Consider the following 56,803-nt stretch of genomic DNA (forward strand, 5'->3'; position numbering starts at 1 on the left):
CGATCTCGCCGGCGTCGGTGAACACCAGCGCGTACACCGACCACAGGTAGGCCGCGAGGGTGCCGACCGAGATCAGCGTGTCCATCGTCGCGGCGCGGTGCTTGAGGTTCGTCCACGCCGCCACGTGGAACGGCAGGCCGGCGCCGAACACGACCGGCGTGGCCAGCGCGAGGGAGATCCACTGCCAGTAGTCGACCTGCCAGGCCGGGACCATCGCCAGCACGACCACCGGCAGCGACAGGACCGCCGCCGCGAGCACGCGGTCCCGCAGGCCGGTGACGTGGTCTTCCTCGTCCCCGGCCGGTTGCGGCAGCGTGGCCGAGTACCCGGCGGCCACGACCGTGTCGACCAGCTTCTGCGGGTCCACGCCCGACGGGAAGCTGACCTTCGCCTTCTCGGTGGCGTAGTTGACCGTGGCGGTGACCCCGTCGAGCTTGTTCAGCTTGCGCTCGATCCGGTTCGCGCACGAAGCGCAGGTCATGCCGCCGATGGCCAGTTCGACCTCGGCGCGCTCGGGGGCGGCGGTCATCGCGTCACCGGGAGGCGAGCTCGTACCCGGCCTCGTCGATGGCAGCGCGGATCGCGTCATCGCTCAGCTCGGCGGCGCTCACCACGGTGACCGAACCGGTCGGCAGATCGACCTTGACGTCCTGGACGCCCTCGATCTTCGTGACCTCCTCGGTGACGGAGGCGACGCAGTGCTGGCAGGTCATCCCGGTGACGGTGTAGACGGTCTCAGTCATGTTCCGGACTATACCCCCTACCCGTACCGGGCGTAACCCAGCGTTCCTCGATGCGGCCGAAGCGCCACACCGACCAGGCGACTACCCAGGTCAGGACGAACAAACCCACGATCACGAACCCCGCGTGGTCGAGGTTTATTTCGGCGATCCAGGCCAGCAGGCCGCTCGTGATCCCCGCCTGGTCGACGAGCACGGAGATCAGCTCGATCACGCCGATGACCAGGGCGACCACGACGGAGAGGGCGGTCACGGTGATGTTGTAGAAGATCTTGCGCACCGGCCGCGCGAAGGCCCAGCCGTAGGCGTAGTTCATGAAGTAGCCGTCGGCGGCGTCGAACAGGGTCATGCCTGCCGCGAACAGGATCGGCAGCACGAGGACGGCGTACCAGGGCAGGGCGAACGCCGCCGCGCCGCCGGCCAGGACCAGCAGGCCGACCTCAGTGGCGGTGTCGAACCCGAGGCCGAACAGTACCCCTACCGGGTAGATGTGCCACGGTTTGCGCACGGCGGCGGTGGCCTTGCCGAGGATGCGGTTGAGCAGGCCGCGGCTGGCGAGCTTCGCTTCGAGTTCGGCCTCGTCGAACTGCCCGCGGCGCATGTCGCGGGCGACGCGGAGGATGCCGACCAGCACGACCAGGTTGATGACGCCGAGCAGGCACAGGAACGTGCCGGACACGGACAGGCCGATCACGCCGGTGACGTCGTGCAGCGTGGAGGAGTCGTCCTCGACCTCCCCGGCGAGCGCGCGCACGCCGAGTGACAAGAGCAGGCACAACCCGAACACGATCGTGGAATGCCCGAGGGAGAACCAGAAACCGACGGTGAGCGGCCGCTGCCCGTCGGCGATGAGCTTGCGGGTGGTGTTGTCGATCGCCGCGATGTGGTCGGCGTCGAACGCGTGCCGCATGCCGAGGGTGAAGGCGGTGACCCCGAGGCCGACACCGAAGACGCCGGACGCGCCGATCTCGAAGTGCTGCGGCACGACGAGCAGGAGCAGGACCCCCCAGCCGGCGACGTTGAGCGCGAGGATGACGCCCACCATGCCCGCCACCGACATCCGTTCCCGCCTGCCGAGCGGAGTCCGATCACTCACGGGATAACCTCCATCACCTGTTCAGGTAAACAGATGAACAGACGGCCCGATCGGACGCAAGGGTGCGGATACGGGGAGCGGGTATGATGGCGGGAGTTTTTCGAGAGCGGAGGCGGACATGGCGAGCTACAGCGGAGACAAGGACGCCTACCTCAAGCGACTGCGCCGGATCGAGGGCCAGATCCGCGGCCTGCAGCGGATGGTCGAAGAGGACAAGTACTGCATCGACATCCTGACGCAGGTCTCCGCCGCGACGAAGGCGCTGCAGTCGTTCTCGCTCGAACTGCTCGACGAGCACCTGTCGAGCTGCGTGGTGGACGCGGCCCGCGCCGGCGGCCGCGAAGCGGAAGTCAAGGTCCGCGAAGCGAGCGACGCCATCGCACGCCTCGTGAAGTCCTGACCTGGTTTCTCGCCTCGCGCCTCGAAGCCCGGGCAACCTCACACTCACCAGCACCCACAGCGCCGCCGCACCGAGCTCGTCCCACGAATTTGCGGCCGCGGCCATCGCCACCCAGCCGCCCAATCCGCACGCGTGACAGCACCGGCGCAAGCTGGCACCCGCCCCGGCCGCCGCACCCCTGAGACCTTCAGCCACCGCGCGCGGCCAGCGGCCGACCGCCCGTCAGTCCAGCAACGCCGCCGCAATCGCCTTCGCCCTCAGGGCCGGCTCCGCGCCGCGCCCGCAAAGCGCCACCACCACCGCCCACATCGCGGAGTCTCGGCTTCACCCCAGCCGACCCCTGCGCCCTCAGCCACCGCGCCGACCAACGCCGCACCACCCGTCAACCCAGCAACGCCGCCGCAATCGCCTTCACCCTCAAGGCCGGCTCCGCGCCGCGCCCACAAAGCGCCACCACCGCCCACATCGCGGAGTCTCGGCTTCACCCCAGCCGGCCCCTGCGCCCTCAGCCACGGCGCCGGCCAGCGGCCCACCGCCCGTCAGCCCAACAACGCCGCCGCAATCGCCTTCACCCTCAAGGCCGGCTCCGCGCCGCGCCCACAAAGCGCCACCACCGCCCACATCGCGGAGTCTCGGCTTCACCCCACCCGACCCCTGCGCCCTCAGCCACCGCGCCGACCAACGCCGCACCACCCGTCAACCCAGCAACGCCGCCGCGATCGCCTTAGCCCTCAGGGCCGGCTCCGCGCTGCGCTCGCGTAGCGCCGTGACCAGCGCGCCGTCCACCAGCAGCATCAGCTGCTTCGCGAGCGTCGCGCTCGAGGCGTATCCGGCCTTCTCCAGCAGCCCGGCCAGGTAGTCCGTCACCGCCCCCTTGTGGGCCCGCGCCAGCCGGTACACCGCCGCGTCCGCGTCGCCCACCTCGGCCATCGCGTTGATGAACGCGCAGCCCCGGTAGTCCGCCCGCGCGAACCGCTCGGCGAGGAAGTCGAACACCGCCAGCGGGTGGTCGCCGCGCGCCGCGACGCCCTCCGCCAGCGCCTGCCGCCACTGCTGGTCGCGCTCGGTCAGGACCGTCTCGACCAGGTCGTCCTTGCTCGCGAAGTGCCGGTAGAACGACGCGCGCCCGACGCCGGACACCTCCAGCAGCCGCTCGACCCCCACCGCGCGGATGCCCTCCGCGTAGAACAGGTCCTCGGCGCTCTGCACGAGACGTTCACGGGCTCGAGTCGGCATGACTCCACGGTATCGGATCTTGACCAGAAACGGAACCGATCAGTACCGTTCAAACGGAACCGATCAGTACCGTTTGAGGAGCCATGGTCACCACCACTCACCGCCTGCCAGCCCGGATCGGCGTCCTGACGATCGCGACGTTCGCAGTCGGCACGGACGCCTTCGTCGTCAACGGCGTCCTGCCCGAACTGGCCCGCTCGCTGGACGTCAGCATCGGCGAGGCCGGCCAGCTCGTGTCCGTCTTCGCGATCGCCTACGCCGTGCTGTCCCCGGTGCTCGCCGCCGCGACCGGGAACTGGCCGCGGCGCACCGTCCTGCTGGCCGCGCTCGGCGTCTTCGTGCTGGGCAACGCCGTCACCGCCCTCGCGCCGGACTACGGCCTCGCCCTGGCGTCGCGGGTGATCGCCGCGGCCGGTGCCGCCGCCATCACGCCGACCGCTTCCACCGCCGCGGCCGCCCTGGCGTCACCGGAACGGCGTGGCCGCGCGATGTCGCTGGTCACGCTGGGCCTGGTGTCGTCGACCGCGTTGGGCGTGCCGATCGGGACGCTGCTCGGCTCGGTGGCGAGCTGGCGCCAGACGATGTGGCTGGTCGCCGCGCTCGGCCTGGTGGCCGCGGCGGGCGTCGCGCTCTGGCTGCCGCCGGTGCCGAACCCGCCTGTCACCACCCTGCGGGCGCGGCTGGCCCCGCTGCGGGACCGGACCGTGCTGCTGATCCTGACCGCGACCGTGGCCATGTTCGTCGGGATCTACCTGGTCACGATCTACCTCAGCGTGATCGGCGAGCAGGCGACCGCGGGCGACGGCGTCCGCCTCACCGTCCTACTGTTCGCCGCCGGGGTCGCCGGCACGGTCAGCAACGTGGTGACCGGCGGGTGGACCGACCGCGTCGGCCCGATGCGGGTCATCACCGCCGCGATGGCGCTGGGCGCGCTCGACTTCGCGCTCATGCCGTGGACGACGGCGACGTTCGCCGGCGCGTTGATCGCCGTCGTCGCCTACGGGCTGGCCTCGTGGTCGGTGATGGTGCCGCAGCAGCACCAGCTGATCGCCGCCGCGCCCACGACGCCGTCGCTGGTGGTGTCGCTGAACGCGTCGGCGATCTACCTCGCGGTGTCCCTGGCCGGGGTGCTGGGCGCCGCCGCACTCGAGGTGATGCGTGGCGCTTTCCTGCCGTGGCTCGCGGCGCTCTTCCTCCTCGCCGGGCTGGCCGCCGCGTGGGCGGCGGAGAAGTTTAAACGTTGAACAGCAGGCAAACCTCCTCCGCATGAGCGCGACCACCACACTGCCGAACGTGGCGCGCGGACACCTGGACACCCTGGACGAGACGCTGAGCGCGCTCCGTCGGCAGACGGGGCGCCTCACGCGATGGGGCCGCGTGCTCGCCGAGCGGTTGAGCGAGGGCGGCCGGCTGCTCGCCGCGGGCAACGGCGGGTCCGCGGCCGAGGCCAGGCAACTGACCGCGGACCTGCTGGGCCGCTACCACGACGACCACCCGCCGTTCTCCGCGATCGCCTTGCACGCCGACGCCTCCAGCCTCATCGCGGTGGGCGACGAGTACGAGTACGACCACGCCGAGGTCTTCGCGCGGCAGGTGCGCGCGCACGCCCGGCCGCGCGACATCCTCCTGCTGCTGTCGGCGAACGGCCGCAGCCGCAACCTGACGCGCGCGGCCGAGGAGGGTGTGCGGGCGGGGGCGAACGTGTGGGCGCTGACCGGGCCGAGCCCGAACCCGCTGGCGAACGTCGTCGAAGACGCCCTGTGCCTGCCCGGCACGGCGGCCACCGTGCAGGAAGCTCACCTCGTGGCGGTCCACATCCTGTGCGCGGAGGTGGAAACCGCACTGTCCACAGGGGACGCCGGGCGGAGGGCCTCCTGAGGCGCCGGGACGAAGCGCCCCGAATTGTCAGACCCCACCCCTATCGTCCACCCCATGCCCACCCACCCCACCCCCGGCGGCAGGCCGCGGGAGAAGTCAACCCGGAGCAGGCAGCGGATCGTTGCCGTAGAGCCGTCTGCTCTCGATCGACCCGTCGCGCCGCTGGATCCTGAGCACGCTCGGGCGGTCGGCGCGCGCCAGCTTCGCGGCCGCGCGCACCGCGTCCCGCTTGCGTTCGTGGTGCGACAGCACGGCCTCGCCCCGCTTCACATCCCAGCTGCCCAGCATCGGCGAGACCCAGTACACCGTCCGCGACATGATCCCTCTCCCTCCTCGGGTGTTGCACTGGAGCAACACTGTCCCTATAGTACATCACCGTTGCACCTCCGCAACGGTTCGGCAAAACTGCGACGGAACGGAAAGCGGAGGTGTGCCACATGGGCGGACGGCTGGACACCGGGAGGCTCTATGCGGCCCTCGACGCGGAGCGCGAGTCACGCGGATTGTCGTGGCGGCAGCTCGCGGCCGAGGCCGGGGTGAGCGCGTCCCTGGTCAGCCGGATGGGCAACGGTCACCGGCCGGACCTGGACGGGTTCATCGCGCTCGTCCAGTGGCTCGGGATGCCCGCCGAGACGTTCATGGTGTGGCCGGAGGGCCAGCCCGACGGGCGCCGCCGGCCCTCGCTCGAAGCGCAGCTCGCGCCGCTGCTCCGGGCCGAGGAAGAACTCAGCGAGTCCGACCAGCAGCACCTGCTGGACGTGGTCGGCCTGACGATGCGACACATCCGCGCCAAGAACAAGGAGTCGAAATGACCCTCCGCCGTGGTTTCAAGAAGGAGGCCAGGGAACTCGCCCTCGAGGTGCGGGCCGAGCTGGGGACCGAGGTCTTCGCCCCGCTGGACCCGTGGGCGCTGGCCGAGCTGTACGGGATCGAGGTGTTCGACCTGCGCAGCCCGTTCCTGCCCGCGGAGTCGGTGCGGCACCTGACGGAAGAACGCCCGCACGTGTTCTCCGCGGCGCTGGTCCCGCTCGACCCGAGCGGCGCCGTGATCATCGAGAACCACGTGCACCCCATGCGCCGCAGGCGATCCACGATCGCGCACGAGATGGCGCACGTGCTCCTGGAGCACCCGTTCGGCCCAACGCTGACCGACGAGAACGGCTGCCGCTCGGCCGTGGCGGGCATCGAGGAGGAGGCCGCCGAACTGTCCGGCGAGCTCCTCATCCCCACTGACGCCGCGCGGATCGCCGCGTTCAAGGGCTGGTCGGATCACTCGGTGGCCAACCACTTCCGGGTCAGCGTCGCGATGGCCACGTGGCGCATGAACATGAGCGGCGCCCGCCGGATCGCCGCGCGAACGCGGTTCAAAGCCGAAGTCCGGTACGCCACACCCGCCTGAGCGGTTGTCCACAAAGCGATCCACAGGTGGACGGATCTGTGGACAACTCGACTGTCCATTGCGGACTGATGGGAGACGCCTAACACACGACGCGACGAAACGGGTTAACCACAGGGGAAGAACTCGTGGATCCTTACGCGCGAACCGGTGTCGTCAGGCGGCCTGGTCGGTTTCCTCACCGAACAGCTCGGCCACCGCGCGTGCCCGCAGGCGTTCGAGCCGCGTCGCCTGACTGCGCCCGTTCGCGATCAGCTCGTCGAGCCGGTCGGCGTCCAGCCGCGGGTCGACGGCGGCGCGGGCACGCAGGGTGCGCCAGGCCGCGACCTTGCCCTCGACGCCGAGCCGGAGCCCCTCGAGTTCGACGACGCGGCTGAGCGGCGAACGGTTCAGCAGGCGGCCGTTGAACTTGAGCCGGCCCGCCTTCTCCAGGAGCCACCCGGCCCAGTGCCCGGTGGGGCGGGAGGGTTCGCCGAGAGCGCGCATCATGTCGACGAGGGCGTCGCGGTCCTCGGCCATCTCCTCGGCGAGGCGGTCGAGCTTGCCGTTGCCCGCCCAGTCGGCCTCGGCGCGGGCGAAGCGCCTGGCCAGCTCCACCCCGGCCGTCACCACGGCCACATGGTCGTTCAGGTAAATCCCGAGCAACGTGCGACGCATACTGGGGAGTACCCCACGAACGAGGGGCTCAATCCAGGTCACCCCAGCCCCCCGACGCGCTGCGGGCTCTACTTCCGCCGGACCAGCACCCCGCACCACAGCAGGAGGCGGCGCCGGCGGGCCAGGAACAGACCACACCCGCCACCCAAAACCGCTCGGCAGGCACATCGTCGCCCAGCCGCAAGGCCACTCGACTATGAGAACAACCCCCGCCAACCCCGCGGGTCAGACCACACCCTCCGCCCGCAGTCGCTCCACGGCGGCCTCGTCGTGGCCGAGTTCCTGGAGGATCGCGGAGGTGTGCGCGCCCACCTCGGGCACCGGCCCCATCCACGGCTCGAACCCGCCCATGATCACCGGCGGGAGCAGCGCCTCCACCGTCCCGCCAGGGATCGGCACCGTGCGCCACCGGTCGCGCTCGGCGAGCACCGGGTGCGCCAGGAACTCGTGCACCGAGTTCACCCCCGCGTTCGCCACGCCGATGTCGTCCAGCAGGGCCATGATCTTGTCGCTGTCCAGCTCACGGAACCGCGCCGCCACGATCTCGTTCAGCTCGTCCCGGTGCACCACCCGCGCGGAACCGGTCGCGAACCGCGGGTCGTCGACCAGCTCGGGCCGCTGCAGGAACCGCGAACACAGCGCGACCCACTCCGGCTCGTTCTGGATCGAGAACAGCACGTCCTTGCCGTCGGCCGCGGTGTACGCCCCGTAGGGCGCGATCGTCGCGTGCTGGGTGCCCACCCGCGGCGGCTGCGTGCCGCCGTAGCGCGTGTAGTAGGCCGGCTGTCCCATCCACTCGGACAGCGCGTCGAACAACGACACCTCCACCGGCTCCGCCCGGCCGGTCGTGGCCCGCGTGAACAGGGCCGTCAGGATGCCCGAGTAGGCGTACATGCCGCCCGCGATGTCCGCGACCGACACCCCCGCCCGCGCCGCGCCCTCCGGCGTCCCGGTCAGCGACACCAGGCCGGTCTGGCACTGGACGAGCAGGTCGTAGGCCTTCCGCTCCGCCCACGGCCCGTCCGTGCCGTACCCGCTGATCGTGCACGGGATCAACGACGGGTACCGCTGCGCGAGCGTCGCCGGATCCAGCTCCAGGCGGGCCGCCGCGCCGGGCGCGAGGTTCTGCACGAACACGTCCGCGCCGGCGAGCAGGCCGGCCAGGACCTCCCGGCCGCGGGGGTCCTTGAGGTCGAGGGTCAGCGACTCCTTGGACCGGTTGAGCCAGACGAAGTAGCTGGACTGGCCGTGCACGGTCGTGTCGTAGCGCCGCGCGAAATCGCCGCCACCGGGACGTTCCACCTTGATCACCCGGGCGCCCAGATCGGCGAGCTGGCGCGTCGCGAACGGCGCCGCGACGGCCTGCTCCAGGCTGACGACGGTGATCCCGGCGAGCGGCAGGTTCACAGCGCGCCCAGCTTGCCGTCCCCGTCCGGCAGCGGGGTCAGCAGCCGCACGTCCATCGGCTTCGCGAGCAGCCCGTCGAGGGCCGCGCCCAGTTCGGCGAGGGCCGCGCCCTTGCCGTGGGCGCCGAGCGCCGGGCCGGACGCCCACTTCTCCACCATCACGAACGTCGTCGGCGACTTCGCGTCGCGGTGCAGCGCGTAGCGTTCGCAGCCCGGCTCGGAGTGCACCGCCCGCACCGCGGTCCGCAGCGCCTCCTCGACCTGGGCCTCCTTGCCTTCCGCGGCCTCGATGGTCGCGATCACGACGACAGCGTCCGTCTGGTTCATGCCGCCATACCACCGGATGCGGGCCGCGACCGCAAGGTCACGGACGCCATTCGGGCTCGATCACGAGTTCGGTCGGATGCGTGTTCGGCGGCGCGTCCAGCACGGATCGCACCGCGTCCGCGATCGACGCCGGGTCGAGGTACCGCTCGGGCTCGTAGGGACCGCCCTCCATCCAGCGGACGGTCTGCTGCATCGGCGTCGCGACGCGTCCCGGGTAGATGCTCGTGACGCGGACCCCGTTCGGGAGCTCCTCGCGGCGCAGCGCCTCGGCGAACACCCGCAGCGCCGTCTTGCTGGCGGCGTAGGCGGACCGGTGGGCGGGTGAGCCGAGGACGGCCGTCGAGTTCACCAGGATCACCCGGCCCCGCGCGGCTCGCAGCGCGGGCAGCAGCCGCCGGGTCGTCCCGATGACGCCGAACAGGTTCACGGCGAACAGCTCACGCCACACGTCGAGATCGGTTTCCGCGACCGAACCCAGTTGGAAAACACCCGCACAATGCACGACCACGTCGACCGACGACAATTCCGGACAATTATCGGAAATGTCCGGATCGGCCGCGAGGTCGACGGTCCAGCAATGCGCGTCCGGTAACGTTCCGGCCAATTCCTTCAACGCGGTCTCGTCCCGCCCGGCGACCCATACGGTGTACCGGTCGGCCAGGGCGGCGGCCACTTCCGCACCGATCCCGCCGGTAGCGCCGACCACGACGGCAGTTCCACGCACGTTCATCGATCGACACGATAAACGGCACGTGACACAAAAGAACAGGGTCCGTCGACTCTGGACGGACCCTGTTTCCGGACAATTCAGCCTTGACGGGCGTTCACCCGGGGGTTGTTCTTGTTGATGACGAACGAACGCCCCCGGCGCCGGACCACGATCGAGCCCGGCTGACGCTTGAGCGACCTGAGCGAATTCCTGCTCTTCATACCCGCTCCTTCCTCGCACACCGGTCAACGTTCCAAGGGCTCGCGGCATTCCGCGGGGTGCAGCGGTGTGCCGGCCACCGCGCAGTGCACCTTCACCGGGCTGACCGGCGCCGGCTTCGGGCGGCCGGGCACGAACGCGAACGCGATCAACGCGCCCGCGACGAGCAGTCCGGCGCACACCAGCATCGCCGTGCGGTAGGCGGGCGCGAGCGCCGCGGGATCGGTCAGGCTGCCCGTGCCGATGCCCGCGACCAGCGGCAGCACCGCGACCGCGAGCAGCCCGGCGGTGCGGGCGATCGCGTTGTTCGCGCCACTTGCCACCCCCGCGTACCGGTCGTCGAGCGCGCCGAGCGCGGTCGCGGTCAGCGGCGCGACCGTCAGCGACAAGCCGAGCCCGAGCACCACGACCGCGGGCAGGACCTCGGTCAGGTACGACGGGCTCGCCGAGATCCGGGACAGCAGCACGAGAGCCACCGCGCACACGACCGGCCCTGCGGTCATCGGCAGCCGCGGCCCGGTCCGCTGCCCGAGCGCCCCGGCGCGCGCCGACAGCACGAGCATCAGCGCGGTCACCGGCAGCATCGCCGAACCCGCCGCGACCGGCGAGTACCCGCCGACGACCTGCAGGTTCAGCACGACCAGGAAGAACACGCCGCCCAGCGCGGCGTACACCGCGAACGTCACCAGGTTCGCCGCGGTGAACGCCCGCGACGCGAACACGCCGAGCGGCAGCATCGGGTGCCGCGACCGCCGCTCGGTCAGCACGAACGCCGCGATCCCGGCGACCCCCACGCCGAGCGCCGCCAGCACCGTCGGCGAGCCCGCGCCAAGCGCCGGCCACGCCGTGAAGCCGTAGCTCAGCCCGGCCAGCCCGAGCGCGCCCATCGCCGCGCCGGTGAAGTCCAGCTGCCGCGCGGCCTCCGGGTTGCGGGTCTCCGGGACGTGCCGGAGCGCGACCAGCACGACTATCGCCGCGAGCGGCACGTTGATCAGGAACACCAGCCGCCAGCTCGCCACCTCGACCAGCCAGCCGCCGAGGAACGGTCCGAGCGCCCCGGCGATCCCGCCGAGCCCGGACCACGCGCCGATCGCCTTCGCGCGGTCGTCGGGGTGGAACGAGGCCTCCAGGATCGCCAGCGATCCGGGCGTGAGCAGGGCTCCGCCGACGCCCTGCAGCACCCGGGCGGCGACCAGCGTCCAGATGTCCGGCGCGAGCCCGCAGAGCAGCGACGCGATCGCGAACCACGCCACGCCGAGCACGAAGATCCGCCGCCGCCCGAAGCGGTCGCCGAGGGAGCCGCCGAGCAGGATCAGCGCGGCGAGGCTGAGCGTGTAGCCGTTGATCGTCCACTGCAGACCGGCCGTGCTCGCCTCGAGGTCGCTGCCGATCTTGGGCAGCGCGATGTTCACGACCGTGGCGTCCAGGAACGTGACGCCGGACCCGAGAACGGTGGCGAACAGGACCCAGCGCCCGGCGGCCTGGCCGTACCGGAGCGAGGTTTCCGCCGTAGTCACGAGGACCGATCGTGGTTGGCCGTGGCGGCGGGCGCAAGTTTCCCTGCTGACACCGCGTGGCAGGCGCCGAATCCATCCGCGCGCGCGATGATCCGGCCGCCGGCCACGCGCACCGCCACCTCGGTCGCGTCACTGACCGCCGCCACCCCGGCCGCCGCGGCCAGCTCGCCCCGCTCGTCGCACACGACCCGCAGGCGCGGCCACGCGGCCTCGGGGAACGCCTGCCGCAGGCACGCGGCGACCTCGGTGATCACCAGGCGCGCGAGCGGCCCCAGCTCGGCCGGTTCCCCGGTGACCGCCACGAGCGTGACATCCAGCCCCGCCCGGACGGCTTCCTCCACGACGGCGAGCCGGTGCAGGCCGAGGACCGCGACGACGCCGTCGGACGGAAGCCGGACCGGCTCGCCGCGCACCAGGTCGACGGCCTCGCCGGGCGACCACGGCTCGTCGGCGGGGCGCGGGTGCGGGGACACCTGCGGCGGGGCCCACCAGTCGTTGAACGGCAGGTCGGCGAGCTGTTCACAGGTGCTGATCACGTCGAACGGCTCGACGAACCCGGGCGCCGCGACGGTGAGCTGACGCGCGCCGTGCAGCGACGTCAGCACCGCCCGCGCCCGGCGCACGTACCGCGCGGGTGGCGCGCCCGGCGGGGACTCCGGCGGGTCGAGCCGTTCCACCGCCAGCGCGAGCAGCAGCGCGCCGAGTTCCATGAGCTGCGCGTAGGGCAGCCGCACCCGCTCGTCGGCCATCACTTCGGCGGGCAGGTCGCGGGCCAGGCCGGCGTCCCGCACGATCCAGTCGCGGGCGAACGAGCCGACCGCGGACCGGGCGTCGGTGCCGGGCCTGCTGTGCGGGGACGGCTCCGCGCGGGCCGCGAGGTCGGCCAGGACCGCGAAGTACAGGGCCCGCTTGCCGGGGAAGTTCGAGTAGACCGCGCCGCGCGTGAGCTCCGCCCGCTCGGCGATGACGTCCACCTTGGCGTCCCGGAACCCCCGCTCCGCGAACTCCTCCCGCGCCGCGACCAGCACTTTCGCGCGGTTGCGCTCCTGCGTCTCCGCCCTGGTCAGCCGCGCCACGAAGCCTCCTCGTTGCCATCCGGACGAAGACCAAGATATCGTGCCCATTCAGATGACGTGAACATCTGAATCCAACATCTGGAGTGCGAGTGATTCCCGAGATCTCCCTGACCGACCCCGAAGTGCTGACCGACCCGTTCACCGCCTACGGCCGCGCGCGGGAGCAGTCACCGCTGGCCCGCGTCGGCGCGCCCGGCTTCGGCCCGGTGTGGGCCGCGACCCGCCACGAGACCGCGCGAGCGGTCCTGTCCGATCCCCGCTTCGAGCTGACCGCGAACAGCTACCAGCGCCCGGACGTGCCCGAACACTGCCGCGCGTACATGCGCACGATGTCCGAAGTGGAGGGTCCGGAGCACGCCCGGCTGCGCCGCCTGGTGTCCCCCGCGTTCTCCGCGCGCCGCGCACTGGACTTCCGGCCACGCGTCGAACCGCTCGTCGGACGGCTGCTCGACGACCTGCCCGCGGAGGCCGACCTGCTGCGGGACTTCGCCCGTCCGCTGCCGATGGACGTGATCTGCGAGCTGGTCGGCATCCCCGGCGAGGACCGCCCGCAGTGGCGCGAGTACGGCATGGCGGTCGCGAGCGGCCACGGCCCGGCGTTCGCCGCCGCGATCCCCGGCGTCATGGCCGGCGCGCAGGCCGCCATCGCCCGTCGCCGGGAGGAGCCGGGTGACGACGTGCTCGCCGACCTGATCCGGGCCGAGGACCGGCTCAGCGACACCGAGATGGTCACGCTCGTGTGGCACCTGGTGCTGGCCGGGCAGACGCCGTCGAACCTCGTCGCGAACGCCGTGGCCGCCCTGCTGGAGCACCCGGACCAGCTCGCCGCGCTGCGTGCCGACCCAGGACTGATGCCGCGCGCGGTGGACGAGTTGATCCGCTGGTGCGGGCCGACGCTGATGACGATCCCGCGGTACGCGCGCGAGGACGTCGAACTGGAGGGCGTGCTGATCCGCGAGGGCGAGGCGATCGTCGCGGCGGTCGCGGCGGCCAACCGGGATCCGCGCGCCTTCGAGGATCCGGACCGCTTCGACGTGACCCGGCCCGGCGGCGGGCACCTCGGCTTCGGGCACGGCCCGCACTTCTGCCTCGGCGCCGCGCTGGCCCGGGTGCAGACCGAGGTGGCGCTGACCGCGCTGCTGGCCCGGGAGTTCGAACCGGTGAAGGTCGAGCGCATGCCGGACCCGGGGACCTGGCGGCTGTCGAGCCTCGTCGTCCGATTTAGTTGACGTGTCATCATCCGCTGGTTACCTTGGGAGGCATGGAACTCGGCATCTACAGCTTCGGTGACCGCCCGGCCGACCCGGTCACCGGCGAACAGCTGTCCGTCTCGGCGGCGCTGGCGAACACGCTGGAGCGGATGAAGCTGGCCGACGAGCTCGGCTTGGGGTTCTACGGCCTCGGCGAGCACCACCTCGACTCGTACGCGATCTCCAACCCGGCCACGGTGCTGGCGGCCGCGGCGAGCGCGACCTCGAAGATCACGTTGTCGACCGCGGTGTCCGTGTTGAGCACCGAGGACCCGGTGCGGCTCTACCAGCAGTTCACGACGCTCGACCAGCTCAGCGGTGGCCGGGCCGAGCTGCTGGTGGGGCGCGGGTCGTTCATCGAGTCGTTCCCGCTGTACGGCGCGGACCTGGAGGACTACGACGCGCTGTTCGAGGAGAAGCTCGACCTGTTGCTGGCGCTGGACCGCGAGGACCCGGTGACGTGGTCGGGCAAGTTCCGCGCGCCGCTGCGGGGTGCGCGGGTGCTGCCGCGGCCGTACGGCGAGCACCTGCGCATCTCGGTCGGCACGGGAGGCAACCAGGACTCCTCGATCCGCGCCGGCGCGCTCGGGCTGCCCGTCGTGTACGCGATCATCGGCGGCCGCCCGGAGCGGTTCGCGCCGCTGGTGGAGCTGTACCGCCGAGCGAGCGAGGTGTCCGGCAACGACCCGGCGACACAGCACGTGACGATGAGCGCGATCGGGCTGGTGGCGCGGAAGTCGCAGGACGCGAAGGACACGTTCTACCCGTACTGGCTGGAAACGATGAAGTACGGCGCGCGGGCCCGCGGCTGGGCGGTCCCGACCCGCGCCGAGTACGACGCGTACACCGCCGGGGCGTCGTCGCTGTTCACCGGCAGCCCCAACGAGGTCGCGGACCGGCTGATCACGGTCGGGAAGCTCGTCGGAGCGGACCGGTACGCCATGCAGATGGACTGGTCGGGGGTGCCGCAGAAGCACGTGATGACGGCGATCGAACTGCTGGGCACCGAGGTGCTGCCCCAGGTACAGGCGGAGTTCGGCCCTACCGAGTGAATTGAAACTGAGGTATCGTCTGCCGGAACGCGGTCACCGACGCCCCGCGTCAGGAGGACGAGACTCGTGACTTCGGCCAGCTCTCGCACGCCACTGGTGGACGCCGTCCGGACGGACCTGCCGAGCCTGCTGCGCAAGCGCGCCGCCGCGCAGCCGGAGCAGGTGTTCGTGGAGTCCTTCGACGGCACGACCTGGACCTACCGGGAGGTGTGGGACAAGGCGGCCGCGGTCGCCGGCTGGCTGTCCGCGGCCGGCTGCGGCAAGGGCGATCGCGTCGTGTGCGTCACCGGGAACCGGCCCGAGATCCTCGCGGTGCTGTTCGGCGCCAACCTGATCGGCGCCATCTTCGTGCCGCTCAACCCGGAGCTGAAGGGGCAGTTCCTGGGCCACCAGCTGGCGAACTCGGAGCCGGCCGTGGTGTTCGTCCAGGCCGACCTGCTGGAGACGGTGCGGGACGCGGGACTGCCCGGTTCGGTCCGCGAAGTCGTGGTCTTCGGCGAGCCGCGGTGGGACGAGGTCGTGGCGCACGCCCCGATCGCCGAGCCCGCCGAGCTGGCGCCATCGGACATCTCCACGATCCTCTACACGTCCGGCACGACCGGGCCGGCGAAGGGCGTGCTCCTCCCGCACGCGCACTGCGTGCTCTTCGGCGCCGGGATCGCGACGCACCTTCGGATGACCCCGGCGGACAAGGAGTACGTCGCCCTGCCGCTCTTCCACGCGAACGGCCTGTTCATGCAGGTCGGCGCGGTGCTGTTCGCGGGCGCCCAGTTCTACCTGGCGAAGCGGTTCAGCGCGTCGGGGTGGCTCCCGGACGTCCGCCGCACCGGCGCGACGATCACCCACCTGCTCGGCGTGATGGCCGATTTCGTGCTGAACCAGCCGCCTTCGGACGCCGACCTGGACCACGGGCTGCGGGCGGTGCTGTCGATCCCGGTCTCCGACGAGGGCGCCCCGGAATTCGAACGGCGCTTCGGCGTCGAGGTGCTCCACGGATTCGGCATGACCGAGTGCAACATGGTGGCGTACTCGACCTCGGGCCGGAACTCCGGCAAGGCACTGGACGCGTTCGAGCTGGCCATCGCCGATGCGGAGACGGGGCAGCTGCTCCCGGCAGGCACCGTCGGCGAGATAGTCGTGCGCCCCCGGATTCCCGGCGCGTTCATGGCCGGGTACTTCAAGATGCCGGACAAGACCGTCGAGGCCTGGCGTGACCTGTGGTTCCACACCGGGGACGCCGGTTTCCTGGACGAGCAGTCGCGGCTGCACTTCGTCGACCGCATCAAGGACTGCATCCGCCGCCGCGGCGAGAACATCTCGTCGTACGAGGTCGAGCAGGCCGTGTTGCATTACCCGGGGATCGCGGAGTGCGCCGCGGTGGGCGTGAAGACCGACGACGCCGGCGGCGAGGACGAGGTCATGATCTGCGTCGTGCCGGACCCCGGAGCGGAGATCGACCCGTCCGCGCTGACCGAGTTCTGCCGCGAGCGCATGCCGAAACACATGGTGCCCGGCTTCGTCAAGGTGATGACCGAGTTGCCGAAGACCGCGACGGGCAAGCTGCAAAAGGCCCCGCTGCGCGCATCAACGAACGGCGCGGCAGACGTGCGGCGGCGGCACGCGGCTCAGCCCAGGATCTCCGCCTAAAGTATCCGGGGACGAGCGAACACTCGACCTGGGGGAGATCCGTGAACCTGCAGCAGCACGACCAGTTCCACGTCCACCAGCGGGTCACCATGATGGTGAACCGCTACGAGGTGTTCACCGACGACGGCAACGGCGGGCCCGGCGCGCTGGTCGCGTTCGTCGAGCAGAAGCGGATGACCTTCCGCGAGCAGGTCACCCTCTACGCGGACGAGAGCAAGCAGCACGTGCTCGCCGCGTTCCGTGCCCGCAAGGTGATCGACCTGGCGAGCGGCTACGACGTGACGACCGGCGACGGGCAGCCGATCGGGGTGTTCGGCAAGCAGTTCGGCAAGTCGCTGCTGCGGTCGACGTGGCGGCTGGAGCAGCCGGGCGTGCCGCCGGTGGAGATCAGCGAGCGCAGCATGGCCCTGGCGCTGTTCCGCCGCGTCTGGGACTTCCTCCCGTGGGTCGGCGACATCCCGTTCCCATGGAAGTACCACTTCGACTTCGTCCGCGACGGCCAGCTGGTCGGCAGCTTCGAAAAGAAGACCCGGTTCCGGGACCACTACCTGGTGCGCGTCGCCGACCCGTCGCTGGACCGCCGGCTGGTGCTCGCGCAGGCCGTGGCGCTGGACGCGCTCCAGTCCCGCTGACGGCCTAGGCCGCCGGGCCGTAGCCGAGGATCTTCACCGACGTCCCGCTCTTGCGGCTCGTCACGGCGATGTCCACCCACGTCGAGTTGTTGGCGCGGTTGCTTTCCACGAACAGGCCCTGGGCGTCGGCGGTGGCGATGAGCCGGTACTGGCCGTTGGCGAGGCCGGTGATGTCGATGTACTGGTCGGGCAGCGTCCACGGGTACCGGTCGCCCCAGCCGACGGACAGGCCCATCGACACCGTCAGCGAGTCGAGGTGCCCGCAGGTCTCCGGCGAGTACACAGAGGACTGCGGTGCGCCCGGCAACGTGAGGCGGTAGGCGTCGGTGTCGAAGAAGCAGAAGCCGCCCTTCGACGAGGTGCCGACCTTGCTGCCGTTGTCGAGCCGCACGAGCTGGTAGCTCTCCAGGTCCCGCACGTGCCAATGGCCGTGGCCGTCCCCGCCGTACACCAGGCTCGCCGGGACGCCGACCGAAACGCGGGAGCCGTCCGACTGCGGAACACGTTGGGAGACCACGAAGGACGACGACTCGGACGCCCGGTCCGCGACGAGCTCGAACGGCCCGCGCCCGACGTTGACGATCGTCGCCGAGAAGCGGAGCTGCCGTTGCCCCGAGGCGGTCGTGGCGATCTTGAGGTCACTGATGCGCGCCATGCCGAGGTCGGGCTGCAGCGGCTCCGCGGCGGACGCGATGCCGGGGACCTGGGTGAGGAGCGCGGCCGCCAGGACGGCCGGCGCGAGACGACGGATCACGGGCACCTCCGGCGAGGGCGGGCCGGGCACGCTCCGTGTGATCGTGCCCGGCCGCTGACGGTGTTCACTTGGGGTCGGGGAACTTCTTGTCGTCGACGGAGAAGCACAGGTGGCTGAGGCCGTAGGGCTTGCCGCTGTTCGGGTTGAGCGGGGCGGTGAGGCCGGTGTCCGACGTGACCGGCGGGTCGTAGTGGTACCAGTTCGCGTTCGGGCCGCCCTTGACGATCACGTCGCTCACCACGGCGTCACCGACGGTGTAGAAGCTGAACGACGATCCACTCACGACGATCCGAACCGGACCGTAGGTGCCACTGACGACGGGGTCGATCTTGATGCCACCGTCGCAGGACGGGTTGCCACTGATGAAGACCGGGGTGACCGAGGCGGCGGACGCGGTGGCCGAGCCGAGCACACCGGCCACGGCGAACATCAGGCCGACCACGAGCAATCGGAAGACTTTCGTCACGGCTCCTCCTCGAGCGGTGCGACAACGGTGCTGGTTGGTCGCGGCCGACCCAGCCCCTGTTGCACCCGAAGAGGAGGAATCCCCCACTGGGGTCATACCGCCCAGCGCCGGGCGCGTCCTCGAACCACCCTGAACAGCACGAAGCCCCTCTGTCGCCAGAGGGGCTTCGTGGTCTTGCTGTCTCAACCAGACGCGCGCCCGAAGGGATTCGAACCCCTAACCTTCTGATCCGTAGTCAGATGCTCTATCCGTTGAGCTACGGGCGCTTGTTCAGTTTTCACTCTAGCACTCGGGGTCCGAGTGCCTTGCGGAGGCTCCGGGATTTGAACCCGGGAGGGGGGGTTACCCCCAACCGCATTAGCAGTGCGGCGCCATAGACCAGACTAGGCGAAGCCTCCCGGATCACGACCACTGCTGAGATAGCGTACACAGCCCCTCGAAGCCGCGGCAAAGGACCCCCTCATCTCCGCAACAACCGCCGCAACCTGGGGGAACGTCCGGCCAAGCCCTCGGCCTCGAAGACGGCCACCCCGACCCGTGGCAGCTCGCGCACGCCCGGGTACACCAGGTACCTGGGCACCCACGCCGGCTGGAACTTGGCGTTGAACCGGTACAGCGACTCGATCTGCACCCAGTGTGACATCCATCCCAGGACCTTCGCCGAGGCGCGCGCCACCGGGCCCGCCCCGATCCGCCTGCCCTGCTCCATCAGCTTCCGGAACGCGGCGAAGTTCAGCGAGACGTACCTCACACCGTGATCCTTCGCGGCCAGCAGCAGCTCCGAGATCATCAGCTCGTTGATGCCGTTGTCCGCGGTGCGATCACGGCGCATCACGTCCAGCGACAGCCCGTCGTCGCCCCACGGCACGAACTGCAGCAGCCCCCGCACCACGCCGTCCTGCTCGGCGGTCACCAGCACCGACCCGGGATCGCCCATCCGGCCCAGCGCCATCGAGAACCCGCGCTCGGTGTCGCTCCCGCGCCACTTCGCCGCCAGCGCCTCCAGCTCGGCCAGCTCGCCCTCGGCCAGCTCCTCCGACCGCCGCACGCGCACCGCGTACCCGGCCCGCTTCGTCTTCGCCACCGCCTGGCGCACCCCGCGCATCACGCGGCCCTCGAGCGTGAACGTGGCCGCGTCGACGACCGCCTCGTCGCCGATCTCCAGCACGTCCAGGTCGTACCGGGCCCACGCGGTCGCGCCCAGCTCCGAGCACCCCATCGCCGCCGGGACCCAGCCGTGCCGGCGGCAGACGGCCAGGAACTCCTCGATCGCGCCCGGCCAGGCCTCGTTGTCGCCCAGCGGATCGGCCGACGCGATCGCCGCGCCGGCGATCACCCGGTACGTCACGGCCGCCTTGCCGGTCTTGGAGAACACCACGAACTTGTCGTCGCGCAGCGCGAAGTACCCGAGCGAGTCGCGGGCGCCGTGCTTGTCCAGCAGGGCCTTCAACCGGGCCTTCTCGTCCTCGCTCAGGTGCGGCGCCGGCTCGGCCGAGCGCAGCAGGAAGTACGCGGCGAGCAGCACCGCGCCCAGCCCGAACAGCAGCCCGACCGTGGCGGTCAGGTCGTCCATCCACTCGACGTGGAACTCGGCCGGGCCGCTGACCCCGAACAGCGCCAGCGCCGCCTCGGCCATCCGGTCCGGGAACGACAGCGGCGCCATGAACCGGGACGGCGCGACCGACAGCAGCGCGACGTTGATCACGAACCCGGCCACCAGCAGCTGCAGGAACACGCGCAGCGCGACCCACTTCCCGGTCACCGGGTCGGGCAGCGCGACGAAGTGCCGCCGGTTCAGCACCAGCGTCACGGCCAGCGCGACCGCCACCACCCCGGCGCCGAACACGTGCTGCATCCCCAGGTGCGACACCGCCAGCACGACGCTGGCGGCCAGCGCGAGCTGCCAGGCCCGGCGCTTGCGCCGCTTCAGCCCGGACGCGAGCATGATCAGCAGCACCCCGACGGCCAGCACGACGGCGGCCGCGGCCGTCGTCGCCTCCTGGGGCAGCCCGAGCCACACCGCGACGTGCCCGCGCATGCCGCGCCGCCCGGCGGGCAGGACGACCGAGATCACCGCCAACAGCCCGACCAGCCTGGTCACCCAGGTGATCGCCACGACCGACGCCGCGCCCGTGACGCGCCAGACGGCCGGCCGCTCCCCGGTCAACGTCCTCCCGGACACCCCTGCCCCCTAACTCCCCCTGGCCATGTCGACGAACGGTTCGAGTGCCCCCGGGTTGGCGAGCGCGTCCCGGCTGACCGCCCGTTCCGGCGCCACCCCGGTCAGGATCTTCTTGACCGGCACCTCGCACTTCTTACCGTTCAGCGTCCGCGGCACCTCCGCCACCTCGATGAACCGATCGGGTACGTGTCGCGGCGAGAGGCCGCGCCGCAACTGGGCGCGCAGCTCCGGCTCGACCGCGGCAAGATCCGCCCCGGGCGCCATCACGACGAAACACAGCAGCTCACCGTCGGTATTCCCGGCTCGCGTGGTGTCGATGACGAGCGAGTCGGCGATCTCGTCGAAGCCCTCGACGATGCGGTAGAACTCGGCGGTGCCCATCCGGACGCCGCCGCGGTTGAGCGTCGAGTCGCTGCGGCCGTAGATCACCGCCGAGCCGCGCGGCGTGATCCGGATCCAGTCGCCGTGCCGCCACACGCCCGGGTACATGTCGAAGTAGGCCTCGCGCAGTCGTGACCCGTCCTCGTCGTTCCAGAAGAACACCGGCATCGACGGCATCGGCTTGGTCACCACGAGCTCGCCGACCTCGTCGACCACCTCGCGGCCGTCCTCGTCGAACGCCGTCACCGCGGCCCCGAGCGCCCGGCAGGACAGCTCGCCGAGCCACACCGGCACGTCCGGGGCGGCCGCGACGAACGCTGCGCACAGGTCGGTGCCGCCGGACACCGAGCAGATCTGCACCGACCGGCCGACCTCGTCGGCGATCCAGCGGAAGCCGTCGTCGGACAGCGGCGCGCCGGTCGATCCAAGCGCCCGCAGCGCGGACAGGTCGAACGAAGCCGCTGGGCGGATCTTCGCCTTGAGACAGCTCTGGACGAACGGCGCGGACGTGCCGAAGTACGTGATCCGCTCCTCGGCCGCCAGCCGCCACAGCGTGTTCAGGTCGGGGTGCCCGGGGCTGCCGTCGAACATCACGATCGTCGAGCGCGCGAGCAGCCCGGCGATCAGGAAGTTCCACATCATCCAGCCGGTGGTGGTGAACCAGAAGAACTTCTCGCCCGGCCCGAGGTCCATCTGCAGCACCGTCGCCTTGAGGTGCTCCAGCACGATCCCGCCGTGCCCCTGCACGATGCCCTTCGGCAGGCCGGTGGTGCCGGACGAGTACAGCACCCACAGCGGGTGGTCGAACGGCACCGGCTCGTAGGCCATCTCCGCGCCGGCGTGCCGGGCGAGCAGCTCGTCCCAGGCGAGCGCGCCGTCGACCGTGCCGCCGCCGGCGTAGTCCACCAGCACGGTCGCCGTCAGCGACGGGATCCGCGTCCGCAGCTCCTCGACCGTCGGCCGGACGTCGAAGGACCGTCCGTTGTAGACGTATCCGTTGATCGCGACCAGGACCTTCGGCTCGATCTGGGTGAACCGGTCGCTGATCGCGCGGACGCCGAAGTCCGGCGAGCAGGACGACCAGATCGCGCCGAGGCTCGCGGTGGCGAGGAACGCGACGAGCGTCTGCGGGCAGTTCGGCGCGAGCGCGACGACGCGGTCGCCGCGGCCGACGCCGAGCTCGACCAGCGCCGCGCGCATCGCGGCCACCTGCTCGCGCAGCTCGCCGTAACTCAACCGGGCGGACAGCCCGTCCTCGCGGCGGAAGATCACCGCGAGGTCGTCGTCGGCGCCGGTCAGGGCGTGCTCGGTGTAGTTGAGGGTGCCGCCGGGGAACCACTGCGCGCCCGGCATGCGCGTGTCGCCGAGGACCGCGCTCGGCTCGGCGTGCCAGCGGATGCCGAGGAACTCCGCCGCCGCGCCCCAGAACTCCGCGGGCCGGTCGACGGAGAACCGCCACAACTCGTCGTAGTCGTCGAGGGACACGTCGCGCTCCGCACGCAGCCAGTCGCGGAACGCCTGGATCCTGCTCGCGGCGACCCGCTCCGGGTCCGGCCGCCACAACACTTCCGGGGTCTCAGCAACGTCGGTGGTCACCCCGGGAGCGTATTAGCGCAAGTGGGCGTCGAACCAGCTCAAAGTCCGCTGCCAGGCCTCGACGGCGGCCTTCGGGTCGGCGTCGAACCGGTGGTTGGCGCCCGGGTAGCGGACCACGTTCGTGGCCACCCGGGCTTCGGCGGCGGCCTCGCGGAGCTTCTCGACCTCGGCGGCGCCCAGCTCGTCGCCGGCGTCGCCGTACAGGCCGAGCCACGGGCTGACCAGCTCGCGCGCGATGTCGACCAGCCCCGGCTTCTCGGCGACGCGGTGCCCGCCGACGCTGACCGCCGCGCCCAGCTTCCGGTTGGCGGCGACCAGCAGCGCGGCCGTGCCGCCCAGGTCGAAGCCGACGACGCCGAGGAGGTCGGCCTGCACGCCGCGCTCGACCAGCCAGGCCAGCGCGATGTCGGTGGCGGCCAGGACGCTGTCCGGCGTCGGCGTGTCCTCGATGTGCGGCGCGGCGGCCAGCCAGCCCTCCGCGGCCAGGCTCGAGATCAGCAACCGCACCCCGTCGGTGATCCCGCCGACCTCGTGCAGCACCACGAGCCCACCGCGGACGACGTTCTCGGGTTCGGCGTAGGTCAGCTCGATCGCCCGGCCGTCGGTCCGCTCGTAGTGCGAGGTGTGCGTCTGCGTCATCGCACTACTCAACCATCCCCGGGTGAACGGGAGTCAACACCGATCGCGATCAAGTGTTCGGGATAACGTGGCAGCAGCGCGTTCGACCCGAAGGAGTGCCCGCCATGTCCGTGCGTACCCGTCCCGATCTCGGCTCGCTGCCCGCCTACGTCGCCGGGCGGACGGTGCCGGGCGCGATCAAGCTCGCCAGCAACGAGGTCCCGGGCGGCCCCCTGCCGAGCGTGCGCACCGCGATCGCCGACGCCGCCGCGGACGTGCACCGCTACCCGGACATGGGCGTGACCGCGCTGGCGAACCGGCTGGCGCGCAAGTACGACTTCCCGGTGGAGCGCGTCGCGGTCGGCTGCGGTTCGGTCGCGCTGTGCCAGCAGCTCACGCAGGCCCTGTGCGCGCCCGGTGACGAGGTCGTGTTCGCGTGGCGCTCGTTCGAGGCGTACCCGATCGTCACGCAGATCGCGGGCGCGACCTCGGTGAAGGTGCCGCTGGACGCCACGCACACGCACGACCTGGACGCGATGCTCGCCGCCATCACGCCGCAGACGAAGCTGGTCTTCGTCTGCAACCCGAACAACCCGACGGGCACCGCGAACCGCCACGAGGAGCTGGTCCGCTTCCTCGACCAGGTGCCGCCGCACGTGGTCGTCGCGCTGGACGAGGCCTACCGCGAGTTCGTCACCGACCCGGACGTGCCGGACGGCATGGAGTTCGCGCGCACCCGCGACAACGTGGTGGTGCTGCGGACCTTCTCCAAGGCCTACGGCCTGGCCGGGCTGCGGGTCGGCTACCTGGTCGGCCCGGCCGAGCTGGCCGAGGTGGTGCGCAAGGTCTACATCCCGTTCAGCGTGAACTCGCTGGCGCAGATCGCCGCGCTGGCCTCGCTCGACGCCGAGGACGAGATGCGTGAGCGGTGCGCGGCGATCGTCACCGAGCGGCAGCGCGTCGCCGACGAACTGCTCGCCCTCGGCTACGAGGTGCCCGAGACGCACGCCAACTTCGTGTGGCTGCCGCTGGGCGACCGCGCGCTCGAGTTCGCCGAGCACTCGCTGGCGAACAAGGTGGTCGTGCGGGCGTTCGCGGGCGACGGCGTGCGCGTCACGATCAGCACCCGCGAGGAGAACGACGCGTTCCTGCAGGCGGCCCGCGGCTTCAGCCGTTGACCACCAGCTGCACGATCGCGGCGATGCCGACCACGACGATCACGCCGCGCAGCACCGGCGCGGGCAGCCGGCGCCCGATCTTGGCGCCGAGCTGCCCGCCGAGGGTGGACCCGACGGCGAGCAGCGCCACCACCGGCCAGCTGACCGGGGCGATGAACGCGTAGACGATCCCGGCGACCACGTTGACCACGGCGGCGAGGACGTTCTTGATCCCGTTGAGCCGCTGCAGCGGGTCGGTGAGCAGCATGCCCATGAACGCCATCAGCATGACGCCCTGCGCCGCGGTGAAGTACCCGCCGTAGATGCCGACCAGGAAGATCAGGAACAACACGAGCCCGCCCCGCGAGCCGCCGCCCTTGCCGGCCTCGCGGCGGCGCGCCACCCACATGGACACCCGCGGCTGGATGATCACCAGCACCACGGCGAGCCCGACCAGCACCGGCACGACCGTCTCGAACGCGTTGGGCGGCAGGGAAAGCAGCAGCACCGTGCCGCACACCGCGCCGATCGCCGACGGCACCGCGTACCGGGCGACCCGCCTGCCCTGGCCGGTCAGCTCGTGCCGGTAGCCGATCGCGCCGCTGATCGTGCCCGGCGCGAGCCCGATCGCGTTCGACGTCGTCGCGGTCACCGGCGAGTAGCCGAGCGCGACCAGCACCGGGAACGTGACGAGCGTGCCGGACCCGACGACCGTGTTGATCGTGCCCGCCCACACCCCGGCCAGGAACACGACCAGCGCCTCCCACCACTGCATGACCCCATCAAACCCTGGCGTTTCACGGCGCCGACCGACGGGTAAGAAGCGGGCATGGACACGACGACCTTGCGCCCGCTGGTGACCGCGACCGGTCCGTTCACGTCCGTCTACTTCGAGGACTCGCACGACACGGCCGACGCCGAGAAACAGCTCGAGCTGAAGTGGCGTGAGCTGAAGGACGCGCTGACCGCCCAGCACGCCCCGGACGGCGCAGTGAGCGCGCTGGAGAGCGCGATCCTGGACGGCCCGCGCGCGACCGGCCGCAGCGGCCGCGCGCTGCTGGCCGCCGGCGAACGGGTCGTGGTCGACGAGCACCTGCCGAGCCCGCCCGCGAGCACCATCGCCAGGGTGTCCGACCTGCCCTACCTGCTGCCGCTGGCGCGGTACGGCGAGCTGGCGCTGCCGCACGTGGTCGCCGAGGTCGACCAGGTGAGCGCGACCGTCAAGGCCTTCGACGAGCACGGTCACGAGATGGCCGCGGAGGAGGTCAGCGGCCAGGACCACCCGGTGCACCACACCCGTGGCGGCGGTGAGGCGCACCACCGGATGCAGCACCGCACCGAAGAGGTGAAGCGCCACAACGTCGCCGACATCGCCGGTGTGATCGCCCGCCTGGCCGAGCAGACGAACGCGCAGCTGATCGTGGTGGCAGGCGAGGTGCAGGGCCGCAAGGCCGTGATCGACGAGCTGCCCGAGGCCGCCAAGTCGATCGCGCGCGAGGCCACGCACTCCGACGTGGCCGACGAGCTGGCCGAAGCGGTCCGGCAGAGCCGTCTCAACGACGTCGTCCAGCAGTTCCGCGACGCGCTGAACCAGCCGGACGGCCTTGCGGTGCAAGGGCTCGAGGCGGTGACGGCCGCGCTGCGCGAGGCCAATGTGGAGACTCTGCTCGTCGGGGATCCTGGCGAGGACGTGGTGTGCACGGGGCCGACCCCGGCGCAGATCGCGCTGGGTGAGGAAGAACTCAAGGCCTACGGCGCCACGGAGATCCACCGGTGCCGGGCCGACGAGGCGGTCCCCGCCGCGGCGATCGCCGTGGACGCGGACCTGGTGCACGTCGACGAGGAGCTCGTCGAGGGGTTCGGCGCGATCTTGCGCCATCGATGAGGAGTACAGCCATAACAGCAGCTACGGAATGCTTCCAGACGGTAACCGGACCGAGCGAACTTCCCTCGTTCGAGGCATGATGGTTCCGAAGCAACACTCGAACGACGGTGAGGTGAACGTGACGGACTGGGAGCCACCGTCCTTGCGCGCGCAGAACGAGATCGAACTCTGGCTCGGTGCCGACCTGGCACACCTGCCGATCGTCCGGTCGGTGGTGGCGACGCTCGCCACCCGCGCCGACTTCGACCTGGACTCGATCGCCGATCTGCGGCTCGCAGTGGACGAAGCGTGCTCGACGCTGATCACCCGGGCACTGCCGGGCTCCACCATGCGCTGCCGGTTCGCCGTCCAGGACGACGAACTGCGGTTCCAGGGCACGGTGCTGTCGGACAGCGACAGCGCGCCGAGCACGAAGTCGTTCGGCTGGCGGGTCCTGAGCACGCTCACGGACTCCGTCGACGCGCACGTGAAGTCGAACGGCCAGGGCCACCAGGTGGACATCGAACTCGCCAAGCGACGGGTCGCCGTCGACGTCCCAGGGGCAGGCGCGTGACCGGTTCCCGGACCGAGCCGACACAACCCACATCGTCGAACGAATACGGCCACCTGGCCCCGCTGTTCGACGAGCTGGCGAGCCTGCCGGCCGATGACCCCCGCCGCGCCGCCCTGCGCGACGAGCTCGTGACGGGGCACCTGCCCCTGGCCGAGCACATCGCGCAGCGGTTCTCCGGGCGCGGGGTGGCGAAGGAGGACCTGGTCCAGGTCGCCACCGTCGGGTTGATCAACGCGGTGGACCGGTTCGACGCCAGCCGCGGCTCGGACTTCCTGTCCTTCGCCGTGCCCACGGTGATGGGTGAGGTGCGGCGCCACTTCCGGGACACCGGCTGGCTGGTGCGGGTGCCGCGCCGGCTCAAGGAGCTGCACCTGTCGATCTCCAGCGCGAGCACCGAGCTCGCGCAGCGGCTGGGCCGCGCGCCGACGCCGAGCGAGATCGCGAGCCACCTCGGCGTGAGCCAGGACGAGGTCTACGAGGGCCTGGAAGCGGGCAACGCCTACCACTCGATGTCGCTGGACGAGGTGCTGTCCGGCGACACCGAGAACCTCGCGCTCGGCGACACGCTGGGCGAGGAGGACGCCGGGCTGGAGGGCGTCGAGAACCACGAGGCGCTGCTGCCGCTGATCCAGGAGCTGCCCGAGCGCGAGCGCAAGATCCTCGGCCTGCGGTTCGTGCACAACATGACGCAGACCCAGATCGCGGAGCGGATCGGCGTTTCGCAGATGCACGTCTCCCGGCTGCTCGCCCGCACCCTGCAGCGGCTGCGCGACGGGCTCACCGAGCAGGACGGAGAGCTGTGACCAGCGGTTTTGCGGAGCGCTTCGCAGGGTAACCGCCGATCATGGCTGATCCCGGGTGGCGCGCGCCGATGCTGGCGACGCTGACCCAGCAGCCGTTCTCCAGGGAGAACTGGCTGTTCGAGCGCAAGCTCGACGGGGTCCGCGCCATCTGCTCGCGCGACGGCGGCCCGCCCGTGCTGTGGTCGCGCAACCACAACGACATCAGCGCCGGGTATCCGGAACTCGGGGAGGCGCTCGCCGGATCGGGCGCCTCCTCCTTCGTCGCCGACGGCGAGATCGTCGCGTTCGACGGCGACCAGACCAGCTTCGCCCGGCTGCAGCAGCGCATCCACCTGACCGACCGGCGGCGCATCGAGGCCACCGGCGTCGCGGTGTACCTGTACCTGTTCGACCTGCTGGCCTTCGACGGCCACGACACCACTGGGCTGCCGCTGCGGCAGCGGAAGCAGTTGCTGCGCAAGGCTTTCGACTGGGGCGGGGCGTTGCGGTACGCCACGCACCGCAACACCACCGGCGAGGAGTACTTCGCCCACGCGTGCGCGCGCGGCTGGGAAGGCGTTATCGCCAAGCGGGCGGACGCGCCGTACCGGTCCGGGCGGACGACCGACTGGCTGAAGTTCAAGTGCGTCAAGGAGCAGGAGTTCGTCGTCGGCGGGTTCAGCGCGCCGGGCGGGGCACGGACCGGGTTCGGCGCGTTGCTGGTCGGCTACTACGACCGCGGCCGGTTGCGGTACGCGGGGAAGGTCGGCGCCGGCTACAGCGAGGCCACGCTGCGTGAGCTGACCGGCACGCTGACGGGTCTGGAGCGCCGCCGGTCGCCGTTCGACGAGCCGGTGCCCGAGCGCGGGCCGCGCTGGGTCGAGCCGAAGGTGGTCGTGCAGGTGCGGTTTTCGGAGTGGACCGGCGACGGCAAGCTGCGGCATCCTCGGTTCACGGGCGTGCGTGTCGACAAGTCGGCTACCGAAGTGGTCCGGGAGGCGTGATGGCGCGAGCGATCTGGAGCGGTGCGATCAACTTCGGCCTGGTGACGGTGCCGGTCGAGCTGTACTCCGCGACCGAGGACCACACCGTGCACTTCCGGCAGTTCGAGCGCGGCACGTCGGACCGGATCCGGTACAAGCGCGTGAACGAGCGGACCGGCGAGGAGGTGGCCTACGAGGACATCGTGAAGGGCTACGACCTCGGCGACGGCGACTACGTGCTGGTCGAGCAGGAGGAGCTGGACCAGATCGCGCCCGGCCGGTCCCGGTCCATCGACATCGAGTCGTTCGTCGACCTCGGCGAGATCGACCCGCTGTACTTCCAGAAGAGCTACTGGCTGGCGCCGACGAAGGAGGAGTTCGGGCGCGCGTACGGGCTGCTCATGCAGGCCATGGCGGAGACCAACAAGGCCGGCATCGCACGCTTCGTGATGCGCGGCAAGGAGCACATCGCCGCGGTCCGCGCCGGTGATGGTGTGCTCGTGCTGGACACGCTGCTGTTCGCCGAGGACGTGCGGAACCCGGCGAAGGAGCTGAAGAAGCTGCCGGAGAAGGCGGAGCCGCGGGGCCGGGAACTGGAGATGGCGGTCGCGCTGGTGGACTCCATGGCGGACGACTGGCGTCCCGACGACTACCACGACCAGTACAACGAGCGCGTCCTGAAGCTGATCGACGACAAGAAGGCCGGGCGCACGGTGACGGTCGAGGACGAGCCCGGCGAGCCGACCAAGGTGGTCGACCTGTTCGAAGCGCTGTCCCGCAGCGTCGAGCGGCGCAAGGGCGCCGGCGGGAAGTCGGAGAAGGCCGCTTCGGGCGCCCCGAAGAAGTCCCGGAAGGCGGCGGAGCCGGACCTGTCCGAGCTGAGCAAGGCGGAGCTGGACAAGATGGCGCGGGAGCTCGACATCAAGGGCCGATCGAAACTCAACCGCGCCGAGCTGGAGAAAGCCATCCGGGAGGCGCGGCCGGCCAGTTCGCGCAAACGCGCTTCCTGACCCGGGCGGGCTCCTCCGTCCGCAAGGCGTGTCCAGCGCCGGACGCGCCGCGGCGCCGCCGCTGTCCCCGACCACTCTCTCCCGCTTCCGTCGCGCACGCCCCGGCGTCGCCCGAAACCGAGCCCGATCGCCACTGCACGCCGGCTCTCAACCCCAGGTTCTCACCGCACTCCCACTGCTTCCTCCCGTCACACCCCGAGCCTTGTCCACCGAACCCCCCGCGCGGGCAGGCCCGCCACTCACCGCGACAACGCGCCCTACCCCCGCCGCTGGCAATACGATCAACTCCGTGCCGAAGTTCGCCCAGCTCGCGAAGTTCCGCGTGGTGCTGCGCACCGGGCTGGGGTTCGTCGTCCTCGGCGTCGGGTCGAGCGTGTGCGGCGCGGCGGCCGTCTGGCTGCTGCTGTTCCTCCAGGGCATCCCCGCCGACATGGGCGACCGCAGCTGGATCCTGCTCACCTGCGCCGGCGCGTACGTCCTGCTCTCGGTGCTCGTCGGCTCGGCGTGGTCGGCGATCCTGCACCGCCGCACCGCCGTCTGGTTCGCCCAGGGCCGCCGCCCGACGCCGCCGGAAGCCCGCCGCGCGCTCCGCCTGCCCCGCGACCTGGCGCTGGTCAGCGGCACCCTCTGGCTCGGCGGCACGATCATCCTCGGCACCCTCACCAGCATCCTGGGCTCCGCGCTCGACGCCCTCGGCGTCACCCTCGCCGTCGGGCTCGGCGGGCTGCTCACCGTCGGCCTGATGTACCTGGCCGCGGAGTGGGTCGCGCGGCCGATCCTGATCCTCGCGCTGGAAGTGAGCCCGCCGCGCAACGCGGTGTCGGTCAGCGTCCTGTCCCGGCTCGCGATCACGTGGGCCGTAGCGAGCGGGGTTCCGCTGCTCGGCGTGCTGATCGTCGCCGCGCCGCCGAACATCGGCAGGGCCGACGAGACCTCCAGCCTCATCATGCTGTCGATCGTCGGGCTCGTCAGCGGCGCGATCGGCACCGCGCTCCTCGCGCGGGCGGTCGCCGCGCCGTTGCGCCGGTTGCGGATGGCGGTCGGCCTCGTCACCCGCGGCCGCAAGGACGTTTCGGTGCGCGTCGACGACGCCAGCGAGATCGGCTCGCTCCAGGTGTCGGTGAACAGCATGGTCGCCGGGCTGCGCGAGCAGGACCGGCTGCGGGACCTGTTCGGCAGGCACGTGGGCATCGACGTCGCCCGGCACGCACTGGAGCACGGCGTGTCGCTGAGCGGTGACGTGCGAGAGGTCGCCGCGTTGTTCGTCGACGTCGTGGACTCGACCGCCCTGGCCTACCGGCTGCCGCCCGAGGAGATCGTGCGCAAGCTGAACCGGTTGTTCGACAGCGTGGTCTCAGCGGTCGACGCGCGCGGCGGGTTAGTCAACAAGTTCCAGGGCGACGCCGCGTTGTGCGTCTTCGGGGCGCCCACCCGGCTGGCCGACCCGGCGACCGCGGCGATGTCCGCGGCGCGCGCCATCCGGGACGCGGTTCGCGAGGAGGGCGAGCTGGATCTGGGCATCGGCGTCGCGTGGGGGCCGGTGTTCGCGGGGCAACTGGGCAGCCGCAGCCGGCTCGAGTACACGGTCATCGGCGACGCGGTGAACGAAGCGGCCCGGCTAACCGAGCACGCGAAGCACGTGCCCGGCCGCATCCTCGCCAGCGACACCCTCTGGTCGCAGGCCGCGTCGGGCGAGCAGACCCGGTGGTCCCGCCACGAGACGGTTCAGCTGCGCGGGCGGGACACGCCCACGAAGACCTGGACGAACTAGGCCTCGCCGCCAGGCTTGACGTCGGGCCAGGTCAGGAGGGTCGAACCCCACGTCAGCCCGGCGCCGAACGCGGTCAGCAGCACCCGGTGGCCGGGCTGGAGCTCGCCGTCGTCACAGGCGTCGGCCAGCGCGAGCGGGATCGAGGCGGCGCTGGTGTTGCCGACGCGCTCGATGTTCGCCACCACCCGGTCGTTCGGCATGCCCAGCTGTTTGGCGGTGGCCTGCAGGATTCGGATGTTCGCCTGGTGGCCGACGAACCGGTCGACGTCGCCGACCCCGAGCCCGGACCGCTCCAGCACGGCACGGGCGGATTCCGCCATGCGCGCGCAGGCGTGCCGGAACACGGCGGTGCCCTGCATGGTCAGGTAGTGGTCGTGCGGATTGGCCGACTGGCGCTGTTTCGCGCCACCGGCCGGGACGATCAGCAGGTCCGCGTTCTCGCCCTCGCTGTGCAGGTCGAACGCGCCGAGCGCGCCCGGCTCGTCGGCGGTCCCGGCACGCAGCACGACGGCGCCCGCGCCGTCACCGAAGATCGGGACGGTGGTGCGGTCGGCGGGGTCGCAGTAGCGGCTGAACGCGTCCGCGCCGACGACGAGCACGCGGCCCGCGACGCCGCCGGCGATCATGCCCGCGGCCGTGGCCAGCGCGTAGATGAAGCCGCTGCAGACGGCGTTGACGTCGAAGGCGGCGACCCCGCTGAGCCCGAGCCCCGAGGCGACCTGCGGTGCGCTGGCCGGGCAGAGGTAGTCGGGCGTCGCCGTCGCGAGCACCACCGCGTCGATCGCGTCGGACCCGGCGCTGCGCAAGGCGTTGCGCCCCGCGGCGATCGCCATGTCCACAGTGGACACGTCGGGGTCGGCGATGCGGCGCTCGCCGATGCCGGTGCGCGCGCGAATCCATTCGTCGGAGGTGTTCAGGTGCTGGGCGAGGTCGTCGTTGTCCACCACCCGCGGCGGCAGCCAGGCTCCCAGCCCGGCAAGGACCGCGTGGTGTCCGTCATGCATGGAACCACTTGTAGGGGCTACCCCTGGGTAGACCGGTGAGTTGTGTTCCAGGTCACAAAACGCGGCCACGAAAGGACTACGCGGACCGGAACTGTCACCGATAGGTTCTAGGGTTCGGCCATGCCGGACACGCTGGGGCAGCGCGCGCTGAACCGGGCTCTGCTCGCCCGTCAGCTGCTGTTGCGCAGGACGAAGCTCACACCGCTGGAAGCCGTCCGGCACCTCTGCGGGCTCCAGGCGCAGGCGCCGTTCCCGCCCTACTACGGGTTGTGGTCACGCCTGCACGGTTTCCGGCCGGAACAGCTCGCACAGCTCCTGCTCGACCGGCAGGTGGTGCGGATCGCCTTGATGCGGGGCACCGTGCACCTGGTGACGGCGGACGACTGCCGGTGGCTGCGCCCGCTTCTGCAGCCGCTGTTCGACCGCGACCTGCGCACCAACGCCGCCTACAAGAAATCGCTTGCCCCGCTTGACCTGAACGCGGTCGCGGAGCAGGCGCGCGCGTTGCTGGCGGAGGAGCCGCGCACCCCGGCCGCGCTGGGCGAACAGCTTGCGCAGGTGTGGCCGGAAACGCCCGCGTCGGCGCTCGCGCACGCCGCCCGCGGCTTGCTCCCGCTCGTGCAGGTCCCGCCGCGCGCGGTGTGGGGCCGCAGCGGGCGGACGACTCTCGCGACGGCGGAGGACTGGCTCGGGCGCCCGCTGGAGCGGAACGCCTCACTGGACGACCTGGTGCTGCGCTACTTGGCGGCGTTCGGGCCGGCGAGCGTCGCGGACGTGCAGACGTGGAGCGGGCTGACGCGGCTCGGCGAGGTGGTGGACCGGCTGCGCCCGCGGCTGCGGGTGTTCCGGACCGAGCAGGGCCGCGAGGTGTTCGACCTGCCCGATGCGCCGCGCCCGGACCCGGCCACGCCCGCGCCGCCGCGGTTCATCGCCGAGTTCGACAACCTGCTGTTGTCGCACGCCGACCGGACCCGGGTGCTGCCGGAGGACGCGCGCAAGCGGGTGTTCGGGGTGCCGAACGGGGTGTTCCCCGGAACGGTCCTGGTCGACGGGCTGGTGCGCGGCAGCTGGCGGATCACGCGGTCGCAAGCTGGGGCGGCGCTGGAGATCGAGCCGTACGGGCGTGTCTCCAAAAAGGACCGGGAGGCGCTGGAGAGCGCGGGGGCGCGGCTGGTGCGTTTCGCTGTCGGCGAAGATGCCTGCGACATCCGCTTCGCACCCCTTGCGTGAGCCGCGTCGCACACCCGGTTTTGGTTACGATGCGGTGGTGCCCGCCGTTGACCTGGACAAACTCGACTACGAGATTTTGCGACGCCTGCAGGACGACTCGCGGACGATCGCCGAGACGATCGGCGCCGAGGTGGGCCTGTCGGCTGCCGCGGTGCAGCGCCGCATCAAGCGGTTGCGGCACGCCGGCGTGATCTCGCGCGAGGTCGCGGTGATCGATCCGCCGTCGGTCGGGGTCCACATGACGTTCATCGTGATGGTGGAGATGGAGCGCGAGCGGCTGGAGGTGCTGGACGCGTTCCGGAAGCAGGTGCTGGCTGATTCCGCTGTGCAACAGTGCTACTACGTTACGGGGTCGGCGGACTTCATCCTGGTGGTGCAGTGCCGGGACATGGGGGAGTTCGAGGCGTTCACGCGGCGGATGTTCTTCGACAACGGCGAGGTGCGGCACTTCACGACGAGCGTCGCGATGGACCGCGTCAAGGTGGGCCTGACCGTTCCCCTGAACGGCGGCTGATCACGACGGTCCCGCGTGTTACAGGTTCGAAGATTTTGCAACCGATCGCGTGAAAGTCGCCCGCGACGCATCATTTTCGGGCTCCGCTTACATCTCATCGCTGTCCGACCCGTTCGCGCCGGGAGCGCGAACAAGACCGCGAGAGGTGGCACGTGAACACCGATACCGTCACCCAGAGCCAGTTCGTGTCACTCAACGGCTCCAGTGCTCCAGTCCTGTCTCGACTGTCGTACGTCGCGAGCGAGCCGTTCGCCGTGAACATCGCCTTCCGGACGGAGCGTGGCCGTTGGGTGGAGTGGACCTTCGCCCGGGAGCTGCTCGTCACGGGCCTGCGCGAGCCCTCCGGCATCGGCGACGTGCGAGTCCGCCCCGACCTGTCGACCGACGAGGGCATCCTCATCCTGGAGATCGAGTCCCCCGACGGCTACGCGCTGGTCGAAATCGAGCGCGAGGACGTCGAGCGCTTCCTGGACGCCGCTACGGAACTCGTCCCGCTGGGCACGGAGAGCGACCGCTTCGACGTGGACGCCTTCATCGACGAGATCACGAACGTCTGACCCTGGCACCGCACCCTCGCGGCGCCGGGGTCGCCCCCGGCTGACTCCAGGCACGAGGCTGACTCACCCCGTGCCACCCCCATCGCTCGGCTGGCCCGCGCGGTCAGCTCAGTCGGTGTGACACCCGACGGCTCGACACGTCGCCAAGCCGACACCCGACGCCGCCGACGCGTTGGCACCTCGACGTCTCGACAAGCCGACGCGTCGACAGCCCGCCAGCTATCGACCTGTCGGCAAGCCGGCACCTCGGCTACTCGGCGGCTGGGCGTTTTCGACACAACGGCTCCCCGCACGCCGACACCTCGCCACCACAGCAGGGCGCCGGCTCGGACCACAGCAGGCCGACACCTCGGCATCAGAGCGGGACGCCGCCCGGGCCCCTGCACGTCGACACAGCGGCTCCCCGCACTTCGACACAACCCGGTACCTCAGCAGGTCGCCGCCTCGGCACCGCAACGTGGCGCCACCTCGGCTCCCCTCCACGTCGTCGCCTCGACACCCTGCGTCGCCTCAACACCTGCAGTCGGCGACTCAGCAACTCAGCAGCCCGACGCGTCACTGACTCGACATCTCGGCACGTCGGTGCTCGGCCGACCTGATTCCGCCACCAGCCCGCCCACGGGGAACAGCCGCCTCAAGCCTGCGCAGCCAATCCTGGCCCCGGCTTACCTGCCCATCGGGTCAGCCCAGAACCCAGGCTGCAGCTTCGCCGACGATTCCTCGGCCGGCACCGACCCAGAGCGTCAGCGACCGAGCGGCCCGAAGGACCGCGGAGACCGGTCCTGCTCCTCGTCGAAGTCACCGCGCGGGTCGATCTGGTTCCACGTCCAGACCTCGAACAGCTGCTTGATCTGCTCGTCGAGCGTCTGGCCGAGCGGCTTGCCCTGCTCCGTGGTCTCCTCGACCGGACCGGTACGCGCCTCGCCGCGGTCGGCGGCCGTCTTCTTGGTTGCGGTCGGCTTCTTCTGCACCGGCGCAGAGGTCTTGGCCGTCGGCGGCGCCACTGGCGGTGCGGTGGTCACCGGCGCCTGGGGAACGGAACTCGTGCTCGGAGCCGGTTGCACCGGCTGATTGACACCCGCGTTCGGAACGACCCCAGCGGCCACCGCGGGTGCAGTCTCCGCATCCTGGCCGGCGCCGAAGGCGCCACCCGCGATCCAGCCCACACCCACGAGGACAACAGCCGCAGCTGCGACCAGCAGATTGCGACGGACCCGCCGGAGCAACCGCCGCTTCTCCACGGCGCCGGGCAGATCAACCACCACCGGGGCGAGGGCGAGCTCGCCGGACACCGGCGGGAAGTCGGCACCTGTGGGCTCGTCGTCTTCGACGGGCTTGGGCGCGCTCGCCGCAACGATTCCCGTACGGTCCGCCAGTTGCACGCTCCACACGAGGTCATCCGACCTGTCACGCAGGATCGTGCGCGCCATCAACACCCTCCATCGGCACGGCGTGGACTGTCCCCACTACTTCGCCGCTCGCCGGGCGTCACTCGACCACCCCACAGAACCAGCTGCGGCTCGGGAAAAGCTACCAGCGCGATGAGTTCATCGATGGCGAGAGACTCTCACTTTCCCTGATCATGGAGAAAGATAACTCCATCGGGTGATGATCAAGTGCACAATCCTGCGGTCCGTAGTCATCGCCCTCTCCTGCTCGCTCGACCTGTCGTTACCTTCTGCCCCTTCACCTCCCCTCAGCGCTGGTTTCCCACGCCCAAGCCGCGATCGCGACCCGATTACACAGGCCCAGCTTCCGCTGGATGCTCCTCAAGTGCGTTTTCACCGTTCCTGCCGTGATTCCCAGAGCCTCGGCGATCTCCAGGTTCGTCTTCGCCTCCGCGACGAGACGCGCTATCTCCCATTCCCGGTCGGTCAACACCGTCGGCCGGCGACCACCGACGGCCGGTAGGCCCATCTGCCGGAAGAGGCGCATGGTCATCTGTGGACTGATCAGCATGTCGCCCGACACGGCAGCGCGAACACCTTCAACCAGCAACCCAGGCCCGGACCGCTTCAACAGGAACCCGCAAGCACCGTTCTGGAGCGCGACTCGCGCGTACTCGTCGAGTTCGAACGTCGTGATCACGATGACCCGCAGTGGATCCGCCACCTCCGGTCCGGCAAGCTCCTGGGTCACCGACAACCCGTCGCGTCCCGGCATCCGGACGTCTACCAGCACGACGTCCGGCCTCAACTCACGAGCCCGTTGCACGGCCGATTCCCCATCAGCCGCCTCACCGACCACCTCGAGATCGTCCTCAGCCTCGAAGATCTGGCGCAGAGTCCGGCGAACCACCTCCTGATCGTCTGCGATGAGAATCTGGGTCGTCGTCACGAGACCACCGGGATCACCACGTGAACGGCCCAGCCCGCCTGCCCCACCGGACCCGCCCACGCTGTCCCGCCGAGCGCGACGACTCGTTCTGCCAAGCCGCGCAAGCCCGACCCACCGGCGCGAGCCCGCTTGAGCAATCCCTGCCTTCGCACACCGTCGTTGACCACTCGGACGAGCAGGTGCGCACCGTTGCGGCGTACCGCCACCGACACCTGACGCGCCTCTGGAGCATGGCGCCGTACGTTTGTGAGAGCTTCCAGCACCACGCGGCGGATCGTGCCCGCGATCTCAGGCCGCACTTCCTCCGCTCGCTCATCCAACTCCAGCCGCACCCGGATGGGTCCGAGCGCCTCGAACCGTTGCACCAGGGCTGGCAGGTCTGGGGGCCAGCGTGACCGCTCGACGTCGGCCATTCCGGGCGCGTTCTCGCCGTGTCGAAGCCAGCACAGCGCCTTGTCAATCGAGTCGAGCACGCGAACGCCGGCCTCTTCGATGCGCTCCAGCGCACGATGCGCATCGCCCGGGACACGGCCGGGAAGCCGCGCAGCCTGAGCCTCCAGCACCAGCCCGGTCACCTCGTGCCCCAGCCAGTCGTGCAAGTCGCTCGCCAGTTGCAAGCGCTGCTCGCGGCGCGCGGCACAAACGGACTCCTCGCGCTTCTGGTCGAGAGACCTCAGGTACAGGCCAACCGCCACTGCACATGCTGCCAACAACGCCCAGCCGAAGCACCACTCGCTTGCCGAACCAGTCGGCGGAGACGCACGCGAACCGGCCGTGAGCCGCAGTGGCGCCAGAACCACCGCACTCATGAGCAACCCGGCGAAGAACGGCGCACCCCGCCCCTTCGCCTGTCGGACCGCCTGCACGAGGACGCACAGCAGGAAAGCGGTCTCCAAAAGCAGCCACGAAGCGAGGCTCTGAGACGCCGCTTCGCCGTCGCAGAACGTCGCCATCAGCGAGCTCACGGCTGCAACCCCGGACGCCGCAGCAATGACCGCGGGCCTGCGGGTGCGTTGCATCGCGATGCCCAGCGCGGCAAGGAGAACCACCAACGAAGACGCGGTGGTGAGCACGGTGCCGACGGGCATCGCCACGAGCACCGTGCACACCGCCCCGAGGACTGGGACAGGCCAGCCCAGTTCTGCCTTGATCCTTCGGCCGATGCCGGTGGTAGCGCTCATGTCTTCTCCTCGCTCGGAATTGGCGGTGATAGGAGAATGCACGAACTGACTCGCGAGCACCATCTACCAAAAGACAGATATTTCCGGGATCGCCAGAACGATTAGATCGATTGGGTTAGAGACTGAATTCGATTTTGGTGTACTGTCGAAGACACCGCAGGCCGCGAGAACCACCGAATCTGCTGCGGTGCAACCAAAATCGAGGACAAGGAGCTTCCATGCGCTACACCCTGCCCACCATCTCCAGCTACACCTCGCGTGTGCGCGAGATGACCGGTGGTCGATTCACGACAATGCCAGGTGGTTCACCCGCGAAGCGCTCGATTTCGACCAGCACGTGCTGCCCCGTGCACCCTTGGGACAGTCGTGACGACGGGACGTCCGCGGTGAGCACGTTAGGGTTGCCGTGCACGCACAGGGATCCCGCCGGATCGAACCAGGCGCCGGTCGGCAGCTGTGCCACGCCAGGGCGAAGATCGGTGCAGAGCAAGGCTCCAGCCAGACAAGCGCCGCGGTCATTGAATATGCGGACCACGTCTCCGTCGCTGATTCCCCGCCGACCCGCGTCGTCCGGGTGCAGGCGGACGGCCTCCCGGCCGGCGACCTTCGCCGCCTGGCTGACCGCACCGCCGTCGAGCTGACCGTGCAGCCGCGTGTGGGGCTGGTTGGCGATGAGGACCAACGGGAAACGAGCGGCCCGCTCACCGCCGGACCACTCGACGGGCTCCAGCCAGGCTGGATGACCAGGACAGTCGTCGTAACCGAACGAAGCCACTTTCTCGGAGACGATCTCGATCCGGCCGCTCGGGGTCGCGAGCCGGTTGGCTATGGGGTCGGCCCGGAAGTCGGCCCAGAGCGTCCGGTCGGTCTCCATGTTCGGCAACCGGAAGCCGCCCTCCTCCCAGAATTCCTCGAAGGACGGCACGAAGATTCCCTTGCCGGCCAGGCGCTGCCGCCAGGTGCCGTAGAGGTGCTCGAGCCACTCGCGCGCCGTGCGGCCCTCGGTGAACCGCTCCTCGATCCCCAGCCGGGCAGCCAGTCCGGCGAGGATCGCGTAGTCGTCCCTGGCCTGGCCGCAGGGTTCGGCGATCCGGTGCATCGCGACGAGGTGGGTGTCACGGCGGCCGGAGCCGAAGTCTTCACGCTCCAGTGCTGTCGTGGTGGGCAGAACGATGTCGGCGTGCCGTGCGGTGGCGGTCCAGAAGGGTTCGTGCACGACGACGGTGTCAGGCCGGGCGAACGCATTTCGTAGGCGGTTCAGGTCCTGGTGGTGGTGGAAGGGGTTGCCGCCGGCCCAGTACACGAGACGGATGTCCGGATAGGTGCGTTCGGTGCCGTCGTACTGGTAGCGGGTGCCGGGATTGAGGAGCATGTCCGCGATCCGGGCAACCGGGATGAACTGCTTGACCGGGTTGATCCCCTGGGACAGGTAGGGCACCTGGAAGTTCGGGCCGATATCGCCGCTGTCTCCCATGGAGCCGTATCCGTGCCCGAAGCCGCCCCCGGGCAGCCCGATCTGGCCGAGCATGGCGGCGAGGGCGATGGCGGCCCACACGGGTTGCTCACCGTGCTCGATGCGCTGAAGGCTCCAGGTGACGGTGATGAAGGTGCGGTGGGTGGCCATCCGCTTGGCGAGGTCGACGATGTCCGCGCCCGAGATGCCGGTCAGGGCGCTGGCCCAGGCGGCATCCTTGACAGTTCCGTCGTCGGCGCCGAAGAGGTAGCGCTCGAACGCGTCGTAGCCGGTGCAATAGCGGTCGAGGAAGTGGCGGTCGTGCAACCCTTCCGCGGCGAGGGTGTGCGCGAGCGCGAGCATGAGTGCGGTGTCCGTCGCGGGGCGGATGGGATACCACCGCGCGGCCAGCCGCTGCGGGAGATCAGCGCGGAGTGGGCTGATCAGGGCGACCTCGACGTCGCGGTCGGCGAGCTGGGCGAGGAACCCGGGTGTGTGGTGCCGGGTGACTCCGCCGGGTGTGACGAAGACGTTCTTCTCGGGGACTCCGCCGAACGCCACGAGTAGTTCGGTGTTCGCCACGATCGTCGGCCAGCTCGAACCATTGCGGAGGACATCGTTAGCGGTGCCGACGATGTGCGGCAGCACCACCGAGCTGGTGCCGTTGCTGTAGGTGTTGCGAGAGGAGGTGAAACCACCGAAGGCGTTGAGGAACCGGTGCAACTGGCTCTGGGCGTGGTGAAAGCGGCCAGCGCTCGCCCAGCCGTAGGAGCCGCCGTAGATCGCCTCGTTCCCGTGGTCGGCCCGGACCCGTCGGAGCTCGGCGGAAAGCAGATCAAGGGCCTCGTCCCAGCTGACCTCGACGAAGTCCTCGTGACCGCGTTTCGGATCCGGCCCCGGCCCGCGCTCCAACCACCCCCGTCGGATTGCCGGCGCCGCAATCCGGTTGGGGTCCGTCAGGGCGCTCGGCAGGTTGCCGAGTAACGGTGACGGCGCCGGGTCTTCTGGGTGCGCGGCGACCTGAAGGTGCCCGTTTTCGTCTAGTCCGGCTGAGAAGGCTCCCCAGTGCGAGGTGCTCGGCCGCAAGCGCATACGTCTACAACTACCAGGAAGGAAGGTGCGCGACCGTGTGGTGAGAAGTGAGCGTGGACATGTCCGGGCACGCGCTGCCCGGGCTGGGCTCCCTGCGTGAAGCAACCGACCCGGGCAGCACGTGGTCGCTTCGCTACGGGTTCGGGCCGGTCGCCGCGGGACGGTCGGGCTGGTTCGACCACTGCGACCACGAACCGGGGTACAAGGCCGCGTCGATGCCGGCGATCGCGAGGGCCGCGATCTCGTGAGCCGCCGTCACACCAGAGCCGCAGTACACCCCGACCGGGCCTTCGGCTGCGCCGAGCTCGCGGAAGCGGGCGGCGAGCTGCTCGGGCGAGCGGAACCGACCCTCGGTGGTGAGGTTCTCGCCGGTCGGCGCGCTGATGGCACCGGGGACGTGGCCGGCGCGGGGGTCGATCGGCTCCTGCTCGCCCCGGTAGCGCTCGCCGGCGCGGGCGTCGAACAGCGTGCCCTTACCAGGCAGCGCGGCTGCTTCGTCGATGGTGAGGACGGGCAGGTGACCGGGTTTGAGGACGATGTCGCCCGGCTCAGGGTTCCGGCCGAAACCGGTTTCCAGAGGCCGGTCGCCCCACGCGGCGAGCCCGCCGTCGAGGAGCCGGACGTCCGCGACGCCCGCCCAGCGGAGCAGCCACCAGGCGCGTGCGGCGACCAGGTTCCCGCTGTTGTCGTAGACGACGACGGACGAGCCCTCGCGAATACCCCAGCGGCGGGCGGCGGCTTGGAGCGCGTCGAGGTCTGGCAGGGGGTGGCGTCCCTCTGCGGGGGACGGCGGCGCGGCCAGTTCGGTGTCGAGGTCCACGTACACCGCGCCCGGCAGGTGGCCGTCGAGGTAGTGGCGGTGCCCGTTCGGGTCGCCCAGTGCCCAGCGCACGTCCAGCAGGACGGGTGGGGCGGACGAGTCGAGCTGCCGCTGGAGTTCGTCGGCGGTGATCAGGACCGGTGGCCGCGGCAGGTCGAGTTCCGCCGGGTCGGCCGAACCCGGCGCTTCGCCACGCGAGGCGGCCAGCGCGAGGCGGCGCTGCACCGCGGCGTTGAACGGTGTTGGGACGCCGTGCAACCGTCCGAGCAGGACGATCTCGCCGTTGAGGTAATCGCCTTCGACGGATCCGGCGCCTCGGGCCAGGCTCTGGCGGGTGGAGCTGCCGGCGCGTGGACGTCCAGGGATCTCGGCCGCGTCCGCGGCTGAGGCGTCTATTTCGGACGCTTCGCGTAGATCGACCGGTTCGATCCCTGCGGCGGCCAGCACTCGACGTCCCTCGGCTCGCAGGTCCCGGCTCAACGACGCGGTGCGCTCGTCGTGCCCGAAGAGCGCGTCGACGGCGTTGCCGAGGTTGGCGAGGAGCTTGCCGGCCTTCCAGCGCAGCAGGTCCGGCACGAGCTGGACGCCGAAGCCGGCTGTGCGCAGGTCGGCCGCGATCGCGCTGAGGCGCGGGTCGTCACCGGACGGGAACTGCCCCAGCCACAGGATGCCCGGCAGTTCAGCGCCCTGGGCGCTCACCTCACCCGGGTCGATGTAGGACACCGGCATCCACAGCGACGCGCCGAACACGGTGGCGAAACGACGCAGTGCCGCGCGCTCGTTCTCGAGGCCGTTCTGCAGCATCACGACCGGCAGGTCGGCGGCGAGGCCGGAGCCGGCCGGGCGCCACGACCACTCTTGGAGGACCGACTCGGTGTCCTGGGTCTTGGTGGCCACGACGAGGACGTCCGACGAGGTCAGTTCGACGTCGGCGGCGCTCCCGGCGACGGGCACCCGCACGAGCTGCTCGCCGGTGGGCCGGAAGTACCGCAGCCCCTGTTCGCGGATCTTGGCGCCGTGCTCGCCGCGCGCGATGAGCACGACCGGAAGGCCGGCGAGTTGCAGCTGAGCGGCGACGGTCGAGCCGACCGCGCCCGCTCCGATGATGACGTAGCGCATGGGGCCATCGTGCCCGAGCGGCGGGCTGGGGGTCTCGGTGCTTCCGCGGGTTGGGACTCGCACCGAGGACGCGCCTGGAGGCCGGGACTCTGCCCTGAGGGCTGGGGCGTGGGCGCGGGACGCTGGTCGTGGGACGCGGACGCGAGGCGCCGGGGACGAGACGGCCGGCGCCCGGCGCTCGACGCGAGACTGGCGGACGTGGAGCGCCAGGTGGGGGCGTTGGGCCGCGAGGCGCTGGTCGCATGGCGACCCGCACAAGGCGTGGGGCACCGGCCATGGGGGCGCGAGGCGGTGGGTACGAGGCTCCCGCGCGGCGGGTGTGGGGGTGGGAGCGAGGCGCTCGGGTGAACTGCGCGGGGCGCGGGGCGCGGGGCGCGGACGTGGGGTCGGGTGCCCAACGCAGGGAGCGGGCACGGACGCCGGACGGGGAGGCACAGGCAGGAGCAGACGCAGACGCTGAGACGGAGGTACCGGCACAGGCGGAGACGGGCCTGCGGCCGTGGCCGGTGGCTGGGGCCGGTGGCCGGTGGCCGGTCGCCTGGGGCAGAAGCAGGGGCTGGTGCTGGGGCTGGGGCTGGGCCGGTGGCAGGGGCAGGGGCAGGGGCTGGTGGCAGGGGCAGAGGCTGGGGTGCGGCCGGTGGCTGGGGTGCGGCCGGTGGCTGGTGGCCGGTGGCCGGTGACTGGGGCCGGGGCCGGGGCCGGGGCCGGGGCCGGGGCCGAACCAAATCACCTGAGGCAACGCCCCACCACTCATCCCAGTGAACTTTGCCCCCTCAAACCTGGTGCAACAAGATCGTGACCTGCGGCGCTCAACCACCGCCCCGCGGACCACGTCTATCCGCTTGTAGACACCGAACGAAAAGCTGGGGGAATCGAGTGACCGTCAAGAAGATGGTGCTGGCCGCGGCGGCCGTGGCAGCCGTGTTGGTGCTCGGCGCCTGTGGGGGCGCTTCTGAGCAGGCCGCCGTGCAGCAGGTCGCCGCGACCACCGCCGTGACCAGCGCTGCCCCCACCACCAGCGCGCCGCCCGTGACCACCACCTCGGCTGCGCCCGCGCCGAGCACCAGCAGCTCCGCGCCCGCGCCGTCGAGCAGCTCGAAGACCTCCACCTCGAAGAAGACCACCAGCACGACGACCAAGGCCAAGGCCGCTCCGGCAGGCGTGCCCTGCTCGGCCACCGTCGACGCGTGCGTGGACCTCTCCGCGAAGAAGGCGTGGCTCCTCAGCGGCGGCGAAGTCGTCTACGGCCCGGTCCAGATCATGCCCGGCTCAGCCAGCGACCCGACCCCCGTCGGCACCTTCCGCGTCTCGGCGAAGGTCAAGGACTACCACAGCCGCGAGTTCGACGCCCCCATGCCGTACTCGGTCTTCTTCCAGCCCGGCATCGCCTTCCACCAGGGCAGCCTGTCCAAGTACTCGCACGGCTGCATCCACCTGTCGCCGAGTGCGTCGCAGAAGTTCTTCGGCACCCTGACTTCCGGAGACACCGTGCAGGTCGTCCGCTAGGACGCCACCTGCACGATCTCCCGCAGCTCGGCCAGCAGCTCACCGCGACTGCCCGCGCCAAGACGCTGGCGCATCCGCGCCATGTGGTGCTCCACCGTCTTCGCCGAGATGAACAGCCGATCACCGATCTGCTTGTACGTCAGCCCGGCCACCACGAGCTCCGCGACCTGCCGCTCCCGCTCGCTCAGCCGCACCCCGCCCGTGTGCTCCACCGCCTCCCGGCCCGGCCGGCCCTGGAGCACACGGGCACAGTCCAGCAGGGTCACCATCGCCTTCCGGTCGGACGTCCGGATCGCCGCCTGCCCGGCCAGCCGCGCGCCGTCCCAGCACAGGCCCACCCCGTGCAGGTCACGCGCCGCCGTCTCGACCGCCACGGCGTCGACCTCGCCGCCCAGCACCTCCAGCCAGCACTGCGCCGCGCGGGCGATCGTCGCGAAGTACGGGCCCGCCGACGCCGCCTCCGACAGCGCCGCGGCGTGGGCGGCCGCCTCCTCCGGCTGCTCCGCGATCACCGCCGCGTGCAGGCCGCTCCAGTGCAACGCGCTCGCCCACAACGGCGGATTCCCCAGCCCGGCCAGCAACTCCCGCGCCTGCCGCAGGTGCGGCGCCAGCCGGTCCCGCTCCCCCAGCCGCGCCGCCGCCACCTCGAACTCCCCGAACGGCAGGAACGTGAACAGGTCGACCGGGTGCCGGACCACGGCCTCGCGCGCCTGGATCCAGATCCGCCGCAACCCGGCCAGATCACTCGACCGGCGCGTCAGCCCGACCCGCAACCCGACCGCGAACAACCAGTCCCGCGGCGACAACTGCTCCCCCGCCGACCGCAACTGCGCGGTCGCGCCCTCCTCGTCGCCACGCAGCATCGCGATCCACGCCAGCAGCAACCGGTGCCGCGGCACCAGCACACCCGACGACACCGCCCGCTCCAGCAACGGCTCCGCGATCGCCGCCTCACCCGAGTGCAACGCGACCAGCGCGCCCAGCGCCGCCGGGCTGTCCGGCAGCAGCACCCGGTCCGACACCGGCTCGAGCATCTCCGCCGAACGGATCAAAGTGGACAGTGCCACCGTCGGCTGGTCCGTCACCGACTCCAGCACACCACGAGCCGCCGACGACACCGCGCCCGCGAGCAGCGTCGGCGGACCGTCCACAGCGGACTTGCCGAGCAGCTTCTCCGCCTCCGCCAGCCGGCCGGACCCGGTCAGGCCGATCACCGCGAAGCAGCGCGCCGCAGCCGTGTCGGACCACTGGAACAGCTCCGCGCTGCGCGCCAGCTGGCCCCGGTGCGCCAGCGCCGCGCCCGCGACCTGCGCCCCCTCGGCCCGGTCCACCGCATCGTCCGCGGCGATCACCTGGTCGGCCAGCTGCAGCGCGGTGTCGAAGTCCCCGGTCCGCGCGACCGCCTCGGCCCAACGCGTGCCCACCGCCGCCGTCGGCCGCCCGGCCCGCACCGCCGCCTCGTACAACCGGGCGGCCAGCGCCGGATCGCCGGCCGCCTCGCCCGCGGCCACCTCGAACGCCGTCGCGACGTCCGCCCCGGTCACGCCCGTCCCGATCAACGGCCGGACCAGGCTCAGCACCGGCCCGCTGCGGTCGAGTTGCCGCCGGATCAGCCGCAGCCGCAACGCGATCCGCCGGTCCGCGGGCACCAGCTCACGCAGGCCCCGCGCGGCGACGGGCAGCAACCGGCCGTCCGGCCCGAGGTACCCGGTCGCGCGCACCGCTTCGACCGTCGAGGCGGGCAGGTTCAACGCGGCGAGCAGGTCCGGGTCGGCCCCGGCCTCGACCGCGAGCAGGTAGCACAGCGAATCCTCACCGGCCTGGTCCAGCTCGTGCCGGAACGCCGCGACCAGCTCACCGTCACCGCCAGCCAGCAAGCGCACGAACCCCGGCACGCCGCCGGTCTGCGCCAGCACCGTGTCGACCGCCAGCGGCCGCCCGGCCCTGGCCAGGAACGTCTCCGTGCGCAGCCGGTCGAACGGCCGCAGCACCAGCTGTCCCGTCAGACGGCCGAGCACCTGGTTGAGCGCGGAGGGCCGCGGGTGCGGACGGGCCGCGATGACCAGGCCGGCCGACTCGTCGTCGAGCTGCCGGGCCACTTCGGACAGTTCGGCGTCGGTGAGCAGGTGGGCGTCGTCGACCAGCCGCACGCCGGGCGCGCCGGCGAGGTGGTCGAGCACGGCGGTCTTGCCGTAGCCGCCAGGGGCCACGATCGCGAGGCGGACCGGCGCGAGCTGACCGGATTTGATCGCCGCGCAGACCCGCTCGGTGGGTTCGTCCAGCAGGATCACTCGTCGTCCTCGCTTCGGGAGCCGCCGCGGCGGGAGGGCGCGAACCGGCGACGGGGCGGTTCGAGCGGGGTCAGTACTACGGGCGGCCGCGGCGGAACGGGTTCGTCGTCGTACACGTCTTCGGGTTCCAGGTCGGGGAAGCCGGTCACCTTGGGCACGAGCGCGGTCGACTCGACCGCCGCGCCTTCCACGAGCCGCGCGACCAGCGCCGCCCCGCGCGCGACCGCGGACGCCGGCTCGGGCTCGGCGACCACCCGGCCACCGGTCAGCCCAGCGACCACTTCGGCCAGCAGCGGGACCGCCGCCGTGCCGCCGACCAGCAGCACGGCGCTCAGCCGTTCGTACCGGCGCAGCGGTTCGAGCGTCGCGAGCAGGCCCGGCCGCGCCAGCCGGTCGAACTCCGCACGCGTCACCCGGACCGGCCCGATCTCGGTCTCGGGCAACGCCGACAGCCGCTCCTTCGCCTCCGCGCACACCAGCCGCAACGCCGACGGCGCGACGTCGCCGCAGCGCTCACGGACGTGCTCGAACAGCAGGTCGTCGAGCGTCTTCCCGGCGGTCGGCTCGGCCGGTTCGGCGTGCGTGACCAGCTCGAACGTCGTGGCTCCGCGACGCAGCACGGCGAGGTCTACGTGCTCACCGCCGATCCGGCACACCCCGACGAGCGTCTGCGGATCGATCCGCTCACGCGCGAGGTGCCCCTCCGCGGCGGCGACCGGCGTCGGCAACAGCATCGCGGGCGGCAAGCCGGCCGCGGCCAGCGCGTCCAGCAGCAGCTTGCGCCGGTAGGTGCCCCAGGACGGCGGGTGGGTGATCGCGATGCGCTCGGCAGGCTCGCCCTCGTCGGCGGCGACCTGGTCCACGACCCACCCCGCGACGGCGGCCGTGAGCGCCTCGGCCGTGTACAGCTCGTCACCGAGGAGGAACGGAACGTCGTCGCCGACCCGGCGCAGGAAACCACGCGCCACGCGGTCGGGTTCCACGACCGACCGCCGCACCGCCTCCGCGCCGACCGACACCGTCGCGTCCGGAGCGACGTGCACGACCGACTCGACGCCAGGCACGACCACCGGCTCCGACCAGCGTTCGCCCACGTCACGGCACACGGCAGCGGCGATGCCGGTGCTGCCGATGTCGATGCCGAGAACGTGACGCATAGGGGTTGAATCCTCACTCACGGGGTCGCCCCTTCGTACCAAAGTCGCCCGTTGGGGTCACATCCCCTAATCCCCTAACCGATGGCCCCCATGGCCTCGCCGAAGGTTGCGGACCGATCCCCGATGCCTCGGTAACGGAACGGTCACTAGGTTCTGCCAAGGCGTCCTGCGGTGCACCCTGGACGCCTTGTCCGTTTTCACCCCCCGAGATCCGCGGAGATATTCCTTGTCTCTCCCCGCCCAGAACCTGCACGAGTTCGTGCTCACCCTGCTGAACGACGAGGCTGCCCGGTCGGCGTTCGCCGCCGACCCGACCAGCGCGCTCGCCGCCGCCGGCTTGAGCGACGTCACGCCGCAGGACATCCAGGAAGTCGCCCCGCTGGTCGCCGACTACGCGCCCGCGCCGCTGGCCGACGCCCTGTCCGCGCTGCCGCTCGACGCCGACGTGACCGACCTGCAGGGCGCCATCGCCCAGCTGCAGGCCGTCGCGGACGCGGCCGACGCGCTGCCGGTCGAGGCTCCCGAGCTGCCCCTGGAAGTCCCGGCCCGCGCCGACCTGCCCGTCGACACCTCGGCCCTGCCGCTCGACACCTCGGCGCTGCCGCTGGACGCGTCGGCCCTGCCGCTCGGTGGCGGGCTGCTGGGCGACCTGCCGGTGGAGCTGCCCGCGCTGGGCGACCTGCCGCTGGACGTCCCCGCCGTCGACGGCCTGCCGCTCGACGTGCCGGTCCGCCAGGACCTGCCGGTCAACGCGCTGCCGGTGGACCAGCTGCCGCTGGACGCGCTGCCCACGGACAGCCTGCCCACCGACGCGCTGCCGGTCGAGCTGCCCGAGCTGGGTGACATCCCCGTCGAGCTGCCCGAGCTGAGCGACCTGCCGCTGCAGCCGCCCGCCGTCGACGGCCTCCCGCTGGACGCGCGCAACGACCTGCCGACCGAGGCGCTCACCGGCGCGGCCCCCGAGCTCGGCGAGCTGCCGGTCGGGCTGCCCGAGGTCGAGGGCCTGCAGGGCTCGCTGCCCGGGCTCCCGGTCCAGCTGCCCGCCCTGGGTGAGCTGCCCTCGCTGCCGACCGTGGGTGCCGAGCGCGCCGACGTGCCGAGCGAGCTGACCGCCCTGCCGGTCGACGGGAGCGGCCTGCCGCTCGACACCAGCGCGCTGCCCCTCGACGCCGGTTCCCTGCCGGTGGGCACCGAGGACGTCGCCGCCCTCGGCGAGGCCGTCGGCCTGACCGAGCTGCCGGAGACCGGCGAGCTGCCCGTCGACTTCGACACGCTGGGCTCGCTGCCGGTGGCCGCCCCGTCGCTGGGCGACAAGCCGTTCACCGCTCCCGACCTGGACATCCCGGCCGTCGGCCGCGTCGACACCGCCAGCGCGGGCTCCGAGGACGGCTACGCCACCACCGTGTCCTACGAGGGTGAGCTGGCCGAGGGCGCCGCCGCGGCCGCCGCCGCCAAGGAGGGCGCCGGTGTCGCCGGCACCGCGGGCACCCCCGCGGGCGCCTTCATCGGCAGCGCCGCCGGCAGCACCGAGGGCTTCACCGGCGGCTTCGCCGTCGAGAACAACGAGGGTGAGCTGCAGGGCGGCCTGACCGCCGGTGAGGACGCCGTCCTCGCGGGCGCCCGCACCGACTCGGCCCTGGGCACCTACACCCTCGGCGTCGACGGCACCCCCGCCGACGTCCCGAGCTTCGACGAGGCCGGCGACCTGGCCGGTTCGCTCGACTCGGACGTCCTCGGCCGCGCCGAGCCGGCCGCCGGCACGATCGCCGACTACATCTCGATCGGCGGTGACCTGGTCGGCGGCGGTGTCGCGCAGAACTCGGCCACCCTCGGCGAGTACCTGACGCTGGGTGGCGCGCAGGCCGGTGACCTGGTCACCAACGCCGGCGCCCAGGCGGGCACCGCGATCTCGGACGGTGGCCACCAGGCCGCGGACCTCGCCGCCGACCTGCCCGCCGCCCCCGGCGTGCCGGCCGTGCTGCCCGCCGCCGTCCCGGCCGAGATCCCGGCCGAGGCGCCCGGCGACCTGCCGGTCCACTTCGGCGCCGAGCTGCCGCAGGGCCTGCCGCACCTGCCGGTCGCGAACCCGCTGCCGGAGGTCACCAACCACGTCGAGCACGCGCTGACCACGGACCCGGTCAAGGAGGTCGTGTCCGTGACCGACAGCCCGCTGGTCGACACGCTCGGCCCGCTCAACCACGCGCCGCTGCCCGAGGCCGCCGACCTCGACAACCTGCACGGCGACCTGCCCCTGGGGCACTGACCGGTAGCCGCAACGGCGCGGCTACCACTCACCGATGAAGCGGCGGGGTTCGTCTCAGAACGGACCCCGCCGCTTCACGTTTTGGTCACGACACGGCACACTCCTCCGCGTGCTCGCACCACCCTGGCTCGACGTACTGGACGACACCGCCCACGTCTGCGCCACCCAACGGCGCCCGGACCTGGCCGATCGCATCCGCAGACGCAGAGCCCAGCTGCTCGACGAGAAGCTGCGGGTCGTCGTGATCGGGGAGACCGGCCAGGGCAAGAGCCAGCTGGTGAACGCGCTGGTCAACGCCCCGGTGTGCGCGGTCGGCGAGGACGGCACGACCACGGTCCCGGCCGTCGTGACGCACGCCGAGACGCCCACGGCGGCCGTCGTCACGGCCGGTCCGCGGGCCATCGAAGGCCCGGCGCGGCAGCCGGTGCCGGTGGAGTCGGTGACCGGCCAGGCCAATCGGGAAGCGGTCGCTGTGAGCGGTCCACCGGTCGTCCGGGCCGAGGTGGGCCTGCCCCGCGCGCTGCTGGCCGGCGGGCTGGCGCTGGTCGACACCCCGCCGCGGGCGGCGATGGAGACCGTCGACTCCGCGGACGCGGTGCTGATGGCCACCGACGCGACGAGCGAGCTGTCGGCGTCGGAGATCCAGCTGCTCGAGCAGGTCGTCCGGCTGTGCCCGACGGTGCTCGTGGTGCTCACCAAGATCGACCTGGTGCCCGGGTGGCGGACGGTCGCGCAGCGCAACCGCAACCGGCTCGACCAGCGCGGGCTGATGGCGTCGCTGATCCCGGTGTCCGCCGCGCTGCGGCTGGCCGCGGCCCGCACCGGCGACCAGGCGCTGAACGCCGAGTCCGGGTTCGGCGAGCTGGTCAAGTGCCTGCACCAGGACCTGCCAGGGCAGGCGGACCTGCTGGCCCGGCGCTCGGTCGCCGCCCTGAGCACGACCACCGTCGAGGCGCTGCAGAACGAGCTGACCGAGGAGTTCGCCGCGACGCAGCAGCCGGACAACGGCGACGCGGTCGCGCGGTGGCACGCCGCCGGGCGGCGCCTGGAGAAGCTGCAGCGGGACGCGAACCGCTGGCAGACGCTGCTGTCCGACGAGGTGTCCGACCTGATCTCGGACGTCGAGTTCGACCTGCGTGACCGGACGCGCAAGATCCTGGTCGAGGTCGACGAGTACTTCGAAACCGCCGACCCGGCGAAGACGTGGCCCGAGTTCGAGGAGTGGCTGCGGGAGAACCTGACCACGGTCGCGGAGACGAACTCGGAGTGGCTGCTCGACCGGTTCGAGTGGATCGCCCGCAAGATCGCGCGGCAGGTCGCGCCGCACCGCGAGGACGCGCTGCCCGACTCGCTGCCGCGCGAGGTGCCCGGTGACGCCGTCGGGGACCTGCGGATGCCGCGGGTCGAGCGGTTCAGCGTGGGGCAGAAGCTGTTCGTCGGGATGCGCGGGTCGTACAGCGGTCTGCTGATGTTCGGCCTCGCGACCACGATCGCGGGCCTGCCGCTGATCAACCCGATCTCGCTCGGCGCGGGCGCCGCCTTCGGCGCGAAGAGCGTCTTCGAGGAGCGCGGCAACCGGCTCAAGCGGCGCCAGCACGCCGCGAAGACCGCCGCGCACCGGTACGTCGACGACTTCTTCCTGCGCTACGGCAAGCACAGCAAGGACACCGCGCGGCAGATCCACCGCGCGCTGCGTGACCGGCTCAACGGCGTGGCCGACGAGCTGCGTGGCGAGATCAGCGCGACCGCGAAGACGTTCAAGCAGGCCATCGACGACGACACGACCCGCCGCACGGTCCGGGCGAACGAGATCCGGCGGATGATGGAGGAGCTGAACGTGCTGCGCCGCCGCGCCCAGGCCCTGGCCACCCCGGCGCAGCTGCCCACCCAGCGGGGGATCACCGCGTGAGCCTGGCCGAGAGGACGCACGCCGTCCTGCAGGAGGCCCTCGACGTCTACCAGGACAGCCCGCGGGCGACGAGCTGGCTGCAGCGCCAGCTCACCCGGTTCGACGACCCGCTGCGGCTGGCGGTCGTGGGCCCGCGTGGATCGGGCCGGTCGACGCTGCTCGCCGCGCTGGCCGGAGAGCAGCCGCAGGGCGAGATGACCTGGTTCCGCACCTCGCCGGGTCGGTCGCAGGACGAGCTGATGCTGATGGACACCCCGGCGATCGACGGCGGCGCGGCGCCCAGCACGATCGAGGGGATCTGCATGGACGCCGACGCGGTCCTCTACCTCGTGCGGCGCCCGTCCGGAGCCGATCTGTCCTTCCTGCACACGCTGCAGGACCACCCGGTCGCGCGGGCGGCGGCCGTCAACGCGCTGATCGTGTTGTCGCGGGCGGACGAACTCGGTGGCGGACGGGTGGACGCCGTCATCTCGGCGCGGCAGGTCGCGCGCCGGTACCGGGTCGCGCCGGAGGTCGCCGGGCTGTGCCAGGACGTCGTGCCGGTGGCCGGGCTGCTCGCCGCGGCGGCGCGCACCTTGACCGAGCCGGAGTTCGCGGTGCTGCGCGCGCTCGCCGCCGTGCCGCGGGAGGAGCTGGAGCCGCGGCTGCTGTCGGCGGACCGCTTCGCGGCGGCGGAGTTCCCTGCGCCGGTGGCCGCGTCCGACCGCGCCACGCTGCTCGCGCGGTTCGGGATCTTCGGCGTGCGGCTGGCGTTGACGTTGATCCGCCGCGGGGCCGACACGTTGCCGGCGCTGGCTGGTCAGCTCGTGCCGCGCAGCGGCCTGGCCGACCTGCGTGAGGCGATCGACGGGTACTTCGTGGCGCGGCGGGACGTGCTCAAGGCGCGGTCTGCGTTGATCGGGCTGGAAGTGGTGCTGCGCATGGAACCGCGCCCCGCCGCGGCCGGGCTGGCGGCCGAACTGGAGCGGTTGCTGGCGGGCGCCCACGATTTCCGGGAGCTGCGGCTGGTGGCCGCGCTGCAAACCGGACGGACGTCTTTTTCGGCGGAGCTGAAAGCGGAAGCCCTGAGATTGCTCGGCGCCGGCGGAACTTCCCGAGCCGCGCGGCTCGGACCGGATCAGGTGTTGCCCGCGGTGCGCCGGTGGCGGGACCAGGCGGAGAACCCGGAGCTGAGCGCCGGGGAGCGTCGCGCCGCGGCAGTCGTGTTGCGCAGCTGCGAAGCGATGGCGAACGGGACGATCTGAGGCCGTTCGTCACGAGGCTGTGGGCTCGCCTGGTTGACGAGCCCGGCCGGTTCAGTCGTCGTTGGAGTCGGCGGGCTTGAGGTAGGCGGTGCCGCCGGTGGGCATGCGGCGGAAGAAATCCACTCGCGTGATCGGCTGACCGTAAGGCTGACGGCCGAGGCCCGGATTCGGGGAAACAACCCCGTTTTCCGGCCGGGGAGCCATCGTTTCGCCGGGCCGGTTTTCGTGTCTCCGGCGAGGGTCCCACTGGACTGACATCAGTTTCCTTCCGACGCAAATGTTCCGTCCGAAGAGGACAGTACTCCTCCGCGCGGGGTGGCACGAACCAAGGTCGCTTCCACCAGCGCGCCGAGGACTGTCGCACGTTCGGCACCGATTTCCGACAGGGACTTCCCCGCCGGGGCCTGGCTAAGCTCGACGACCAGATCAGCCGCTTCCCCGTCGAGCCAGTGCAATTCCGGTGGGTCGCCGGGACGGCCGGCGAGCACCCGGCCGGTGGCCTCCATCCGGGCGAGCCGCAGCAGCGGGTCCAGCGCGTAGTGGCCGGGCGGCACCGGACGGGTGACCGGAGACAGTTGTTCGGGTCCAGTCTCATCACACATCAAGGTGTGCAGGAGCCACCTGGCGTCGAATTCCAGCGCGTCCTCTTCACCGAGCAGCCAGCGGCCGATTTCGGTGGCGCGCTCACGAGCGCGGGGCAGCAGGGAATCCGGGCCGAGCCGCGGCGTTTCCCCGTGCCGCTCCACGTCCTGGGCGAACTGGGCGAGGCAGGTGTAGGCGTGGAACGCGGCGATGACCTGCTCCACCGGCCACGCGGCCGACGACCAGGACGGCCGGAAGACCCGGCCCTGCGCGGGATCGGCGCCGAGGAAGCTCCGCGTGATGGCGAAGTCGAACAGCTTGACGTGGGCACCCTCGTGAATGATCGCCTCGGCGACCTCGTAGGGCGACGACGGCCGGTCGATCAGGACCAGTCCGGGGAAAAGCCGTGACGACGCGGAGATCAGGCCGCCGGAGGTCGCCGGATCGAGGACCACCAGCAGGCCGACGTGCGCGAGCAGGTCGTCGGCCAGCGCCGGGCTGATCTCGCGGACCTTGCGCAGACCGGCGGCCACGGTGGCCAGCGCTTCGTCGTCGCCGGTCAGCAGCCGCGGCGGGCGGCGACCGGGCAGGCTCTGCGTCTGGATCACCCGCATCGCCTCGGCGAGGCGGTCATTGGCCTCGGCGGCGGTGGCCACCCGGATCGAGACCGGGCCGGCCGGCAGTTCGGTCGTGATCGGACCGAGTTCGTCGTCGGCGTCCACGTAGGGCAGACGGCCGGCGAGTGCCTCCCCGATCCGGAAGCGGAACAGGGGGTTGTCGAGCTGCGCGACCGGAACCGAGTCGTGGCCGGGAGCCAGGAGATCGAGCCCCAGCCGGTACAGCGCGCGACGCTCCTCGATCACCGCGTGGGCGGGCGCCAGCGCCGCGTGCACGGTGGTGGCATCCGGCCAGGCAGGTCTGGAGTACATCCGAGCGCCGGCTTCTTCCGCTAGGAGGGGAACAGCCAAGGACCGCGCGAGAGTACAACCAGGCGGTCTGGCCCCCACACCGGGGGCGGCTGTCAGACAACAGACGGAGCCGCCCCCTGTCGTCCGCGCTTACGCGCCCGTTCCGAGGAACGAGACGAGCTGCGCGAACCCCAGCACCGCCAGAACGAAACCCGCCGTCAGGGTCATCACGATGACCGTTCGCCACCCGATGATGGTCACCCCGAGAGCTACCAAGAAAATCACAGCGAACAGAGATTCCGAGTTCACAGCGAACACCTCCTCACTGGCCAGGTGGCGGCCCGGCTGGTGGCCCGCCCGCTCACCTTCGATGGCAGTTGTATGATCGCGGCGCTGTCGGTTGTCTGTCAAGTGACTACACCTGACAGACAACTTGCGTCTGGCATCAGCTTGGCGTTATGGTCTTCGGAAGCTCGGGGACCCAAGAGCTCGCGAGAGGTTGACGATGGATGACGAGAGCTGGGCTCTCTCACCGAACACGCGCAAGCCGCTGCCCGAACTGATCGAGGACAAGATCAGGTCGCTGATCCGCAGCGGCAAGTTCAAGGCGGGCGACCGGCTGCCGACGGAACCGGAACTGGCTCAGCGGATGGCGGTGGCCCGCAGTTCGCTGCGCACCGCGCTGCAGCGGCTCCAGCTCCAGGGCGTGGTCGAGGTGATGCGGGGCCGCGGCTGGTACGTCCGGTCGACCGACGTGTCCGAGCACGACGAGCCGCTGGTGTTCGACCGTCGGGTGAGCGACGCGGACCTGATGGAGGTCCGGATCGCACTGGAGGCGACCGCGGCGAGCCTGGCCGCGACCCGCGCGACCCAGGGCGAGCTGGACGACATCGCGAAGCTGGCGAAGCTGCACCAGTCCGCGTCCATCGACGACAAGGACGAACTGCTGCAGACCGACGAGGACTTCCACTCGGCGGTGGTGCGGGCCAGCCACAACGAACTGCTGGACCAGCTGTACCGGTCGCTGGTGCCCCAGCTGCGCGGTTACCGCCGCAACAGCTACGGCAGCTCCGAGGTGCACGTCCGCTCCGCGAACGACCACAACCAGGTCACGTGGTTCCTCAAGCGCCGCGACGAGGGCGGCGCCCGCGCGGCGATGGCCACGCACCTGCTCGGTCTGTACAGCGACCTGGTGGCGCAGACCGGCACCCCGCCCGGCGAGCGGGCCACGCTCACGACCTACGCACTGGAGGACGAGCCACGCTGGCACCGGGAGTGAATTAAGCCTATCGGCCGCTTTCGCCGTCGCGGCCTCTCCGCCGATCATGGGTTCTCTCGAACCGGGCGGAGAGGCTGTGACAGCTGGGGAGAAACAGCGGCCTGGTGTCGATACGCGCCCGAAACCACGCCCGGCGGTCCTTCGTCTCGCGTTCGTCCTGGTCCTCGCCGGTGTCGCCGCGCTGCTCACGGTCGTGTCCTGGCGGGCGGCTCCCGGGTGGCCGACCGCCCTGCACGACGTCCTGGAAGCGGTGTTCCCGCTGGTCGTCGTGGCGGGCGCGGCGATCGGCGGGTACGAGCTGTTCGTGCACCCCTGGCTGGTGACCGAGATGGCGCGGATCTCCGGCCCGCGGATCGTCGAGGCGCTGCTCCCCCAGCAGGTCATGGAGACCTTCCTGCACTCGATCTACGGCGACAACGAAGCCAACCGGGACGTCGTCACGGGCGTGCTGGGCGGCGAGGGGCTGCGCCCGCTCGGCGGAGACCTGACGATCAGCACCCACACCGGCGTGACGTTCGAGCTGAGCGCGGTGGACCACGAGATCTACCACCTGACGACCGCGGTGACCTACAGCTTCAAGAAGAACGTGCACGTCGACCGGTTCATCATCTTCGCGACGTGCAACGCGCTGCTTCGGGACTCCATCAGCGCCGGGTGCCAGCTGCCGCTGTTCGAGCTGTGGTTCGTGCCGGACAGCTCGCTGTTCGAGAGTTCGGTGGACGACATGCTGCCGTCCGTGCGGCTGCGGATCGAGTACCTCGACGGCGAGGGCAGGCACCACGTGGCGTCGTCGAGCAAGCTGGAACTGCGCGAGGTGAAGTACCAGCAGTGGGCCGACTACCTGACGTTCTTCCGCACCAACATGGGCCCGCTCCCCCGCCAGAACACCCTCGACCACCTCGCCGACCTGCGCATCTTCGAGTGCGACCTGTCCGACATCGCCGGCGACGACCACACGGTGGCCGCGATCGAGCGCCTGTC

General features: G+C 71.3%; 53 protein-coding genes and 2 tRNA genes (2 of these 55 running past the window's edge). 25 read left to right on the plus strand and 30 right to left on the minus strand.

All coding sequences use genetic code 11. The features are described 5' to 3' along the window. The 3 genes in view from ABZ193_RS06550 to ABZ193_RS06560 are tightly spaced (at most 4 nt apart) and all read right to left on the minus strand, a layout consistent with a single transcriptional unit that may run on beyond the window. Positions 1–529: the 5' portion of a heavy metal translocating P-type ATPase gene (locus tag ABZ193_RS06550; RefSeq protein WP_354709179.1), read on the minus strand. 1,667 nt of this gene lie to the left of the window's left edge; the window shows 529 of its 2,196 coding nt (coding positions 1–529); it begins with the start codon at positions 527–529; its stop codon lies off the left edge, out of view. Between the two features lie 4 nt (positions 530–533). Continuing rightward, on the minus strand, positions 534–743 hold the full coding sequence (locus ABZ193_RS06555; protein ID WP_017986270.1) for a heavy-metal-associated domain-containing protein: 210 nt from the start codon (positions 741–743) through the stop codon (positions 534–536). Further along, positions 736–1,800: a HoxN/HupN/NixA family nickel/cobalt transporter gene (locus ABZ193_RS06560; RefSeq protein ID WP_354709212.1), complete on the minus strand. Its 1,065-nt coding sequence runs from the start codon at positions 1,798–1,800 to the stop codon at positions 736–738. The genes ABZ193_RS06555 and ABZ193_RS06560 overlap by 8 nt, the downstream gene beginning before the upstream one ends. Positions 1,801–1,954: 154 nt before the next feature. On the opposite strand from ABZ193_RS06560, the gene ABZ193_RS06565 reads away from it, so the two are divergent. Further along, positions 1,955–2,236 (plus strand): metal-sensitive transcriptional regulator, encoded by a 282-nt coding sequence (locus ABZ193_RS06565; RefSeq protein WP_017986268.1) that lies wholly within the window; start codon positions 1,955–1,957, stop codon positions 2,234–2,236. A 696-nt stretch (positions 2,237–2,932) separates the two neighbouring features. Here the strand turns inward: ABZ193_RS06565 and ABZ193_RS06570 are convergent. Continuing rightward, on the minus strand, positions 2,933–3,472 hold the full coding sequence (locus ABZ193_RS06570) for a TetR/AcrR family transcriptional regulator (RefSeq protein ID WP_237338210.1): 540 nt from the start codon (positions 3,470–3,472) through the stop codon (positions 2,933–2,935). A gap of 83 nt (positions 3,473–3,555) precedes the next feature. Between ABZ193_RS06570 and ABZ193_RS06575 the strand changes: the two genes are divergently transcribed. Together ABZ193_RS06575 and ABZ193_RS06580 are read left to right on the plus strand one after the other, a co-directional pair. After that, positions 3,556–4,716: an MFS transporter gene (locus ABZ193_RS06575; RefSeq protein WP_354709181.1), complete on the plus strand. Its 1,161-nt coding sequence runs from the start codon at positions 3,556–3,558 to the stop codon at positions 4,714–4,716. 22 nt (positions 4,717–4,738) lie between these two features. Further along, on the plus strand, positions 4,739–5,350 hold the full coding sequence (locus ABZ193_RS06580; RefSeq protein WP_354709182.1) for an SIS domain-containing protein: 612 nt from the start codon (positions 4,739–4,741) through the stop codon (positions 5,348–5,350). Between the two features lie 96 nt (positions 5,351–5,446). Here ABZ193_RS06580 and ABZ193_RS06585 read toward each other — a convergent pair whose 3' ends face one another. Next, a complete protein-coding gene (locus ABZ193_RS06585; RefSeq protein WP_020416530.1) occupies positions 5,447–5,668 on the minus strand; it encodes a DUF2188 domain-containing protein in 222 nt (73 codons plus the stop codon). Positions 5,669–5,787: 119 nt separating this feature from the next. Here ABZ193_RS06585 and ABZ193_RS06590 point away from each other — a divergent pair, with 119 nt between their 5' ends. Beyond that, positions 5,788–6,162, plus strand: a complete 375-nt coding sequence (locus ABZ193_RS06590) for a helix-turn-helix transcriptional regulator (RefSeq protein ID WP_017986264.1) — start codon at positions 5,788–5,790, stop codon at positions 6,160–6,162. Continuing rightward, complete coding sequence (locus tag ABZ193_RS06595) at positions 6,159–6,749, plus strand: ImmA/IrrE family metallo-endopeptidase (protein WP_020416529.1); 591 nt, start codon at positions 6,159–6,161, stop codon at positions 6,747–6,749. The genes ABZ193_RS06590 and ABZ193_RS06595 overlap by 4 nt, the downstream gene beginning before the upstream one ends. A 153-nt stretch (positions 6,750–6,902) precedes the next feature. Here ABZ193_RS06595 and ABZ193_RS06600 read toward each other — a convergent pair whose 3' ends face one another. From ABZ193_RS06600 to ABZ193_RS06630, 7 genes are all read right to left on the minus strand, one after another. Then, a complete protein-coding gene (locus tag ABZ193_RS06600) occupies positions 6,903–7,403 on the minus strand; it encodes a hypothetical protein (RefSeq protein WP_237338214.1) in 501 nt (166 codons plus the stop codon). A gap of 225 nt (positions 7,404–7,628) precedes the next feature. Continuing rightward, positions 7,629–8,810 (minus strand): CaiB/BaiF CoA-transferase family protein, encoded by a 1,182-nt coding sequence (locus ABZ193_RS06605; protein WP_237338215.1) that lies wholly within the window; start codon positions 8,808–8,810, stop codon positions 7,629–7,631. Then, positions 8,807–9,136, minus strand: coding sequence for an antibiotic biosynthesis monooxygenase family protein (locus ABZ193_RS06610; protein ID WP_020416526.1), 330 nt, complete (start codon positions 9,134–9,136; stop codon positions 8,807–8,809). Before ABZ193_RS06610 ends, ABZ193_RS06605 begins: the two co-directional genes overlap by 4 nt. A 37-nt stretch (positions 9,137–9,173) precedes the next feature. Further along, a complete protein-coding gene (locus ABZ193_RS06615; protein ID WP_237338216.1) occupies positions 9,174–9,866 on the minus strand; it encodes an SDR family oxidoreductase in 693 nt (230 codons plus the stop codon). A gap of 77 nt (positions 9,867–9,943) precedes the next feature. Then, positions 9,944–10,066: a ribosomal protein bL36 gene (locus ABZ193_RS06620; protein WP_020416524.1), complete on the minus strand. Its 123-nt coding sequence runs from the start codon at positions 10,064–10,066 to the stop codon at positions 9,944–9,946. A 24-nt stretch (positions 10,067–10,090) separates the two neighbouring features. Continuing rightward, positions 10,091–11,581, minus strand: coding sequence for a DHA2 family efflux MFS transporter permease subunit (locus tag ABZ193_RS06625; RefSeq protein WP_237338217.1), 1,491 nt, complete (start codon positions 11,579–11,581; stop codon positions 10,091–10,093). Continuing rightward, positions 11,578–12,657: a TetR/AcrR family transcriptional regulator gene (locus tag ABZ193_RS06630; RefSeq protein ID WP_237338218.1), complete on the minus strand. Its 1,080-nt coding sequence runs from the start codon at positions 12,655–12,657 to the stop codon at positions 11,578–11,580. The genes ABZ193_RS06625 and ABZ193_RS06630 overlap by 4 nt, the downstream gene beginning before the upstream one ends. A gap of 89 nt (positions 12,658–12,746) precedes the next feature. On the opposite strand from ABZ193_RS06630, the gene ABZ193_RS06635 reads away from it, so the two are divergent. The 4 genes from ABZ193_RS06635 to ABZ193_RS06650 all read left to right on the plus strand — a co-directional run bounded on the left by ABZ193_RS06635 (position 12,747) and on the right by ABZ193_RS06650 (position 17,238). After that, the gene (locus ABZ193_RS06635; RefSeq protein WP_237338219.1) at positions 12,747–13,886 is read left to right on the plus strand and encodes a cytochrome P450; all 1,140 of its coding nucleotides are present in this window, start codon (positions 12,747–12,749) and stop codon (positions 13,884–13,886) included. A gap of 32 nt (positions 13,887–13,918) precedes the next feature. Further along, positions 13,919–14,959, plus strand: coding sequence for an LLM class flavin-dependent oxidoreductase (locus ABZ193_RS06640; RefSeq protein WP_237338220.1), 1,041 nt, complete (start codon positions 13,919–13,921; stop codon positions 14,957–14,959). Between the two features lie 66 nt (positions 14,960–15,025). Further along, a complete protein-coding gene (locus tag ABZ193_RS06645; RefSeq protein ID WP_354709183.1) occupies positions 15,026–16,606 on the plus strand; it encodes an AMP-binding protein in 1,581 nt (526 codons plus the stop codon). 41 nt (positions 16,607–16,647) lie between these two features. Next, positions 16,648–17,238, plus strand: coding sequence for a hypothetical protein (locus ABZ193_RS06650; protein ID WP_354709184.1), 591 nt, complete (start codon positions 16,648–16,650; stop codon positions 17,236–17,238). A 4-nt stretch (positions 17,239–17,242) separates the two neighbouring features. Here ABZ193_RS06650 and ABZ193_RS06655 read toward each other — a convergent pair whose 3' ends face one another. From ABZ193_RS06655 to ABZ193_RS06685, 7 genes are all read right to left on the minus strand, one after another. Next, positions 17,243–17,992: a lysyl oxidase family protein gene (locus ABZ193_RS06655; protein WP_354709185.1), complete on the minus strand. Its 750-nt coding sequence runs from the start codon at positions 17,990–17,992 to the stop codon at positions 17,243–17,245. Positions 17,993–18,056: 64 nt separating this feature from the next. Then, complete coding sequence (locus tag ABZ193_RS06660; RefSeq protein WP_354709186.1) at positions 18,057–18,458, minus strand: hypothetical protein; 402 nt, start codon at positions 18,456–18,458, stop codon at positions 18,057–18,059. Between the two features lie 193 nt (positions 18,459–18,651). Then, positions 18,652–18,724, minus strand: a tRNA-Arg gene (locus ABZ193_RS06665). 42 nt (positions 18,725–18,766) lie between these two features. Further along, positions 18,767–18,856, minus strand: a tRNA-Ser gene (locus tag ABZ193_RS06670). A gap of 62 nt (positions 18,857–18,918) precedes the next feature. Continuing rightward, positions 18,919–20,625, minus strand: a complete 1,707-nt coding sequence (locus tag ABZ193_RS06675) for a phosphatidylglycerol lysyltransferase domain-containing protein (RefSeq protein WP_237338240.1) — start codon at positions 20,623–20,625, stop codon at positions 18,919–18,921. 24 nt (positions 20,626–20,649) lie between these two features. Further along, positions 20,650–22,617, minus strand: a complete 1,968-nt coding sequence (locus tag ABZ193_RS06680; protein ID WP_237338241.1) for an acetoacetate--CoA ligase — start codon at positions 22,615–22,617, stop codon at positions 20,650–20,652. A gap of 12 nt (positions 22,618–22,629) precedes the next feature. Continuing rightward, positions 22,630–23,256, minus strand: a complete 627-nt coding sequence (locus ABZ193_RS06685) for a dienelactone hydrolase family protein (protein ID WP_237338242.1) — start codon at positions 23,254–23,256, stop codon at positions 22,630–22,632. A gap of 104 nt (positions 23,257–23,360) precedes the next feature. On the opposite strand from ABZ193_RS06685, the gene hisC reads away from it, so the two are divergent. Further along, a complete protein-coding gene (hisC, locus tag ABZ193_RS06690) occupies positions 23,361–24,413 on the plus strand; it encodes a histidinol-phosphate transaminase (protein ID WP_237338243.1) in 1,053 nt (350 codons plus the stop codon). Here hisC and ABZ193_RS06695 read toward each other — a convergent pair. Continuing rightward, the gene (locus tag ABZ193_RS06695) at positions 24,403–25,167 is read right to left on the minus strand and encodes a sulfite exporter TauE/SafE family protein (RefSeq protein ID WP_354709188.1); all 765 of its coding nucleotides are present in this window, start codon (positions 25,165–25,167) and stop codon (positions 24,403–24,405) included. The two genes, hisC and ABZ193_RS06695, sit on opposite strands and share 11 nt — an antisense overlap. Positions 25,168–25,221: 54 nt before the next feature. Between ABZ193_RS06695 and ABZ193_RS06700 the strand changes: the two genes are divergently transcribed. The 6 genes from ABZ193_RS06700 (at position 25,222) to ABZ193_RS06725 (ending at position 31,376) form a co-directional block, all read left to right on the plus strand. Continuing rightward, positions 25,222–26,277, plus strand: coding sequence for a Vms1/Ankzf1 family peptidyl-tRNA hydrolase (locus ABZ193_RS06700; RefSeq protein ID WP_354709189.1), 1,056 nt, complete (start codon positions 25,222–25,224; stop codon positions 26,275–26,277). Between the two features lie 118 nt (positions 26,278–26,395). After that, positions 26,396–26,830, plus strand: a complete 435-nt coding sequence (locus tag ABZ193_RS06705; RefSeq protein ID WP_027935629.1) for an ATP-binding protein — start codon at positions 26,396–26,398, stop codon at positions 26,828–26,830. Next, complete coding sequence (locus ABZ193_RS06710) at positions 26,827–27,633, plus strand: SigB/SigF/SigG family RNA polymerase sigma factor (protein ID WP_027932948.1); 807 nt, start codon at positions 26,827–26,829, stop codon at positions 27,631–27,633. The genes ABZ193_RS06705 and ABZ193_RS06710 overlap by 4 nt, the downstream gene beginning before the upstream one ends. A 41-nt stretch (positions 27,634–27,674) precedes the next feature. After that, on the plus strand, positions 27,675–28,616 hold the full coding sequence (gene ligD / locus ABZ193_RS06715; protein WP_354709191.1) for a non-homologous end-joining DNA ligase: 942 nt from the start codon (positions 27,675–27,677) through the stop codon (positions 28,614–28,616). Then, positions 28,616–29,605, plus strand: coding sequence for a Ku protein (locus ABZ193_RS06720; protein ID WP_237338246.1), 990 nt, complete (start codon positions 28,616–28,618; stop codon positions 29,603–29,605). The genes ligD and ABZ193_RS06720 overlap by 1 nt, the downstream gene beginning before the upstream one ends. 289 nt (positions 29,606–29,894) lie before the next feature. Continuing rightward, positions 29,895–31,376 carry an adenylate/guanylate cyclase domain-containing protein gene (locus ABZ193_RS06725; RefSeq protein ID WP_020416490.1) on the plus strand — a complete coding sequence of 494 codons (1,482 nt, stop codon included), beginning with the start codon at positions 29,895–29,897 and terminating at the stop codon, positions 31,374–31,376. Here the strand turns inward: ABZ193_RS06725 and ABZ193_RS06730 are convergent. After that, positions 31,373–32,380 (minus strand): beta-ketoacyl-ACP synthase III, encoded by a 1,008-nt coding sequence (locus ABZ193_RS06730; protein WP_237338247.1) that lies wholly within the window; start codon positions 32,378–32,380, stop codon positions 31,373–31,375. The two genes, ABZ193_RS06725 and ABZ193_RS06730, sit on opposite strands and share 4 nt — an antisense overlap. A gap of 120 nt (positions 32,381–32,500) precedes the next feature. Here ABZ193_RS06730 and ABZ193_RS06735 point away from each other — a divergent pair, with 120 nt between their 5' ends. From ABZ193_RS06735 to ABZ193_RS06745, 3 genes are all read left to right on the plus strand, one after another. After that, positions 32,501–33,610, plus strand: coding sequence for a winged helix DNA-binding domain-containing protein (locus ABZ193_RS06735; protein WP_354709193.1), 1,110 nt, complete (start codon positions 32,501–32,503; stop codon positions 33,608–33,610). A gap of 37 nt (positions 33,611–33,647) precedes the next feature. Then, entirely contained in the window at positions 33,648–34,124 is a 477-nt protein-coding gene (locus tag ABZ193_RS06740) for an Lrp/AsnC family transcriptional regulator (RefSeq protein ID WP_027935626.1), read from the plus strand. A 152-nt stretch (positions 34,125–34,276) separates the two neighbouring features. Next, a complete protein-coding gene (locus tag ABZ193_RS06745) occupies positions 34,277–34,681 on the plus strand; it encodes an SsgA family sporulation/cell division regulator (protein WP_020416486.1) in 405 nt (134 codons plus the stop codon). Between the two features lie 743 nt (positions 34,682–35,424). On the opposite strand, the gene ABZ193_RS06750 is transcribed toward ABZ193_RS06745, so the two are convergent. The 5 genes from ABZ193_RS06750 to ABZ193_RS06770 all read right to left on the minus strand — a co-directional run bounded on the left by ABZ193_RS06750 (position 35,425) and on the right by ABZ193_RS06770 (position 42,683). After that, positions 35,425–36,111, minus strand: coding sequence for a hypothetical protein (locus ABZ193_RS06750; protein ID WP_237338249.1), 687 nt, complete (start codon positions 36,109–36,111; stop codon positions 35,425–35,427). Positions 36,112–36,367: 256 nt separating this feature from the next. Further along, positions 36,368–37,018 (minus strand): response regulator transcription factor, encoded by a 651-nt coding sequence (locus tag ABZ193_RS06755; protein WP_237338250.1) that lies wholly within the window; start codon positions 37,016–37,018, stop codon positions 36,368–36,370. Beyond that, positions 37,015–38,262 (minus strand): histidine kinase, encoded by a 1,248-nt coding sequence (locus tag ABZ193_RS06760; protein ID WP_237338251.1) that lies wholly within the window; start codon positions 38,260–38,262, stop codon positions 37,015–37,017. Before ABZ193_RS06760 ends, ABZ193_RS06755 begins: the two co-directional genes overlap by 4 nt. 184 nt (positions 38,263–38,446) lie before the next feature. Then, positions 38,447–40,744: a molybdopterin-dependent oxidoreductase gene (locus ABZ193_RS06765; RefSeq protein ID WP_237338252.1), complete on the minus strand. Its 2,298-nt coding sequence runs from the start codon at positions 40,742–40,744 to the stop codon at positions 38,447–38,449. A gap of 133 nt (positions 40,745–40,877) precedes the next feature. Further along, complete coding sequence (locus tag ABZ193_RS06770; RefSeq protein WP_308191181.1) at positions 40,878–42,683, minus strand: rhodanese-like domain-containing protein; 1,806 nt, start codon at positions 42,681–42,683, stop codon at positions 40,878–40,880. Positions 42,684–43,559: 876 nt separating this feature from the next. Between ABZ193_RS06770 and ABZ193_RS06775 the strand changes: the two genes are divergently transcribed. Then, on the plus strand, positions 43,560–44,189 hold the full coding sequence (locus tag ABZ193_RS06775; RefSeq protein ID WP_354709195.1) for a L,D-transpeptidase: 630 nt from the start codon (positions 43,560–43,562) through the stop codon (positions 44,187–44,189). Here the strand turns inward: ABZ193_RS06775 and ABZ193_RS06780 are convergent. Further along, positions 44,186–46,480: a helix-turn-helix transcriptional regulator gene (locus tag ABZ193_RS06780; RefSeq protein ID WP_354709196.1), complete on the minus strand. Its 2,295-nt coding sequence runs from the start codon at positions 46,478–46,480 to the stop codon at positions 44,186–44,188. The genes ABZ193_RS06775 and ABZ193_RS06780 overlap by 4 nt on opposite strands. After that, entirely contained in the window at positions 46,477–47,637 is a 1,161-nt protein-coding gene (locus tag ABZ193_RS06785; RefSeq protein ID WP_354709197.1) for an Hsp70 family protein, read from the minus strand. Before ABZ193_RS06785 ends, ABZ193_RS06780 begins: the two co-directional genes overlap by 4 nt. Positions 47,638–47,863: 226 nt before the next feature. Between ABZ193_RS06785 and ABZ193_RS06790 the strand changes: the two genes are divergently transcribed. From ABZ193_RS06790 to ABZ193_RS06800, 3 genes are all read left to right on the plus strand, one after another. Further along, on the plus strand, positions 47,864–49,900 hold the full coding sequence (locus ABZ193_RS06790) for an IniB N-terminal domain-containing protein (RefSeq protein ID WP_354709198.1): 2,037 nt from the start codon (positions 47,864–47,866) through the stop codon (positions 49,898–49,900). Positions 49,901–50,009: 109 nt separating this feature from the next. Further along, positions 50,010–51,809, plus strand: coding sequence for a dynamin family protein (locus tag ABZ193_RS06795; protein WP_354709199.1), 1,800 nt, complete (start codon positions 50,010–50,012; stop codon positions 51,807–51,809). Further along, positions 51,806–53,053 (plus strand): hypothetical protein, encoded by a 1,248-nt coding sequence (locus tag ABZ193_RS06800; protein ID WP_354709200.1) that lies wholly within the window; start codon positions 51,806–51,808, stop codon positions 53,051–53,053. Before ABZ193_RS06795 ends, ABZ193_RS06800 begins: the two co-directional genes overlap by 4 nt. A 257-nt stretch (positions 53,054–53,310) precedes the next feature. On the opposite strand, the gene ABZ193_RS06805 is transcribed toward ABZ193_RS06800, so the two are convergent. Together ABZ193_RS06805 and ABZ193_RS06810 are read right to left on the minus strand one after the other, a co-directional pair. Beyond that, positions 53,311–54,564: an HEXXH motif-containing putative peptide modification protein gene (locus ABZ193_RS06805; protein ID WP_354709201.1), complete on the minus strand. Its 1,254-nt coding sequence runs from the start codon at positions 54,562–54,564 to the stop codon at positions 53,311–53,313. A gap of 129 nt (positions 54,565–54,693) precedes the next feature. Then, the gene (locus tag ABZ193_RS06810; protein WP_157358395.1) at positions 54,694–54,954 is read right to left on the minus strand and encodes a hypothetical protein; all 261 of its coding nucleotides are present in this window, start codon (positions 54,952–54,954) and stop codon (positions 54,694–54,696) included. 94 nt (positions 54,955–55,048) lie between these two features. Here ABZ193_RS06810 and ABZ193_RS06815 point away from each other — a divergent pair, with 94 nt between their 5' ends. Then, positions 55,049–55,822, plus strand: coding sequence for a FadR/GntR family transcriptional regulator (locus tag ABZ193_RS06815; protein WP_017986219.1), 774 nt, complete (start codon positions 55,049–55,051; stop codon positions 55,820–55,822). A gap of 76 nt (positions 55,823–55,898) precedes the next feature. Next, positions 55,899–56,803: the 5' portion of a hypothetical protein gene (locus tag ABZ193_RS06820; RefSeq protein WP_237338261.1), read on the plus strand. It continues 271 nt past the right edge of the window; the window shows 905 of its 1,176 coding nt (coding positions 1–905); its start codon is at positions 55,899–55,901; its stop codon lies beyond the right edge, outside the window.

It is taken from the genome of Amycolatopsis sp. NPDC006125 (genome assembly GCF_040614195.1).
In the GTDB taxonomy this organism is placed as follows: Bacteria; Actinomycetota; Actinomycetes; order Mycobacteriales; family Pseudonocardiaceae; genus Amycolatopsis_E; species Amycolatopsis_E tucumanensis.

Coding starts and splice junctions, on each gene's coding strand:
- ABZ193_RS06555 (WP_017986270.1), bottom strand. CDS start 743: ATGACTGAGACCGTCTACACCGTCACCGGGATGACCTGCCAGCACTGC.
- ABZ193_RS06560 (WP_354709212.1), bottom strand. CDS start 1,800: ATGTCGGTGGCGGGCATGGTGGGCGTCATCCTCGCGCTCAACGTCGCC.
- ABZ193_RS06565 (WP_017986268.1), top strand. CDS start 1,955: ATGGCGAGCTACAGCGGAGACAAGGACGCCTACCTCAAGCGACTGCGC.
- ABZ193_RS06570 (WP_237338210.1), bottom strand. CDS start 3,472: ATGCCGACTCGAGCCCGTGAACGTCTCGTGCAGAGCGCCGAGGACCTG.
- ABZ193_RS06575 (WP_354709181.1), top strand. CDS start 3,556: ATGGTCACCACCACTCACCGCCTGCCAGCCCGGATCGGCGTCCTGACG.
- ABZ193_RS06580 (WP_354709182.1), top strand. CDS start 4,739: ATGAGCGCGACCACCACACTGCCGAACGTGGCGCGCGGACACCTGGAC.
- ABZ193_RS06585 (WP_020416530.1), bottom strand. CDS start 5,668: ATGTCGCGGACGGTGTACTGGGTCTCGCCGATGCTGGGCAGCTGGGAT.
- ABZ193_RS06590 (WP_017986264.1), top strand. CDS start 5,788: ATGGGCGGACGGCTGGACACCGGGAGGCTCTATGCGGCCCTCGACGCG.
- ABZ193_RS06595 (WP_020416529.1), top strand. CDS start 6,159: ATGACCCTCCGCCGTGGTTTCAAGAAGGAGGCCAGGGAACTCGCCCTC.
- ABZ193_RS06600 (WP_237338214.1), bottom strand. CDS start 7,403: ATGCGTCGCACGTTGCTCGGGATTTACCTGAACGACCATGTGGCCGTG.
- ABZ193_RS06610 (WP_020416526.1), bottom strand. CDS start 9,136: ATGAACCAGACGGACGCTGTCGTCGTGATCGCGACCATCGAGGCCGCG.
- ABZ193_RS06615 (WP_237338216.1), bottom strand. CDS start 9,866: ATGAACGTGCGTGGAACTGCCGTCGTGGTCGGCGCTACCGGCGGGATC.
- ABZ193_RS06620 (WP_020416524.1), bottom strand. CDS start 10,066: ATGAAGAGCAGGAATTCGCTCAGGTCGCTCAAGCGTCAGCCGGGCTCG.
- ABZ193_RS06640 (WP_237338220.1), top strand. CDS start 13,919: ATGGAACTCGGCATCTACAGCTTCGGTGACCGCCCGGCCGACCCGGTC.
- ABZ193_RS06685 (WP_237338242.1), bottom strand. CDS start 23,256: ATGACGCAGACGCACACCTCGCACTACGAGCGGACCGACGGCCGGGCG.
- hisC (WP_237338243.1), top strand. CDS start 23,361: ATGTCCGTGCGTACCCGTCCCGATCTCGGCTCGCTGCCCGCCTACGTC.
- ABZ193_RS06695 (WP_354709188.1), bottom strand. CDS start 25,167: ATGCAGTGGTGGGAGGCGCTGGTCGTGTTCCTGGCCGGGGTGTGGGCG.
- ABZ193_RS06700 (WP_354709189.1), top strand. CDS start 25,222: ATGGACACGACGACCTTGCGCCCGCTGGTGACCGCGACCGGTCCGTTC.
- ligD (WP_354709191.1), top strand. CDS start 27,675: ATGGCTGATCCCGGGTGGCGCGCGCCGATGCTGGCGACGCTGACCCAG.
- ABZ193_RS06720 (WP_237338246.1), top strand. CDS start 28,616: ATGGCGCGAGCGATCTGGAGCGGTGCGATCAACTTCGGCCTGGTGACG.
- ABZ193_RS06730 (WP_237338247.1), bottom strand. CDS start 32,380: ATGCATGACGGACACCACGCGGTCCTTGCCGGGCTGGGAGCCTGGCTG.
- ABZ193_RS06735 (WP_354709193.1), top strand. CDS start 32,501: ATGCCGGACACGCTGGGGCAGCGCGCGCTGAACCGGGCTCTGCTCGCC.
- ABZ193_RS06750 (WP_237338249.1), bottom strand. CDS start 36,111: ATGGCGCGCACGATCCTGCGTGACAGGTCGGATGACCTCGTGTGGAGC.
- ABZ193_RS06760 (WP_237338251.1), bottom strand. CDS start 38,262: ATGGTGCTCGCGAGTCAGTTCGTGCATTCTCCTATCACCGCCAATTCC.
- ABZ193_RS06765 (WP_237338252.1), bottom strand. CDS start 40,744: ATGCGCTTGCGGCCGAGCACCTCGCACTGGGGAGCCTTCTCAGCCGGA.
- ABZ193_RS06770 (WP_308191181.1), bottom strand. CDS start 42,683: ATGCGCTACGTCATCATCGGAGCGGGCGCGGTCGGCTCGACCGTCGCC.
- ABZ193_RS06785 (WP_354709197.1), bottom strand. CDS start 47,637: ATGCGTCACGTTCTCGGCATCGACATCGGCAGCACCGGCATCGCCGCT.
- ABZ193_RS06805 (WP_354709201.1), bottom strand. CDS start 54,564: ATGTACTCCAGACCTGCCTGGCCGGATGCCACCACCGTGCACGCGGCG.
- ABZ193_RS06815 (WP_017986219.1), top strand. CDS start 55,049: ATGGATGACGAGAGCTGGGCTCTCTCACCGAACACGCGCAAGCCGCTG.